31 protein-coding genes and 1 rRNA gene are annotated in these 42,197 nt (G+C 38.3%); 7 read left to right on the forward strand and 25 right to left on the reverse strand.

From position 1 onward, the window contains the following. Window positions 1–64: 64 nt before the first annotated feature. The 20 genes from J5J05_RS10005 to J5J05_RS10100 form a co-directional block, all read right to left on the reverse strand. Window positions 65–1,616, reverse strand: a 16S ribosomal RNA gene (locus J5J05_RS10005). Between the two features lie 471 nt (window positions 1,617–2,087). Continuing rightward, complete coding sequence (locus tag J5J05_RS10010; RefSeq protein WP_244244714.1) at window positions 2,088–3,377, reverse strand: AI-2E family transporter; 1,290 nt, start codon at window positions 3,375–3,377, stop codon at window positions 2,088–2,090. A 143-nt stretch (window positions 3,378–3,520) separates the two neighbouring features. Beyond that, complete coding sequence (gene lysS, locus J5J05_RS10015) at window positions 3,521–5,023, reverse strand: lysine--tRNA ligase (RefSeq protein ID WP_208560547.1); 1,503 nt, start codon at window positions 5,021–5,023, stop codon at window positions 3,521–3,523. 167 nt (window positions 5,024–5,190) lie between these two features. Then, entirely contained in the window at window positions 5,191–6,075 is an 885-nt protein-coding gene (gene hslO, locus J5J05_RS10020) for an Hsp33 family molecular chaperone HslO (protein WP_208560548.1), read from the reverse strand. A gap of 131 nt (window positions 6,076–6,206) precedes the next feature. Then, window positions 6,207–8,285 (reverse strand): ATP-dependent zinc metalloprotease FtsH, encoded by a 2,079-nt coding sequence (gene ftsH / locus J5J05_RS10025; RefSeq protein WP_208560549.1) that lies wholly within the window; start codon window positions 8,283–8,285, stop codon window positions 6,207–6,209. Between the two features lie 182 nt (window positions 8,286–8,467). Beyond that, window positions 8,468–9,004: a hypoxanthine phosphoribosyltransferase gene (gene hpt, locus J5J05_RS10030; RefSeq protein ID WP_208560550.1), complete on the reverse strand. Its 537-nt coding sequence runs from the start codon at window positions 9,002–9,004 to the stop codon at window positions 8,468–8,470. Between the two features lie 33 nt (window positions 9,005–9,037). Beyond that, window positions 9,038–10,426: a tRNA lysidine(34) synthetase TilS gene (gene tilS, locus J5J05_RS10035; RefSeq protein ID WP_208560551.1), complete on the reverse strand. Its 1,389-nt coding sequence runs from the start codon at window positions 10,424–10,426 to the stop codon at window positions 9,038–9,040. Window positions 10,427–10,605: 179 nt separating this feature from the next. Then, complete coding sequence (locus J5J05_RS10040; RefSeq protein WP_208560552.1) at window positions 10,606–11,049, reverse strand: S1 domain-containing RNA-binding protein; 444 nt, start codon at window positions 11,047–11,049, stop codon at window positions 10,606–10,608. Between the two features lie 177 nt (window positions 11,050–11,226). Next, on the reverse strand, window positions 11,227–11,670 hold the full coding sequence (locus tag J5J05_RS10045) for an FtsB family cell division protein (protein WP_208560553.1): 444 nt from the start codon (window positions 11,668–11,670) through the stop codon (window positions 11,227–11,229). A 174-nt stretch (window positions 11,671–11,844) separates the two neighbouring features. Then, window positions 11,845–12,102, reverse strand: coding sequence for an RNA-binding S4 domain-containing protein (locus tag J5J05_RS10050; RefSeq protein WP_208560554.1), 258 nt, complete (start codon window positions 12,100–12,102; stop codon window positions 11,845–11,847). Between the two features lie 2 nt (window positions 12,103–12,104). Next, window positions 12,105–13,157 (reverse strand): MazG nucleotide pyrophosphohydrolase domain-containing protein, encoded by a 1,053-nt coding sequence (locus tag J5J05_RS10055; RefSeq protein WP_208560555.1) that lies wholly within the window; start codon window positions 13,155–13,157, stop codon window positions 12,105–12,107. Between the two features lie 8 nt (window positions 13,158–13,165). Continuing rightward, complete coding sequence (locus tag J5J05_RS10060) at window positions 13,166–14,764, reverse strand: putative polysaccharide biosynthesis protein (RefSeq protein ID WP_208560556.1); 1,599 nt, start codon at window positions 14,762–14,764, stop codon at window positions 13,166–13,168. Next, window positions 14,757–18,275, reverse strand: a complete 3,519-nt coding sequence (gene mfd, locus J5J05_RS10065; protein WP_208560576.1) for a transcription-repair coupling factor — start codon at window positions 18,273–18,275, stop codon at window positions 14,757–14,759. Before mfd ends, J5J05_RS10060 begins: the two co-directional genes overlap by 8 nt. Before the next feature lie 69 nt (window positions 18,276–18,344). After that, window positions 18,345–18,905: an aminoacyl-tRNA hydrolase gene (gene pth / locus J5J05_RS10070; protein ID WP_208560557.1), complete on the reverse strand. Its 561-nt coding sequence runs from the start codon at window positions 18,903–18,905 to the stop codon at window positions 18,345–18,347. A 165-nt stretch (window positions 18,906–19,070) separates the two neighbouring features. Further along, window positions 19,071–19,472 (reverse strand): hypothetical protein, encoded by a 402-nt coding sequence (locus J5J05_RS10075; RefSeq protein ID WP_208560558.1) that lies wholly within the window; start codon window positions 19,470–19,472, stop codon window positions 19,071–19,073. Between the two features lie 145 nt (window positions 19,473–19,617). Continuing rightward, the gene (locus J5J05_RS10080) at window positions 19,618–20,154 is read right to left on the reverse strand and encodes a hypothetical protein (RefSeq protein ID WP_208560559.1); all 537 of its coding nucleotides are present in this window, start codon (window positions 20,152–20,154) and stop codon (window positions 19,618–19,620) included. A 297-nt stretch (window positions 20,155–20,451) separates the two neighbouring features. Beyond that, window positions 20,452–21,606: a mannitol-1-phosphate 5-dehydrogenase gene (locus J5J05_RS10085; RefSeq protein ID WP_208560560.1), complete on the reverse strand. Its 1,155-nt coding sequence runs from the start codon at window positions 21,604–21,606 to the stop codon at window positions 20,452–20,454. Next, window positions 21,606–22,049 carry a PTS mannitol transporter subunit IIA gene (locus tag J5J05_RS10090; RefSeq protein WP_208560561.1) on the reverse strand — a complete coding sequence of 148 codons (444 nt, stop codon included), beginning with the start codon at window positions 22,047–22,049 and terminating at the stop codon, window positions 21,606–21,608. The genes J5J05_RS10085 and J5J05_RS10090 overlap by 1 nt, the downstream gene beginning before the upstream one ends. 14 nt (window positions 22,050–22,063) lie before the next feature. Next, window positions 22,064–24,148 carry a BglG family transcription antiterminator gene (locus J5J05_RS10095; RefSeq protein ID WP_208560562.1) on the reverse strand — a complete coding sequence of 695 codons (2,085 nt, stop codon included), beginning with the start codon at window positions 24,146–24,148 and terminating at the stop codon, window positions 22,064–22,066. Window positions 24,149–24,256: 108 nt separating this feature from the next. After that, window positions 24,257–25,717: a PTS mannitol transporter subunit IIBC gene (locus J5J05_RS10100; RefSeq protein ID WP_208560563.1), complete on the reverse strand. Its 1,461-nt coding sequence runs from the start codon at window positions 25,715–25,717 to the stop codon at window positions 24,257–24,259. A gap of 423 nt (window positions 25,718–26,140) precedes the next feature. Here J5J05_RS10100 and glmS point away from each other — a divergent pair, with 423 nt between their 5' ends. Continuing rightward, complete coding sequence (gene glmS / locus J5J05_RS10105) at window positions 26,141–27,949, forward strand: glutamine--fructose-6-phosphate transaminase (isomerizing) (protein WP_208560564.1); 1,809 nt, start codon at window positions 26,141–26,143, stop codon at window positions 27,947–27,949. Between the two features lie 154 nt (window positions 27,950–28,103). Continuing rightward, entirely contained in the window at window positions 28,104–28,739 is a 636-nt protein-coding gene (locus J5J05_RS10110) for a uridine kinase family protein (protein ID WP_208560565.1), read from the forward strand. Between the two features lie 38 nt (window positions 28,740–28,777). On the opposite strand, the gene J5J05_RS10115 is transcribed toward J5J05_RS10110, so the two are convergent. From J5J05_RS10115 to J5J05_RS10125, 3 genes are all read right to left on the reverse strand, one after another. Then, a complete protein-coding gene (locus tag J5J05_RS10115) occupies window positions 28,778–30,115 on the reverse strand; it encodes a PTS sugar transporter subunit IIC (RefSeq protein ID WP_208560566.1) in 1,338 nt (445 codons plus the stop codon). 371 nt (window positions 30,116–30,486) lie between these two features. Beyond that, complete coding sequence (gene aspD, locus J5J05_RS10120) at window positions 30,487–32,061, reverse strand: aspartate 4-decarboxylase (protein WP_208560567.1); 1,575 nt, start codon at window positions 32,059–32,061, stop codon at window positions 30,487–30,489. A gap of 217 nt (window positions 32,062–32,278) precedes the next feature. Next, a complete protein-coding gene (locus tag J5J05_RS10125; RefSeq protein WP_208560568.1) occupies window positions 32,279–34,243 on the reverse strand; it encodes a S9 family peptidase in 1,965 nt (654 codons plus the stop codon). A 334-nt stretch (window positions 34,244–34,577) separates the two neighbouring features. Here J5J05_RS10125 and J5J05_RS10130 point away from each other — a divergent pair, with 334 nt between their 5' ends. Continuing rightward, entirely contained in the window at window positions 34,578–35,558 is a 981-nt protein-coding gene (locus tag J5J05_RS10130) for an L-lactate dehydrogenase (protein ID WP_208560577.1), read from the forward strand. A 166-nt stretch (window positions 35,559–35,724) separates the two neighbouring features. Here the strand turns inward: J5J05_RS10130 and J5J05_RS10135 are convergent, their stop codons facing one another. Continuing rightward, the gene (locus tag J5J05_RS10135) at window positions 35,725–36,705 is read right to left on the reverse strand and encodes a polyprenyl synthetase family protein (protein WP_208560569.1); all 981 of its coding nucleotides are present in this window, start codon (window positions 36,703–36,705) and stop codon (window positions 35,725–35,727) included. A gap of 96 nt (window positions 36,706–36,801) precedes the next feature. Then, a complete protein-coding gene (locus tag J5J05_RS10140; RefSeq protein ID WP_208560570.1) occupies window positions 36,802–38,640 on the reverse strand; it encodes an FAD-dependent oxidoreductase in 1,839 nt (612 codons plus the stop codon). Between the two features lie 296 nt (window positions 38,641–38,936). On the opposite strand from J5J05_RS10140, the gene J5J05_RS10145 reads away from it, so the two are divergent. The 4 genes from J5J05_RS10145 to J5J05_RS10160 all read left to right on the forward strand — a co-directional run. Continuing rightward, window positions 38,937–39,464, forward strand: a complete 528-nt coding sequence (locus J5J05_RS10145) for an FMN-binding protein (RefSeq protein WP_208560571.1) — start codon at window positions 38,937–38,939, stop codon at window positions 39,462–39,464. Window positions 39,465–39,604: 140 nt separating this feature from the next. Beyond that, window positions 39,605–40,672: an FAD:protein FMN transferase gene (locus tag J5J05_RS10150; RefSeq protein ID WP_425270359.1), complete on the forward strand. Its 1,068-nt coding sequence runs from the start codon at window positions 39,605–39,607 to the stop codon at window positions 40,670–40,672. A gap of 2 nt (window positions 40,673–40,674) precedes the next feature. Then, entirely contained in the window at window positions 40,675–41,616 is a 942-nt protein-coding gene (gene menA, locus J5J05_RS10155; RefSeq protein WP_208560573.1) for a 1,4-dihydroxy-2-naphthoate polyprenyltransferase, read from the forward strand. A gap of 138 nt (window positions 41,617–41,754) precedes the next feature. After that, window positions 41,755–42,197: transposase family protein (locus tag J5J05_RS10160; protein WP_208560574.1), on the forward strand; the 443-nt coding region annotated here is incomplete at its 3' end.

Genomic DNA, 42,197 nt, shown 5'->3' on the forward strand with positions numbered 1-42,197 from the left:
TCAAAACTAAACAAAGTAAAATACCTGTGCAAGGTTCCGTTTGCCCTTAAGGCAATATCCTTAGAAAGGAGGTGATCCAGCCGCACCTTCCGATACGGCTACCTTGTTACGACTTCACCCCAATCATCCATCCCACCTTCGGCGGCTGGCTCCCAAAAGGGTTACCCTACCGACTTCGGGTGTTACAGACTCTCGTGGTGTGACGGGCGGTGTGTACAAGACCCGGGAACGTATTCACCGCGGCGTTCTGATCCGCGATTACTAGCGATTCCAGCTTCATGCAGGCGAGTTGCAGCCTGCAATCCGAACTGAGAATGGCTTTAGGAGATTAGCTAAACCTCGCGGTCTCGCAACTCGTTGTACCATCCATTGTAGCACGTGTGTAGCCCAGGTCATAAGGGGCATGATGATTTGACGTCATCCCCGCCTTCCTCCGGTTTATCACCGGCAGTCTCGCTAGAGTGCCCAACTAAATGCTGGCAACTAACAATAGGGGTTGCGCTCGTTACGGGACTTAACCCAACATCTCACGACACGAGCTGACGACAACCATGCACCACCTGTCACTCTGTCCCCGAAGGGAAAGCTCTATCTCTAGAGTGTTCAGAGGATGTCAAGACCTGGTAAGGTTCTTCGCGTTGCTTCGAATTAAACCACATGCTCCACCGCTTGTGCGGGTCCCCGTCAATTCCTTTGAGTTTCAGCCTTGCGGCCGTACTCCCCAGGCGGAGTGCTTAATGCGTTAGCTCCAGCACTGAAGGGCGGAAACCCTCCAACACTTAGCACTCATCGTTTACGGCGTGGACTACCAGGGTATCTAATCCTGTTCGCTCCCCACGCTTTCGAGCCTCAGCGTCAATTACAGACCAGAAAGTCGCCTTCGCCACTGGTGTTCCTCCATATATCTACGCATTTCACCGCTACACATGGAATTCCACTTTCCTCTTCTGCATTCAAGTCTTCCAGTTTCCAATGACCCTCCACGGTTGAGCCGTGGGCTTTCACATCAGACTTAAAAGACCGCCTGCGCTCGCTTTACGCCCAATAAATCCGGACAACGCTTGTCACCTACGTATTACCGCGGCTGCTGGCACGTAGTTAGCCGTGACTTTCTGGTTAGATACCGTCAAGGTCGGGGCAGTTACTACCCGACTTGTTCTTCTCTAACAACAGAGCTTTACGATCCGAAGACCTTCTTCACTCACGCGGTATTGCTCCATCAGGTTTTCACCCATTGTGGAAGATTCCCTACTGCTGCCTCCCGTAGGAGTCTGGGCCGTGTCTCAGTCCCAGTGTGGCCGATCACCCTCTCAGGTCGGCTACGTATCAATGCCTTGGTGAGCCATTACCTCACCAACTAGCTAATACGCCGCGGGTCCATCCATAAGCGGCAGCCGAAGCCACCTTTCGTCTAAGAGACAGGCGTCTCAAAGACATATGCGGTATTAGCATCCGTTTCCGAATGTTATCCCCCTCTTATGGGCAGGTTACCCACGTGTTACTCACCCGTTCGCCACTAATCCACTCTCTGCAAGCAGAGAGCTTCATCGTTCGACTTGCATGTATTAGGCATACCGCCAGCGTTCGTCCTGAGCCAGGATCAAACTCTCGTTTTAAGTGTTTGACTTGCTCATTGATAAAAATTGTGAATGAACCTTGTTCATTCGTTTAGTTGTCTTGATCCATAAATGAATCGAAGACCCCTGCACATTTGGTTGTTTTTACTTTGTTCAGTTTTCAAAGATCTACTCTTTATAACTTGGTGTTTTGTTTGTTTACTGCTTTAGCAGCAACTAGTACATCATACCATGATGTTAATTTGTTGTCAACACTTTTTTTAAAAGTTTTTTTACAACTCTTTGTTGTAAGCGTTACACCTGTTGGTATGACAACTACTAAAGTATATCTCATAGTTGCAAGATTGTCAATAGTATTTTTTGTTTTTTGTAATATCTTTCTTTGCTACATTTTTAAACCTTTTGCAGCAACGAGATTAATAATACCAAGTTATCACACTTTCGTCAATAGTATTTCAAGAAAAAAATAAGAAAAAAAACGATCTCTACAGTGAGAGATCGTTTTTTTGTCTATTCATCCGTATTTTCGGAGTCTTTATCATCTTGCTCAGCAAGCCGTTCATCTTCTTTTTTCTTATTCTTTCTAGCTTTTTTGATATTTTTAATAAATTGACTGTCTTCATGATCTTGTCCTCTAATAGCATCCTCGATAGATTTGATTTCATATTCTCCGGCAATATCACCGTAGTATCTATTATATCGTTCTTTATATTTTTGGAAGAAGTGTACGACAATTACTTTAACGATTGCATACATTGGTACACCGAAAATCAGACCAAATATACCTAAAAGATCACCCACAACCAATAATACAATAATAATCGTTAAAGGATGTACGTTTAGTTGTTTTCCCATAACATTTGGTTCAACTAAGTTACCATCTACGAACTGTACTACCATCCATACAAGTATCAAAAGGAAAACCATTTGCCATGAATCAATCACCGCAACAATAAACGCAGGTATAAAAGATAGTGTTGGTCCGACATAAGGAATGATGGATAAAAAGCCTGCTGCTAGTGCGAGCACGATTGCATAATCTAGTCCTATAATTGAAAAGCCGATAAACATCATTACGCCAATAGAAGTAGCGATTATCAATTGTCCTTTGATGTACGCGCCTACTTGTGAGTTGATTTCACTTGAAACTCTTAGCAAATCTTCTCTCCACTTTGGTGGTACTGCTGATAAAACAGCTTTTGACATTTTTTTCTCGTCTTTTAATAAGAAAAATAAAATAAGCGGAAAAGTAATCAGCGTAACAACAATATTTGTCAAGCTGGATACGACTGATGATACACCGCTCAGACCATTACTGAAATACTCACTGATGTTATTTGGAATATCTCCGACAAACGTTTCTCCTTGTTCAATGATCGCGTCAAAATCTTGACCGAATGGAAGGTTAGCTGCCCAAGTAGAAATTGTACTTGAAATGGTTTCAACGAAACTAGGGAAATTTTCGACCAAACTTTCAAACTGTCCTTGTAGAATCGGTATTAGCGTCCCGATAATGATACCGATAACTAATAAAATCAGTACATAAAGCAGCGAAACGCCCCATAATCGCTTGATTTTCTTACTTTCCATAAAATCAACGATTGGATTTAATAAATAGTATAGTAGCAGTGCAATGACTGCTGGCATAAGTACACTAGAGAACAAAACAACGATTGGATAAAAGATAAAATCCACTTGCTTGAATAACAAAACGATGATCCCGATCATAATCAAGACACCTAGTGTAAAAACTAAGCTAGATCCTCCTAAGAACTTGATCCATCTTGATGTTTTTTTCATATTCATTCCTACTTTCTGATAATTCTGTATTGTAGATATATCTATTCTATAGTATATAGTGTTTTTTATCGAGTAAAGCGAGAGATAAAAAATGCATGATAACTAACCCACCTAAGACGGTATAGCCATCATGCATTCATTCACTACTCTTGATTTTTCATTGTCGGGAAAAGGAGAACGTCTCGAATTGTATGTGCATCAGTCAATAACATGACTAGACGATCAATACCGATTCCTAGCCCACCCGTAGGCGGCATACCGTACTCTAGAGATTCAATGAAATCTTCATCGATTTCATGTGCTTCATCATTTCCTTGATCTTTTTCTTTCATTTGAGCTTCAAAACGCTCTCTTTGATCAATTGGATCATTTAATTCACTAAATGCATTTGCATATTCATGACGAGCGATAAATAATTCAAAACGATCTGTAAATCTTGCATCTTCGTCATTTTTCTTCGCCAATGGAGATATCTCAAGTGGATGTCCGTAAACAAAAGTAGGTTGAATCAGTGTTTCTTCTACAAAGGCTTCGAAGAATTCATTAACAACGTGACCGAAAGTTGCATAATCATCTACTGCTACATTGTGTTCTTTTGCTAATTGACGGGCTTCGTCATTAGACATTTTTTGCCAGAAATCTATTCCAGTTTGCTCTTTAATCAAATCAACCATGTGTCTACGTGCCCAAGGAGAACCTAAATCAATCGTCTCTTCTCCATAGGATAATTTGTCTTCACCGATTACTTTTTGAGCAACTGTTTTAATCATATCTTCAGTTAGATTCATGACATCTGAAACATCATGATAGGCAGTATATAACTCTAGCATGGTAAATTCTGGGTTATGAGTCGTATCTATTCCTTCATTACGGAAAACTCTTCCGATCTCATAAACTTTTTCCATTCCACCTACGATCAGTCTCTTCAAGTGTAATTCAATCGCAATACGTAAATACAATTCCATGTCGAGCGCATTATGATGAGTAATAAATGGACGTGCTGCAGCACCACCAGCTAAATTATGCAATAATGGTGTTTCTACTTCTAAGTAGTCTTGTCCATTAAGATAATTTCTAATTTCTTGAATAATTTGGCTACGCTTAGTGAAACGGTCAAACGAATGATCATTTGCAATCAAATCAAGGTATCTTTGGCGATATTTTTGTTCAACATTCGTCAATCCATGATATTTATCTGGCAATGGGCGTAATGCTTTAGAAAGATACGTCAGTTTTTGCGCTCTTACAGTCACTTCACCCGTATTTGTTTTCATGATCTTACCTTCGATACCGAGAAAATCTCCTAAATCAGCTGTCGTAAAACTTTCGTATTCTTCGTCTCCTACAGCATCTTTACGTACGTATATTTGAATAGTCCCTTTTTTGTCTTTAAGGTTCGCAAAACCTGCTTTCCCTTTTCCACGTTTTGTCATCATTCTACCTGCGATAACAACCATGTGCTCTTCTTCAGATAATTCTTCTTTGGTTTTATCTTCAAAAGCTTCATGTAGTTCTGAAGAAAAATGTGTTCTTTCAAATCTTCCTCCAAAAGGATCTATTCCGCGTTCACGTAATTCATTCATTTTATCTCTACGTACCATAAGTTGATCATTCAATGTTTCTTGATTAGACGGCTCTTGAGTCATTCGTTTCTTCGCTCCATTTCTACTTTCTCTTTATTCTGTCTATTTGCATCACTGACATTGATTTCCAATGCAGTTCGTTTGCTTCCTTGCATTCTAAATTATAGTAACATACCTTTTAACCTTCTGAAAGGCTCAAAAAGCGACTTTTGCTTATTATTGCTTAACTTCTACTGATTAGCAGCTTCGGTTTTCAATACTTCTAAATCATTTTCACTATATTGGAATTTAGTACGACAGAAATGACATACAGCTTCCGCACCATGATCTTCATCAATCATATTTTCAATTTCATCTACACCTAAAGAGATGATGGCATCTCCAAATCGTTCTTTAGAGCAATCACATTTAAACTCAACCGGTGTGGTTTCCAGTACATTGTAGTCTTTGCTGCCAACTAACCTTTCAAGAATTTCTTCAGGTGTTTCACCATTTTCCATTAATTTGGAAACAAGTGGCAATTCAGCTATAATAGACTCAATTTTGTTGATCGTTTCTTCTTTTGCACCTGGTAAAACTTGAATCATAAATCCACCAGCTGCTTTAACTGTTTCATCAGGGTTTACTAATACAGATACCCCAACAGCCGAAGGTACTTGTTCTGAATTTGCCATATAGTAAGTGAAGTCTTCTCCTAGCTCTCCACTAACTAGCGGCACTTGACCGACAAATGGTTTTTTCATTCCTAAGTCTTTGCTTACTGTCAACATACCTTCTGTTCCGACAGCACCTTTAACGTCTAGTTTCCCATTATCATTCAATGGTAAATTCACTTGAGGATTATGAATATAACCTTTTGTTTCTCCTCTACCATTGCCATCTACTACGATGTAACCAATTGGTCCATCTCCTTCGATTCTGACAGTGATTTTATCGTTACCTTTCAGTGTTGCACCTAAAAGAGTCGTTCCAATCATTGCTCTACCGAGTGCAGCTGTTGCTGTCGCCCATGAGTCATGTCTTCTCTGTGCTTCGGCGACCATTTCAGTAGCATCTACCACATATACTCTAATTTCGTTTTCGTAAGCAAGTGCTTTGATTAATTTATCTTTCAATCTATTCTCTCCTTCAGTTCTTTACTATGATGGTTTACAGCTATTTAATAATACAAGGAAAGAAGAGGAGGGTCTAAGTATCACCTCCTCTTCTTTCCTATTCCGTTGATTTAGTTATCTTTTTCTGAAGATTACTCAGAATCACTATCGTCTGATCTATCTTCAAACTGTTTTTCGCGCTCTTTTTCTTTTTCTTCACGCGCTGCTTTTACTTCTTCAAATGAAGTGCCAATAGGTTCTTCTTCTGGATCTCTATCAGCTTCTTCACTTTCACGTGGAAATTCTACTGGATCATCATTACGTTTGTTTGGCATTTCGCCTTTTTCAAACAAGCTCTTGATTTCTTTTTCATCCAGCGTTTCAACTTCAAGTAATTTTTGAGCAATCAATTCATGCGCATCTTTATGCTCTTCTACGATGCGTCTAGCTTCGTCGTGAGCCTCATTAAGAATTCTCAAGACCTCTTGGTCAATCTGGTAAGCGAATTGTTCAGAATAAGCCTTAGATTGAGAATAATCTCTTCCCAAGAATACTTGACTATTGCCTTCGTATTGAACAGGTCCGAGTAAATCACTCATTCCATATTCTGTAACCATGCTACGCGCTAATTGTGTTGCTTGTTGGAAGTCATTAGAAGCGCCACTTGACTGAGAATCAAAAATCATTTCTTCAGCAACTCGACCACCTAATAATCCAACGATTTGTTCAAACATTTCTTTTTTCGTCATCAAGAAACGGTCTTCTCTTGGAAGCATAATGGCATAACCACCTGCACGTCCACGAGGTACGATCGTTACTTTATGAACGATACGCGCGTCACTCAATACCAATCCAACGATTGTATGTCCAGCCTCATGGTATGCAACCATGCTACGTTCAACTTTAGAAATGACACGGTCTTTCTTAGCAGGACCTGCGATAACACGATCATGTGCTTCATCCACGTCTAATGCTTCAATTTGTTTACTATCACGTCTAGCAGCAATCAGCGCTGCTTCGTTCAAGAGGTTTTCTAAATCAGCACCCGCAAAGCCTGGTGTTTGTTTTGCAATTTGTTTTAAGTCTATATTTGATCCCATTGGCTTGTTCTTAGAGTGAACTTTCAGAATTGCTTCACGTCCTTTAACATCCGGACGTCCAACCAAAATACGTCGGTCAAAACGACCTGGACGTAATAAAGCAGGGTCAAGTACATCTTGGCGGTTAGTAGCCGCTACAACAATGACACCTTCGTTCCCTGTGAAACCATCCATCTCTACAAGCAATTGGTTAAGCGTTTGTTCACGTTCATCATGTCCGCCACCCATACCGGCGCCACGTTGACGTCCAACAGCATCTATCTCATCAATAAAGATGATCGCCGGTGCATTTTTCTTAGCATTCTCGAATAAATCTCTTACTCGACTAGCACCAACACCGACAAACATTTCCACAAACTCAGAACCTGAGATTGAGAAGAATGGTACGCCAGCTTCACCTGCAACAGCTTTTGCAAGTAAGGTTTTACCTGTTCCTGGAGGTCCTTCTAACAGAACACCCGCCGGAATTCTTGCACCAAGATTGGAGAACCTACGTGGATCTTTAAGGAATTCAACGATTTCTACAAGTTCTTCTTTCTCTTCATCTGCACCTGCAACATCAGAGAAACGAACTTTACTGGTTTTCGCATCGTTTTCTTTAGCTTTTGATTTACCGAAGTTCATCACGCCACGACCACCACCGGCGCCACCACCACCTTGGCCTGCTTGATTCATCATAAAGTAAAGGAACCCTACAAGTAACAATAGAGGGAATACTGAAATCAGAAGACTTGCCCAGATGCCTACCGAAGGTTCTTCGATTGGATCGAACTCTACCTTATTCTGATCAGCTAACGCTAGTACTTCTGAAACTGCTGCATCATTTTGCAAGATCGTGGTTGAGAAGTTTTTGGTTGTTTGGTCTACATTACCAAAAATCGAAACCCCTGTATTATTTTCAACTTCAACTTCTTCTCCATCACGGAATGTACCCGTAATTTCGTAGATACCTCCAGTTGGTTGAATCGTGAATTCTTCTACTTTATCGTCTTCAAGAAATTGGACAAATTCATTTGCCTTGAATCCTTGTGAGGTTTCACCTGTGCCGCGTGTTGCCCAGCTAACCACTCCGATGATTCCGATAAACACAATGATGTAGAAGAGACCGCTATTAAAAAATCCTTTCTTCATGTCATCCTCCATCTAACTATAAGTTGTCTTATTTAAATAGTAAGTACTATTTAGTATTGTAATTGTTTTATTCTTAACTATGTTAACACACTTGACCTTTTTTGACTATGAATTTTGTTTGATGTTTAGGTATTTAAAACAATTTTTCATCGTTAAACTGAGGATGTGGTCAACAAGTCGTCTTATTGATAAATTTCTGGTTTCAACACGCCGATGTAAGGCAAGTTACGATAGCGTTCTGCGAAGTCTAATCCATAGCCTACTACGAATTCATGCGGGACTTCAAATCCAATCCAATCGACTGTCATATCTACAGCACGTCCAGATGGTTTGTCTAATAATGTAACGATTTTTACAGAGGCTGCTTTTCTGTATTTGAACATATCTTTAAGGTAAGCTAGTGTGCGGCCTGTATCAATGATATCTTCAACGAACAGTACATGTCTGCCCTCTACATTTGTATCCAGATCTTTTAATATTTTGACTTCTCCAGATGAAGTCGTCTCATTCCCATAACTGGATACATCCATGAAATCAATTTCCAGATAGATTTCCATTGCTTTAATCAAATCAGCCATAAATGGTAGAGCACCTTTAAGTACACCAACCAACAGTGGATCTTTATCGTGATATTCCTTTTCAAGTAGCTCAGCGAGCTCTTTAACTTTAGCTTGGATTTCCTCTTCTGTAATAAGAATTTTCTCCATATCTGATTTCATTGTTTAAACGACTCCTTCTATTTTAATGTTTGTTTAGGTTTCTTCCAGTAACAATACGTATTGCATTTTATCAGGTTTAGCATCAATAGACAATCTCGATTCTTGAATGTCAATGATCCAAATCATGTTACCAACTGCATCCTCTACCATAACGAGGGTATCTCTTTTTTCTTTCGGTATTTTCTTGTCTATCAATAAATCTTTTACTTTTTTCGTTCCCGTCATTCCATAGGGGCTGATTCGATCACCATTCTGTCGATTCCGAACTCTTAGCGGCAAAGTGATAGCATCTGAAGCAATAAAAATCTTACGCTTAAAGGATTGTCCTATTGGCAGTGCATTCGAGTAGCACAAACTGATTTTCCTATCATCAGGTAAAATTAACCACTCACCAAGATTCAAATACATTGGCTGAATAATCCGATTGGCTTTACTGATTTCATTCTTTTGAATCGACACCTTCTGATAACTTTTTACTGCCTGATATTGACCTGGAAGATCTAGACTGCTGTTAGGTCCAGATTGGATTAACCATTCCATGATCAATTCAATATGTTTTTGCTTATAAATCATTGTTGAATGTTTATAAATATGGTTCAACATAAATTTGAGCATTTGTCGCTGCATGCTCGTTGTTTCATTTAAAAACATCTCCCCATCAATTTCGACAGACCCGTGTTTGAAAGTCGCGCACTGCCTTGAACGAGATTCGATCACAGGTTGAGCGATGGACCATACGTCCGTCACGTCTTTTGATAGATCTGCAAGATGTGTTTCCACAGCTTTGTTTTCTTTTTTAAGAAGTGGCAGTATTTTATTCCTATAACGATTCCTGGTATAGTCCAACTGCTGATTTGTTTCATCTTCTACATACGTTAACTTCTGATCTTTTGCATATCGGTATATCGCTGACTTCGGCACATCTAGAAGTGGCCTAATAAGGGTGTTTTCGTTGAATGTTCTTGTACGTTTGATACCCGTTAAGTATTCTAACGCACTCCCTCTGACCATTCTCATTAAAATCGTTTCTGCTTGATCCCCTTTATGATGACCTGTTACTAGCTTATTGAGTCCATTTTCGTTCATAATGGTTGAAAAGAATGCATATCGTTGATCTCTAGCAGCTTTTTCTATCCCCGATTTTGGATGATGCTGTTTTGACCATGTAAAACTATAAAATGGCACTCCTAATGTATGACTCAATCTTTCAACGACTGCTTTATCCTCGCTCGAAGATGGTCGCAGTTGATGATCGACATGCGCTATTGATAATTGCGGTCTATAGACTTTTGGCAACTGTCTTAGTAAGTCTACCAATACAACTGAATCCACACCACCAGAGACAGCAACGAGTACCCGATCATGCTGCGAGAAATCGTTATGTTTTTCAACAGACGCTGTAAAATGTTCTGCTAACTGCATTCGGCCATCCCCTTTTCCTACTTGATTGTTCTGGCTTTGTAGTAGTCGACTGGAAACAAAAAGGGTTTAGGGAATTTCCCTAAACCCTTTTGACATTTAGCATTTTCTTTCTAACAATCAGTCGTTCATTTAGCTGGTTTGAACTATGTGAGGCATACTCTTTTGTTCGTAATATCGAACTAGCCTCTACGTCCACCGCGTCCGCCACGTTTGTTTTCTGTACTACGTTTTAATGTGGTTAGGCGATCTTCGCTATCTTTTAAGAAAGAATTCATTAGTGAATCAAAGTCTTCTTTTTTAGGAGCAGCATTGCTGCTACGCTTATTCGAGTGATTACTTGGTTTTGGTCGTTGAGGCGCTTTTCTTTTGGGAGCTTCTTCGGCAGGTTTTTCCTGAGCTTTACGAATCGATAATCCGATCTTCCCATCATCTGCTATAGACAAAACTTTAACTAGTACAGTTTGTCCTACTTCTAATACTTCGTTGATATTCTCTACATAACTATCAGATACTTCACTAATGTGCACTAATCCTGTTTTCTTTTCTCCAAGATCGATAAATGCTCCAAAATTCGCAATACCCGTAACCTTACCTTCTACTTTGCTTCCCACTTCGATTGACATGTTTTCTTTGTTGCCTCCTAGTTAATTTGTAAGCATTATACCATGCTGATTTTTTAGAATAAAGGCTTTTAGAAAGGTTTTGGATATATTCTTCAAAATCGTTCGCTTTTTTACATCTATTCTTTCCAGCAGATACGTACTCATCATCTATTTGATTGTTTCATTATTCTACATTCGTTATTCGTTTATATCTTCTTCGACATTTTGTTCTGTTTCTTTCTTATCGGTAACGTCGTCGTGGTCTGGTGTCTTATCCTCTGGAAAACTAAACACGATCTCATCATCTTTGGTGAGATAATATTCACTTCTGGCCAGTTTGAGAACGTACTCTTCATTCTCGAGAAGGTTGATATAGTAATTCAATTCCTCCTGGTCCATTTCCTGAGCAGCTAATGTTTCCTTCGCGGCTGCTAAATCGACTTTTGATTCTTGAAGCTGAGAATAGTTTCTGACTAATGGCGCAACCAGTAATGAGACAAAAATCAATCCGACTACTAAAATGAATGTAGTCCGTCTTTTGATCATCTTTTTTCTTTTTTTGTTTCTGATGTTCTCAAGCGTCTTTTCTTCTATGTACTGGTTATCTAGTTTAGTGACGACTGGTCGTTTTTTCTTTTCCATTTTATCCTCTATCCTCTCAAAGAATCCCTTATCCACCCGATATTCATGATTATAGCAATAATCTTTCTTTATTCAAAGGCTTGTCATGTGAATGTAACATAGCATAATGTAAAATGACGTATCTTATAGAAAGATTATTGCTTTTCATCATTATAAAACTCACTTGTTTTTTAGTTAATCACGATATTTTTCTTCAATGATCGTATACAGTTCTTTTGCTTCATCTTTTTTCGTTGTATCTCTTAAGTCTTCAACTTTCGCAATCAAGGTTTTATTCCCGAATTTAATTTCGAGTTCGTCACCTACTTGAACAGTCGTTGAAGATTTAGCCGTTTTTCCATTAATCTGGATGCGGTCTTTATCCGCAATTTCTTTTGCCACTGATCTTCTTTTGATAATTCTAGATACTTTTAGAAATTTATCCAATCTCATTATTAAAACCCTCTCTCTTCTTTTTCTTGCTTCTTGATTTTTTGCCAAAGTATATCGACTTCTTCCGGTGTGTTTGCTTCTACGCCATCAAACACATGCGGATGTCTTCTTCTAAGTTTACGGTTGATGCTTGCAAGCACTTCTTCCAATGTAAATGAACCGTCTCGCTCTGCCAAGTTCGCTTGATACAACACTTGCATCAATACATCACCCAACTCTTCAATGACATTTTCAATATCATCATTTTCAAATGCTTCCATAAGTTCTTGTGTTTCTTCTTTAAGATATGGCAGCAGTGTTTCAGGCGTTTGTTCACGAATCCAAGCATCTCCAGTTTCACTAGTGATCGCATCGGCATAGTACTGAAGTAGTGAAAAAGACGTGGTTTGCTCATCTCTTACTAAAGCAGGAATATAGACTGAACGCAAGTTATACACGCCTTCGAATCGGTCTAATTCAAATAACGGCATCCACTGTTTTTTCTCCATACGACTACCTGCAGCATCGACCACACAGACTAAATGTTCATCTGGATATTTTTCCATGAGGGTTAATTTCACTTCACTTGCCATCAGTTGATTAAACACTTGCATAATGATGACGGACTGACTTGTCTGGATCGTATCCATTGAGAGGTCGAATGCATCCAATAGTTGGAAGCCGTCTACTGGATCTAGTTCCAGAGTTTGGAACATATCATCAATGAAACTCTTGCCACCAATAACCTCAACGGTTCTTTCAGATTCAAGTAGTAACTGAACTGTTCGTTCAGCGACCATTGGATGACCTGGAACAGCGTAGACGATCGTGTCAGTTTCAGAAAGCTGCAATAATTCTTCTACGATAGCTGGATAAACTTGATCGAATGCCTCAAACTTTTCATAGTAGTCGTCAAAAAAAGCCATGTCGATCCCCTCAGCTTGAAGCTCCTTTACAGCTGGATGATCTTCTGTACGAACATATAATTTTGTTGCCTCTTTGATTTTCTTGTATACACCTAAAGGAATCTGATTCAACTCAGATGATCCTAGTCCTACAATTTCAATTTTACCCATAGTCCCTCCTACTCTTGATCATTTTTTCTTAATTTATCCGTTACTTTTTTAAATGGGATATAGCGCCACTCTTGCTCACTCAGTAAGTCAAAACGGATGAGCCCGGCTATAAAAATGATTCCGCCGATGATTGTTCCTACGATTGTTAATAGAAATGAACTCATGCGACTGTCCGTTGGCATTAACCCATCTAATCCTATCATACAGACATAAGTGAAGATGCCCATTATTAGTAACAAAGCGATTATTTTAATGATTCTACCATTCTCTATAAATCGTAACCAAACTGTTTTTGGCATTTGAATATTCATGACTACAAGCACAAGTAGTAAGGCGAGAATGGTCAAGTAGCTAGAACCCATAATGCCTGCATATTCAACCGCTCGCTCATTTACGGTAGCTTTGAAAATTAATCCGACAAACAACGCAATGGCAGGCAACCATTTTTCCGTATCACTTTGCAAAATGGCGTGTGTACTGCTGATTAGAGAAGCAACGAAAATGCTGATAACATACACTTGCAACACAGCCGTTCCTGTACGATCTGAGAAAAGTGCTTGGTTTATCCAAGGCATCACTGCAATTAGACCGATTGAGGCCGCACCAGAAAAAAGGACGGTTAAATTCAAGACAGAAAAAGTCGTATTTTCCCATTCCACACTTTTCTTCTCCTGACGATACTTTCGTAACAACGGCAGTGCGCTTGTTGAGATACCCAAGCCAACGACTAACCCTAGTTGCACAAAAGGCTGACCGCGATCATAAATCCCCTTCAAACTCATTGCCAGTGTATCAGATACGCCAGCAGTCACCAGTCCATTATACACTGTAAAAGAATCCATCAATTGAAAGAGCACCATCATACTACTCATAGCTGTTAGCGGTAAGCCTTCAACCACCAATCGCTTACCAATTTTCCAGAATTGACCTTTTTGGCTCTTGGAAAGCTTACTCGGTTGCCACTTCACTTTTTTGATTGTGTACCAAAGTAAGATCGCGGAACCTACAAACCCAGCGATCCAAGACGACGCAATCGCATAAGTACCCATTTGGTAAACAGTCCAATCTCTCACGGTGAAAAGATACGCGACTGCTAGTAAGATTCCTATACGCGCGACTTGTTCACCGACTTGAGAAATACCAGTAGGTATCATGTCCAAATTCCCTTGAAAATAGCCTCTAATACTTGATAAAAATGGAACAAACAAATAAACATAAGAAACAGAACGGATCACCGGCAATAGTTCTGGATCTCCCATGTGTTCCGCTACCCATGCAGCACCAAAGAAAAAAAGCAGAAATAGACTAATCGACCCAATAGCCAGCCAGATACTCACCAATTTAGTTATAGCTTGCTGCTCTTCTAGCGCTTTTTCTTCCGCAATCAATTTTGAAACAAAGAGCGGAAAGCCGTTTAAGGCGAACGCTACTGCTATCCCATAAAGCGGATAAACTTGTTGATACACATAAAACCCTTCATCACCAGTTAGATTCTGAAAAGGCACCTTGTATACAGCGCTCAAAACTTTCGTTATAAAGGCTGCGACCGACAAAATAATCGCACCTTGCATCATATGATTGTGCTGCTTACCTATTCCCTCACTCATTTTCCTGACCTGCAGTTACTTCAACTCTGCTTGCTCTAAATTCAGCGATTTTTTTAGCGAAAACAACCAGAATATCTAACCATTCATAAGCTTCCAGTTTCAATGGTATCTTGAAGTCAACACTTAGCGCTGCATTCGTGTGCATATCTGTCTTCAATCGAATCGTTTTTAATGCTTTAAACACTTCAGGGAGCGGCAAATCTTGCGTACCTTCCATTGAGAAGGTAACCGTTACTTTCCCTTTTCCACGTTTAACCGTTTCAATCAATGCTAAATCACTATACATTTTCAACTGTCCAATCGTCACCAGATCCGCTACTTCTTGTGGATAGTCCCCAAAGCGGTCAATGAGTTCGTCTTGCAACTCTACAACATCTTCCTCACTTGAAAATTCTCTGATTCGTTTATATAGTTCAATTTTTTGTCTTTCATCTTCAACATAAGTGTTAGGAATGTAGGCGTCCACAGCAAGATCAAGCTCCACATTGGTATGTTGCTGTGATGTATCGCCTCGTTTTCGTGCAACGGCTTCTGAAAGCATTTGAGAATAAAGGTCGAAACCAACAGAATCAATAAATCCATGTTGTTGTTGTCCTAGCAAGTTACCTGCACCACGAATAGACAAATCGCGCATCGCTATCTTGAATCCAGAACCAAGTTCTGTGAAGTCTTTGATCGCTTGGAGTCGTTTCTCACTTACTTCTGTCAATATTTTATTTGGTTGATGCATGAAGTAAGCATAGGCGACACGACTACTTCTTCCTACTCTACCTCTAAGTTGATAAAGTTGGGAAAGCCCCATCCGATCAGCATCTTCCACTAACAGTGTATTGACATTTGGCATATCGATACCTGTTTCGATAATCGTCGTGGTCACAAGCACATCGTACTCACCTTGAATGAACTCAAACAGTACATTTTCTAGCTGACCTTCCGTCATCTGGCCATGTGCAACACCAATCTTGGCATCTGGCACAAGCTGTTGCAATTCTTCTGCTCTCTGGTCGATTGTACTGACTCGATTGTGCAAGTAAAATACTTGTCCGCCACGCGCGATTTCTCGCTTCATCGCTTCTCCAACGACAGCGCCATTCATTTCCATCACGTATGTTTGAACAGGATACCGGTTTGCAGGTGGGGTTTCTATTACAGAAAGGTCTCGCACGCCAAGCATAGACATGTGCAGTGTTCTTGGTATTGGTGTTGCAGTCAAAGTAAGAACATCCACTTCGTTTTTCAACTGTTTTAGTCGCTCTTTATGCTTAACGCCAAAACGTTGTTCCTCATCCACTACAAGCAAGCCTAGATCTTGAAATTCAACATCTTTAGACAACACTCTGTGTGTCCCCACAACAACATCAACCTGACCTTTACGCAGACCTTCTTTAACCTTCTTGATCTGCTGTCCAGTTCTAAAACGACTCATCAAACCGATTTCGACTGGGAAATCACTAAAGCGTTCAATCATTGTTTCATAATGCTGCTGCGCTAGTACAGTCGTTGGAACGAGTATCGCTGCTTGTTTACCTTCTTGTACAGCTTTGAAAATCGCACGCATCGCCACTTCCGTTTTTCCGTAACCAACATCCCCGACTAACAAACGGTCCATTGGCTTGTCTTTTTCCATGTCTCGTTTCACTTCTTTGATTGAACGAATCTGATCATCCGTTTCTGTATAAGGAAAGGCATCGTCAAATTCAAGTTGATAAGCATTATCTTTGGCGAATGGATAACCTGTCTTTCGCTCTCTTTCGGCGTACAGTTCAATCAGATCATCAGCAATATCTTCCACTTGACTGGCAACTTTTCTCTTAGTTTTTGCCCAAGCTGTTCCACCTAATTTATTGATTTTAGGTATTTTACCTTCTGAAGATACATATTTTTGAAGAAGATTCACTTGTGTGACTGGTATGAATAGTTTTGATTCATTATCATAAATAATAGACATATAATCTTGATGTACGCCACCAATTTCCATGGTTTCCATACCGGTATATTTTCCGATACCATGATTAACGTGCACAACAAAATCACCAGGACTCAGTTCTGTATAACTTTTCAGTCTTTCTGCATTTGAAATATTTTGACGACGCGCACGCTTTTTGTTTACACGATTAAATAATTCTTTCTCCGTCAATACAGCTAATTTCTCAGTTGGCAATTCAAATCCATGCTGCAGTGTAGACGGAATCACTTGAATCCTACTTTCGACGATCGTGTGATCATCAGAAAGCACGCTCGGAATCTCAAAATCTAGCAACGTGCGATTCACTTTATCTGCTCGGTCTTCATCTACCGTCATAACAACAACTGTATACCCTTGTTTTTCCCAACGTTCCATTTCTGTTTTCAAAAGATGCATTTGACCGAAAAACTGTTGCATACTGCGATACTGGAAAGGGTGAATCGCATCAAATCGGAGACCGCCCATACCTTTTTGGAATAAGGCGAAGTGAATCGTGTCTTTCGGGTGCTTTTTCACTTCTACTTTAAAATCATTGGAAAAACGCTGATCTGAAAGTATTAGACGTTGCTCAAGTTGTGCGGTCATCCACTCTGCTTCTTCTTCGTTTGAAAAAGCATCTTTTTCTAAGATTCTTGGGTATTCATCCATGATCACAATCGCATCTTCTGCTAGATAATCCATTACTGAAGCTGGCTCTTCATATAAAAAATCTCTGAATTTCACTAATTCGTCTGGCTGTTCGCCTTCTTCTAAAGCAGTAATGATTGCTTGAATATGCTTACTGAGTGCTAGTTTATCTTCATTATTAGTTAATTTTTTTAAATTTTTAGATAATGCTTTTTTTAATTTTTCCGCTGCAGGTGCCATTTGTTTTTTTGTCACAAGGAAGTCTGTAGCCGGTAAAATCGATAGCTTTTCAGCATTACCGATCGATCGTTGCGTATCTGCATTAAAGTATCTCAATGAATCGACTTCAACATCAAAAAATTCTATCCGAATCGGATTTTCTTCCGTTAAAGGATAAATATCTACGATCCCGCCTCGGACACTAAATTCTCCTGGAGCCGCTACCTTTTGTTCCCTTCGGTAACCCATTCTAACCAGTGTATCTGACAATTGGTCGAATTCAATTTCCGTGCCCACTTCAATCGTTATATGGGCTTGCTCAAAAACTTCTCTAGGCGGCAATAATTTTCGCACACCTGCTAATGGAATGATCACGACACCTGGCTTACCAGAAATAAGAAAGTCCAGCGCCTGCACTCTTTCTGCACGGGCTTCTGGAGAGGCAATAGCCATTTCAGCGTGAATCATATCATCTACTGAAAAAACAAATAACTGGTCGTCAGGAACGAGACCAGTGAAATCTGCCATCAATTGATTGGCGTGATATAAATTTTGTGTGACGATTACGATTTGCTTTTGTTTTTCCTTCAGTAAAGAAGAAAGAAAAAGTGCTCTAGCAGATCCCGCAATACCGGTCACTAATTGTGTATGCTGTTTCCCTATATTAGAGAAAACAGTTTGAATGGATGGTTTTTCCATCAAAAATTGTGTAATAGTAGACAATAGCTTCCTTCTCCTTTTCATGGAATGCTTTTATTGATTTGTTATTTAATTAAAATGCGTCATCGTATCTTGGAAAGTTTTACCTTCAACCCAATATTTCACAGCATCTGAAGTTGTTTTAACAGCTTCTAGCATATCTTGATGAACCTCTTTTTCAAAACCACTTAGTACATGAGAGATAACAGACTGACTAGGATAGGGTCTACCTACACCAATTCGTATACGATTAAATTCTTTCGTTCCAACGTGTTGAATCAGACTTTTGATACCATTGTGCCCGCCCGCGCTTCCTTTTGTTCTCAAGCGAATTTTACCAGCTGGCAAATCCATATCATCGTAAATGACCACGATATCTTCTTCTGTTAAATCATAATAGTCCATCCAAGGTCTCACAGATCTTCCAGAATCATTCATAAATGTTTGCGGTTTGATCAGCAATATTTTCTCAGAACCGACTCTTCCTTCCGCATAAACAGATTCAAATTTACTTTTATTGAAAGCTAACCCTAACTGGTATGCGAGTTCATCCAGTGCGATAAAACCGATATTATGTTTCGTATCACGATACTTGGCACCGGGATTTCCTAAACCAATGACTAATTTCATCTTCAAACTCCTTTAATCTTATCTAATTTATACATGCAAAAAAGCTGAACAGGATTAACCGTTCAGACTTTTACTCTTATAGATGATATGCCTACAAAATTATACCATAGTCGATTCCCGAATAACATCTTACGCACTCTTTCGATTTGGTCAAGATTTTTATGACTAGGTTTTCTTCACGAACTGATTTTTACAGTTTGGGCACGTAATTCTGATCTTGCCTTTTCCTTTGGGAACACGGATCGACTGTTTACATTCGGGACAAGCAAGGACTTTATATACTTTTCTCTGTGCCTGTTTGTTTCTTAATTTCTGTACCTTCGTCAGCCATTTTTGCTTGATAGTAATGTAATATCTGTATTCTTTATAGCGATTGGTTTTTTCTTTTGAGAGAACTCTAAGAAGCGCATAAGCAATTAAAGCGATACCGAATACAGAAACGATCATCCCACCCACAAAATTAGACACTATATTCAGTAGAAGTCCAGCTGCCATCAGCACTTTCGACAGTTCATCTAAGCCGTACCGACCGTTCATATAGAAAAGCATTTTTTGTAAAAATTGCATATCGATCATTCCTTTTCTTAACGTAACTTTATTGTAACAAAAAAGTGTTAAGAATTCGTGAATAAATTCGATTTCACAAAACAAATAGACCGAAATGTCTATTAAATAGACATTTCGATCTATAGTCTAACTCGATTTCAAATTTTTATTCTTCAGCAGCTGGTTCAGCTTCAGTTGAAGAAACAATAATCGTTTCGTAACGAACCAATTCGTCTGTATTGGCTTCGTCCCCTACTTGCCAACTATCATCATCAGAGACACCCACTTCAAAGGTCATATCTTCATCCGGCGTTGGAACAGCATAAGTAAACCCGCCTTCTTCAACAGCTGGTTTTTCAATTACTTTTCCGTCTTGAATAACATAAGCGATGATTTCTGTGTCTTCTTCAGAAGCTGAAACTGATCCTGTAATTACAGCTTCGCCACTTACTGGTGCGTATACATATCCATCAGCTGTCCATTGTGCACCGACAATTTCCATTTCAATTGGAGATGTATAATCCAAGCTATCAGAATCGATATCGTCGATGATATCCATCGCGCTATCGCCAGATTCTTCTGTATCTGTTGCCTCTTCGTCTGACATTTCCGTACCAGTATCTGTCGATTCTTCATCATTCCCACACGCAGCTAGCATCAAACCAGATACAGCTAATAACCCAACGATTTTTTTGTAGTCCATTTTTCTTTCTCCCCCTATTTTACGATAGATCACTTTCCTGAACATTTCAGAAAAGTTAAATCTTACTAATCTTTCAACAGTATACTACCATAATAAGAGAATTATAACAATTGATTTTAACCAAAAAAACAGCTACATAATAAGCCAAAGAATGTTTAAATCCTTTATCAAAGGTAATTATCATCAAAATCGAATAAAACTCGCTTTTTTTAAAATGATAATATGATGATTAATAATATAATATAATCAGATAGTTAACCAAACACACATGATTCAAACTTTGATCTTATATCGCTTTCATTTTCTTTCAAGCAGATTATACGTTTCTAGGATTTTATCTAATAATAAATCTGATTGAAGTCCTGTAATTTCGCTAATCACGTTCTTTGTTTCTTCATTTTTCAGGCGTGCTTGAAGTGCTACACTTTCTGTATCAGCAGGGTCATTGTAATAAAGAACCTTACTGACAGTTTTCACTAAGTGATCCACGGAAAGGTCGCGTTCAAAAGCTTCCCTGATTAGTCTAATAAAGCGCTCGTCGTAACCCAATTTACGTATCGGTGTTCTTCCGACCCGCGTTACACCATCCGATAACCTAGGATTTTCAAATCGTGAAATGATTTTTTCGATGTACGCTTCATGTTCTTCAGAATCAAATTGCCACTTATCAACGAGCAAGGCTCCTGTTTCTCTCAGTACATTTTTCACTTCAGCTAATATCTGTTCATCCTTAAGAGACTCATCGATTGTCTCATATCCAGCATATGCGCCATTATAAGCAACGGTTGCGTGACCTGTATTGACAGTGAATAATTTCCTTTCAATATACGGCTCTAAATCAGCAACATATTTGACACTTTCCAGCTTTAATTTGTCATTTTTCGACTGTTCAGCACTAATGACCCATTCTTTGTAGGGTTCTACAGTCACTTTTAGTGGATCTTCATGTGTTTGTTGAGGAACGATTCTATCGACAGCAGCATCAGGAAAGCCAACATACTTTTCAATATAGCTGCGCGTCTCCTCGTTGGAGACATGTTTCAGTACTTCTTCTTTTAAGAATGTACTACCACCAATCATATTTTCACAAGCTACTACATCAATGGGTGTTTTGTTATCATTAACACGTCTTTGTTCTATACCTTCTGCGATCAACGGCGCAATATGTGGTAAAATATTCGGACCAATCGCTGTCGTGATGAGATCTGCCGTTGTTAAAGCTTCCACAACTTCTTCAGGATGCTCAGCATTATTAATACCATAAACATTATTCACTCTAATGATACGATTTTCTTCCGAAGCTTCTTCGATCGTGTATTCTTTCTGTTCATTTAAAGCATCAATAACGACTTTATTCACATCAACAAATGCGATACGAGATTGATTTTGATTTAGAACTTCTCCAATAAAGCCGCGTCCAATATTTCCAGCGCCAAAATGTACTGTCAGCATTATGCTTCGATACCTCCTAGTAATTGAACGATCTCTTCTTTAGATTTTGCATCCGCTAATTTTGTCACGTTTTCTATTTCAGAACAATAAATCGCAATTTGGGAGAGTACTTCCAGATGGTCATCACCCGCTCCAGCAATCCCAATAACGATCATCGCTAGTTTATCTTCTCCCTCTTCTCCAAAATTAACCCCGTTAGGTACCTGAACAACTGAAATCCCCGTTGCATCAATCAAGTCTTTCGCTTCTTCTCTACCGTGAGGAATCGCTATAAAATTACCCATGAACGTTGAAACAGTCTGGTCTCTCTCGATCATTGATTCGATATAATCCGGTTTTACATAACCGCCATCCACTAGTAATTGTCCAGCTTTACGAATGGCCTCCTCCTTATGACTAAATGTCTGATTCAATACGACGTTTTCTTTTCTTAAAATCTCCATATCTTTTATCTCTCCTACTTCATTTTGTCTAAAAATATTTGATTTAAATGTTGTTTTATCTGATCTTCAGAACCTTTATTGAATAAATTCAAACTAGCATCACTTTCTACAATTGAAGCACTGATGGTACCCATCATATCTTGTATTGGTATGTCCATCGGTTCAGGTGCAAGTAACAATAAAATGCGATCTAGCTGCATATTTTTCTTTTCCATATTCATGAGGTCAAAGGATTTCGGAAGATCAACTATACTAAAATACGGTTCTTCAATTGATGGATGAATACAATGAAACAAACCTAGCCCCGTATTCGGAATCCCAATAGGTGCAGAATTCATCCGCTTCTCTAGTTTTTCAGCAACCGCCATCGGCTCATTCGACACTGCTTTTGGTAAATGACTACAAATCTGTTGGAGTGTTTCTTGCAACGTTCCAAATACACCTACTTTTTGAATAGAAAAGGATTCAAGCAATCGATTCACCTTTACCATCTCTTCAAAGAAATCCTTAAATGTCTTTTGTGCTTCAGCTTTTTCTAGTAGCCGATCTTTGTTTCGTATTTTTTTGATTTTTTTGCGTAAGACTTGCTCGATATATTTTCGAATACTTTTCAATTCGTCATCCATCAATAAAGGGGTTACTACTTTGTACTCTTTTTCAAATCCTTGAAGGAAAATGGTTGATAGAATCAAGTCGTACTGGTCGTAGTTCAATTGATGCAACTGAGATATTCTGGAAACATCTACCGTGGTCACTTCGGATATATTTTTACGTAAGCGACTTTCTAGTATTTTTGCAGTCCCCATACCGCTTGAGCAAATAATCAATACATTGAGCAATTGGACACTTGCGTTTCGTTCAAATGCAGAAGCAAAATGTACAACTACGTAGAGTAATTCATTGAATTGAAACGTGAATTCCGGAAAAATTTCTTCCATACGTTTTTGAATCATCTCGCTCAATTCAGTGTACTCATCTTGGATTTTCTCAAGAAGAGGATTGTTCATTTCAGGCATTGGTGCTTTATTTCGTTTTACTGCTGCTGAAATATGGGCAAATAAATCTTTAAACAGTGTCTCATCTTGATAAAACTGCATGGTCATATCTTCTGATACAGCACGAATGAGTTCTCTCACTTTGTAGCTTAACTGCAGATCATAATCTTCAGAAAATTCATCTCTCAAAGGGACATTTAGTCCATCAATCTGTAAGGCTAAAAAGATGATTTCTTCTTGTGGAATATCAGAGCCATCGCTTATATCATCAAGTTTCCTCAAGATATCTTTAGCGATTCCTCTACTACGGTCACGAACTATGTGGTCACTTGTCTTGCTACTCTTCGTTTGATTGATTGTATAGCCTGAATTTATGCGCATTACTGTAAATGTCAGAAATAATATCAGACTCTGAAGTTGCGTATCATTCACTTCTCCAAATTGAAAACCATCGTTCTCTTTAACGACGCTATAAACGGATGCCATGACTTCAGGATCTAATATGTCCAGAAAAGGATTTGAATGTTCATGAAATCTCTGTTTAGAGAGTCTGGATTGATCTTCAAACAATCTAAAAAAATTATATTCATTCAATTCACTGGCAATAAGCCCACTCACGATCAGTCTTAAAGATGTTTCTGAAGCATCGACTTTAATGCCTCTTGCTTTCATTTTTAAAATTTTAATGTCATATTCTTTGAAAATATCTTCGATTGTTTGGAGATCTTGTTGGATCGTTCCTGCACTCACTTTCAATTGATAGGCTAACGATTCTGTCTTTATTTCTTCTTCTTCAAGCAATAGCGTAATCATCAACAAGCTTTGCCTTTTTTTAGACGACAATTCATCAGAAGAAGTGTAGAGCTCGGTCTTGAGTTCTTCTACGGAATCTTTGTTTCCCTCAATAGAATAGCCATCATTTTCTTTTGCTAATTTCAATTGATATTGCGCAATCGTACTCTCAAGACTAGCGATTTCTCTATAGATTGTTCGTGTACTAACCTCTAGTTGATTCGCTAAATAATTGATCGTTACCCCGTTTTTCTGATTCAGTAACAATGCCAATATCATTTTTTCTCTATTTGAGATGTACAGGTCGTTCACCTCTTTTCTTTAAATACCTTCTAATGTTTAAACGAAAACATAGAAAACAGTGAAATTCTGCACTGTCTTCTATGCGTATCCCTTTGAGCCAATAAGCTCACCTGGTGATTAAGATTGATTCCTGATTTTGTTGATGATTTCATCATATTTTGGACTACCTAAGAAGTTATCCACAGAAACATGTACTGCACTAGGTGTACGTTGAGAAGCTCGTTCCGTCAATTCTTCTTGTGTGATGACCAATAAGCCTTCTTCATCTTGTAAATTATTGATGGAAGAATTTGTCACGCTAATATTCAGGTCTGCTTCTTTTACTTTTTTCTTCATAAGAGAAGCACCCATTGCAGAGGACCCCATTCCAGCATCACAAGCAAAGATGATTTTATTCACTAGCTTGTCTTCAACAGCATCTACTCCTGTTGCAACGTCACCAGCACCAACCGCACCTGCGTCGTTTGCTGTGACTTGACCTTTAGCTTGGGCTTTGTTCGCACTTGATTTAGCAATTGCAGCATCTAGTGCTTCTTCACTATCATCAGAACGATCTAATTTCAAGATAAGAGAACCGACTGCAAATGATGCAGCTGCAGCAATAAGCACACTCGAAATAACTGCAACATAAGCGCCACTAGCTGTCGCACCCAATACCGCAATAATTGAACCTGGAGAAGCAGGAGAACGCAATGCTCCACCTAGAATAACGTTTGTGAATGTACCGGCTACACCACCAGCAATCGCAGCTAAGAACATCGCAGGTTTCATTAATACATAAGGGAAATAGATTTCGTGAATCCCACCGATGAAGTGAATAAATACCGCTCCGAATGATGACGATCTTGCTGAACCTTTACCAAAGACCATATAAGAAAGTAAGATACCAAGTCCGGGTCCAGGATTTGCTTCAAGCAAGTATATAATCGATCTACCTGTTTCAGCCGTTTGTTGCGCACCAAGTGGTGTGAAAATACCATGATTGATTGCATTATTTAAGAACAATACTTTAGCTGGTTCAATAAAGACGTTTACTAATGGGAGCAAGTTAGCGTTGATGATCCATTCTACACCCGCAGCCATCGCTTGGTTCAATCCTAAAAATACTGGACCTATTACAACGAAAGCCAATAAAGATAATATGAATCCGATGATACCGCTTGAGAAGTTATTGACGAGCATCTCAAGTCCAGTTGGAATTTTATCCCCGAAAAAATCATCGAATAGTTTGATCATATACCCACCAAACGGACCAACAACCATCGCGCCAAGTAACATCGGTGCCTCAGGCGCTCCTAAGATTACCCCCATCACGGCAATAACCCCAACGACCGCTCCACGTTGACCATGAACCATGCTACCGCCCTGATAGGCAATGAGAATCGGAATCAAATAGTTGATCATAGGACCTACCATTGAAGCAAAATCCTCGTTTGGCAGGAAACCATCTGGAATGAACAAAGCTGTTAATATCCCCCAAGCTATTAACGCTCCGATGTTCGGCATAATCATTCCACTGAGGTATGAACCTAAGCGCTGAACAAAAGATTTGCCACCTCTACTTTGTGTCTGTTGCATTTTGCATTCTCCTTTTATATTAGATTTTTCTAATTGCTAACCCTTACATTTGCATTGTAAGCGCTATTCAAACAAATTACTACTTACACTAGTTAGAGGTTTGTCAATTTGCTTTTGACAAAATTGTGCTTTCATCACCACTTCTTTGCCTCAACATTCCCTCTTTAGAATATTAAGCGCTTCGTGCTTTCTACTTTATATTGTTAAGTAAAACCAGTTTGACTTAAGATTATTAAGTAAAAAGGAGTCAATCCCTTAATACAATTATCAAGTATACCAATTTTATTTATAATTCATTTATTCTGTTTGACAAACCACGTCATTGATTATAGTATTGTGAAGCAACCAAAGATACACACTAAAAAAACAGTATATACCAATATCATTTTGGTCTATACCTTAAAAAAGAAAGAAGGAAAATATATGTGCGGAATCGTAGGATATATTGGTCACAAGGACGTTAAGGAAATTTTACTAAGAGGTTTAGATACATTGGAGTACCGTGGGTATGATTCAGCGGGAATCTACATTACTGATGATGAAGATCAAGGTCATTTATTCAAAGAAAAAGGTCGTATCGCTGCACTTCGCGACAAAGTAGACCAATCTGTTTCAGCTCATTCTGGTATCGGACATACTCGTTGGGCTACTCACGGTGTTCCGAGTGTGGAGAATGCACACCCTCACCAATCAACAAGCGGCCGTTTCACTATTGTACATAATGGTGTAATCGAGAACTTCGAAGAAGTCAAAGACGCTTACCTATCAGATGTACACTTCCACAGCACAACCGATACTGAAGTCATTGTTCAGTTAATTGCTTGGTTCGTCGAATCTGAAAATCTGGATACGATCGACGCTTTCAAAAAAGCAATCGTTACTTTAAAAGGTTCTTACGCACTTGCTTTAGTTGATAGCGAACAACCAGATACTTTATTTGCTGCTAAAAATAAATCGCCATTACTATTAGGTACTGGCGAAGGTTTCAACGTTATTTCGTCTGATGCCATGGCAATGGTACAAGAAACAACTCAATTCATCGAATTAATGGATGGAGAAGTCGCTACTTTAACAAAAGATTCGATTAAAATCGAAGACCTTGCTGGAGAAGTTGTCGAACGTGACACTTACACCGCTCACATTGATGCAAACGATCTTGGTAAAGGTACTTACCCATACTACATGATCAAAGAAATCGATGAGCAACCTGCTGTTATGCGTAAGCTTGTTCAACAATACCAAAACGAAGAAGGTACACTTGAAGTTGACGAAGCTGTACTCACTGAAATCAAAAATAGCGACCGTGTATATATCGTCGCTTGTGGAACAAGTTATAATGCTGGTTGGGTTGGAAAACAGTTACTTGAACGTGTAACGAATACACCGACTGAAGTTCACCTTGCTAGTGAGTTTGCTTACAATACGCCATTATTGACTGAAAAACCATTCTTCATTTTCTTATCTCAGTCAGGCGAAACAGCCGATAGTCGTCAAGTACTTGTACAAGTTAATAAAGCAGGACATCCTTCTTTAACCTTGACAAACGTACCAGGTTCGACTTTATCTCGTGAAGCTAAATATACACTTCTTTTACATGCTGGACCTGAAATCGCAGTTGCTTCAACTAAAGCTTATACTGCTCAAATCGCTGTTTTAGCAATCCTATCTGAATGCGTTGCTCGTTTCAACGGCATGGAAATTTCTATCGACGTTGCCCATGAGCTCGGTATTATCGCTAACGCGATTGAAACAATCATTAGTGATCACGAAATCTTTGAACACTTATCTGTCACACACCTGAGCACAAGTAAAAATGCTTTCTATATCGGTCGCGGTATTGATTACTACGTGGTTATGGAAGCTGCATTAAAACTAAAAGAAGTCTCTTATGTTCAAGCTGAAGGATGGGCTTCTGGGGAATTGAAACACGGTACGATCGCTTTGATCGAAGATAATACACCAGTCGTTTCGATCATTACCGATGCTGTATCTGGTCCACATACACGTGGAAATGCGCACGAAGTTATTTCTCGTGGTGCACATAGTATGATTATTTCTATGGAAGGATTAGATCGTCAAGAAGATGCTTATGTCTTGCCAAAAGTTCACGATCTTCTTACACCGTTAGTCAGTGTTATCCCAACACAGTTAATTGCATACTACACTGCATTACACCGTGGTAACGACGTTGATAAACCTCGTAACCTTGCGAAATCTGTAACTGTAGAATAATAACTGCTCAAAATAAGAACCTCACCTTAGTCATCTAAACAATTTCTGAGGTGGGGTTCTATTTTTTTGTCTTAATCTTTGAAAAATCGTTTCGTCAATTCCTTGATATTAACGTACAATAAGAAATCATATTATTATAGAAAGGAATAGATACTTGGATAAACTAACTCAAATTATCATCAATCAGATCGAACAGTTGTCAAAACCGATTATTATTGGCATATCCGGTCATGGCGCATCAGGTAAAACCACACTTGCTTTATCACTGATCGATAAGCTAGGAAAAGACTTTGTCAATTACCTTAACACTGATCCTTACATCGTTAGTGCAGCTGTAAGAAAGCACACTAAAATCACTTATAACTATTTCGGGAAAGACCATACTTATAAAATGACTGCTTGCCATCCAGCAGCGCATCATACATTAGCACTCGAAAGAGATCTTTTTATGATAAAAGAAGGGTATGCATTAAAAACTATGAATGTTCCTTACCTCAAGCAGACTATTTTGTCTTCCGAAAAACAGATCACATTAGTCGAAGGCATGAGTGTAGCTTTTATTGAACCCGATTTATTGGATTACGCTATCTATTTATACTCAGATGACGAGACCGAATGGCTTCGTAGAAATGAACGAGATTTAAAAGAAAGAGGATCTAGTTTGGCATTTTTAGCGGACTCTCACGCCGAACGACGAATTCAATACCAAACTTTTATGCACCCTTTCAGTCAATTATTCAATCTAGTGGCTGATACCTCGCAAGATCAAATCAAAATCGAGCGAATATAGAAAAAGAGGCTGGGACTTTTCCCAGCCTCTTTTCTATGTTAAGCCTCAGTAGGTTGTGTCGCTTGTACACCGCCTCTTTCAACGCGTTCAATGGCTTCTGTTCCTTCTGTTTCTAATTTATAAGCTTTTTGATCTACGATTCTAAAGAATGGATAATAGATTCCGGCGGATAATACTATTTGAATCATCTGCCACACGCCGCCTCTCCATCCACTGAGTAAGAATCCCGAAATAATCGGTGGTGTAGTCCACGGAATATTAGCACCATTTGCGTATGGCACAAACCCTGCTGACATCACAAAGTAAGTCAGTGCCGACATCACTAAAGGCATCAACAAGAATGGAATCATCATGATTGGGTTCAATACAATTGGTAATCCAAAAATCAGCGGTTCATTGATATTGAATAATCCAGGAACCAATGCTAACTTCCCAAGTGTTTTATATTGTTGAGACTTTGCAAAAAGTACAATACAAAATGCTAAGCCTAACGTTGCGCCCGCACCACCTAACTTAATAAAATTGTTGTAAAATTGCGCGTTAATAATATTAGGTAATTCAGCACCAATCTTAAATGCTGCCAAATTTTCCGCTGTTAAGTTCAACCAAATAGGGTTCATTACTGCTCCAACAATATTAGAACCATGAATCCCAAAAGACCACAATAACCCTTCAAAAATGAAAATAATAAATGTCGTTGGTAATGTTCTCGATAGTGCTAAAAGTGGCATTTGTAAAATTTGAAAAATAAATGCGTGGGCAGTTTCATAAGAAATCAGACTAAAACCTATTCGAATAAAGTTGAATAATACAATCACAAAGAATGCAGGAATCAAGGCTGAAAAAGATCGTGCCACGTTAGATGGAACAGCATCCGGCAGCTTGATCACCCAACCTTTTTGAATAACCATTCTATAAATTTCAGTGGCAATAATTGCAGAAATCATCCCTACGAATAAACCACTTGCACTCAAATTCAGCATTGGAATCCCTCTAACTTCATCAGCACCAGTAATTGTTGGTGTTAAAATGAAGAATGCTACTAAAGATACTAAAATCGCACCTATATCATCCACTTTATAATAATTAGCTAATGACTTAGCCATACCAATCATAACAAAGGGCGTCATGATCTCCATTGTCATATCGTACGGGACTTCAAAGTATGATTTCCATTCTGCACCAAGAATACTGGACATGAATCCGTCGTATCCTTCAATAGGCAGATTGGCAAACAGCAAGAATATAGACCCAATGATCAAAAGAGACATCGCTCCAAAGAATCCTGCTTTAACAGCCGATAAGTAACGGTTAGCATCTAATTTAAAGGCAAGTGGTGAAAGAACATCTGATAATTTATCTAGTGCGTTTTCCATGTAAATACCTTCTCCCTGTTAAAATTATTAAGCGTTTTCATTTTTGATTTTGACACAAGATGTGCGCTCTGAAACTACACTTTTTGATTGTATATTTTCAGCATCTTGAATCAAATTTTTTGTTTCGTAAACGATACTTTTAAGTGACCATGATCATCTAGATAGTTCTATTATATATTCCAAAATAATTTAAACAAGCGTTTTCTTCATTGTTATATCAACGTTTCCAATATGTAATCCATTACATACACAGGGTTAAGCCATTTTAAAATCAATATTCTTTTCGAATATAACTTCTAGTCAAAATTATACATTTCATGATTTTATACAAAAAAAGCGTGCACGCAGCTTTGCGTACACACCTGATAGATTTATTGATAATTTTGGTACAAGCGCTCTACCATACTTGTAATGCGATTTCCAATTTCAGCATATGTTTTCGTTGGTAAATTGGCTAAAGAAACTCTAACCGTCCATTTACTTGAACCGAAAGCTTCTGATTTCAGCAACATCAATTGTTCTTCTTCAGCTAGCTTGGCAACCAGATCGGTCATTGTCCAGTTACTTTGAACATAGTCTACGAAAGGCTGCTCATACTTCTGTTTAAGCCACCATTCAAAGTCGATTTCACAATAATAAGCAGTATTCAGTTCTTTGATTGGCATCAGCATACCAAGCGAATCATAGAGTGCCTTGCCTCGCTTCTGACAGATACTGATAACTTCTTGCTTATAGACATCTTTTGTATCCAATAAAGCATATAAGCTGAATAATGTCATCATAACTTGTTGTGGGGCTGATAAGCCTGCCGCATGATTCAGCGCCACTGATCTACTATCTGCAACCAATCGATCGATAAACGAAATCGATTCAGGATCTGAGGTAAGTGTCTCGTATCGCTGATTCAATATTTCTTTTTTCTCAATCGGCAATTGTGCCAAACGATCATCAAAAATATTTTCTTTTGCTAGTGCAATGGTTCCAATTCTCCAACCTGTTGCACCAAAATATTTTGAATACGAGTAAATGCATGCTGTATTATATGGTAAGACTGTAAATAAAGAAGTAAACTGATTCAAAAAGGTTCCATAAACATCATCTGAAAGAATCATCAGATTCGGATTATCTTTTTCTACGATATCGATTAGTTGATCAATAGAATCACCATAAATTGCGTTAGCTGTAGGATTACTTGGATTAACGACAAATACTGCTTTGATAGACTCATCTCTTAAGCGGTCAAGTTCCTTTGTAGGAAACTGATAACTGGTTTCCCCGTTGATGGTCACTAATTCTGAACGAATGTACTGAACGTCAAATCCATATTCCGGCAATTCAGGAATTTCCATATAAGGTGCAAATGTTGGGATGAGTAAGGCAATCGTATCCCCTTGCTCCAACAACGCATTATTTACTAAAGAATTAAAGGTATAGACAATACCAGCCGTTCCACCTTCTACAGCAAACACATCAAAAGGTACACTTTTTGAATCAAATAATTCATGATGAAGATATTGTTTGATTGGTTCTTCGCTAGCTTCTAAGATTCTCTCTGGATGGGGGTAATTATCTCCAATGACATCATCCAACATATGTTTCAGCCAGCTTTCTTTAGGCATCCCCATCAAATGACCTGCCTGTTGCCAAATCTCGTTCAGTAATTCAGCACCTTGGCTATCTTTCGAATCAAGAAACGCTTCAAATCGTTCCGACCGACTACTGTCTTCTTTTATCATGCCAGCGATTTGTCGATTCTCACCTAGCATTGTTTCTTTTACTGCAAATTCCCCTAATAGGAAAAAAGCTTCTCTCGGGATTGGGGCTGTCCAATTAGGATTCCCTCTACCTGCGTTTAAAAATTCTTTCGTATTAGGGGTTTTCTGCATGGTGCTTTCTAAATATAAATTCAGTTCAAATGGGCTAAGACTTTCAAGATCCTGTTTCAAAATTCCACTCCTAGTTATTTTCGGATTATTTTCTCCGTATTCGTTACTGAGTATAACAAACACACTTCTATTAACCAAATGCAAATGCTGTTATTACGGGATTTTATATAAATTCTCATATAACACCTCGATTATGAGTGTTTTTTAATTCGCTGAATCATTATTTTTTGTATAAAAAAACGACTCCATTAGCTTGAAGTCGTTTTTCTTTCTCATTTTAATGTTTTTCAAACCATTCAACAATTGCTTCCATTCTTGCAAGTCTTAAGTTTGGTAGACCCATTCTTGAAAGTCCATGACTCGATTGAGGGAAGGTAATCAATTTAGTATCTACGCCTTGCTTTTTCATCGCAATATACATTTGTTCTGCCTGTTCCTGAGGACATCTTAAATCTTCTTCTCCGTGAATAACCAATAGGGGTGTTTTGACATTTCCTGCATAAGCAAGGGGAGACATTTTCCATAATTCTTGCATGTCACTTAAATCATGCTGTAATTGAAATTCTACAAAGTGCGGACCAACGTCACTCGTACCATAAAAACTGATCCAGTTCGAGATACATCGTTGTGTAACGGCTGCTTTAAAACGGTCAGTGTGTCCTACGATCCAGTTTGTCATAAACCCACCATAACTACCACCGGCAACATATACATTTTCAGTGTCGATCTCTGGATGCTGATCGAGAACATAGTCTGTTCCAATCATCAGATCTTCATAATCTTTGTTACCGTAATCTCCTAAAATAGATGCAACAAACGCTTGACCGTACCCATTACCGCCTCGAGGATTTAGCATGATTACACCATATCCCTGAGCAGCTAATTTCTGCATCTCATGGAAGAAGGTCTCACCATAACAAACATGCGGACCGCCATGAATATACAAAATCACTGAATGTTTCTCTTTCTTGTCGACCGGATCCATATACCATCCTTGAATGTCCCAATCATCCGCACCTTTATACCAGAACATTTCCGGCTCAACGAGTTTGTGTGTTTGTAAAAAGGTTTCATTTGGATTATATAGTTTTTCGATTTCACCTGTTTCTAGATTCAATATGCCCACTTCACTCGGTTTGGTTGCTGTTGAATAGGTTACTGCAACGCGGTGTTGCTCGCTTATTAAATCACCACCAGTATAATGCACTTTCTCATCAACTAGCTTTTCAAGCTGCCTTTTTCTATTTCCTTGATAAACTTGTAATTTTCCATGCTCTGTCACTGGGAAAAGAAACTCTTCATTATTCATCCACTGTACTGGAAAATCTGTTACATTCTGGTGGAAGTCACTAATGATCGTATCCCCAACTTCTGCATCCAACGTCTCTGTCAGACACGTTAGTTTTTGATTAGAAACATCATAACCATATAGTTTTGCTTGAGATACAAACGCGAATTCAAAGTCATTTCCAACCAACAGATAGTAATCTTCTTTTTCATTGGCTGCTGCAAAGCGGAAACTTCCTTTAGGGATCGCTTTAGTAATAGCTGCCATCTTCTTTGATTTCAAATCATATTTATAGACGCTACCACCATAGACCCATTCATCTTCCGGATCCAGTTTATCAGCTAATAGAAGATAACTTTCATCTTTAGAGACATAACTCAATCCTATAGGACGATCATTCTCCAGAATCACTTGAGTTTGTTTAGTCGCAACTTCAATTTTTTTGATTTGATAGGTAAGATCACTTGGGTTGATACCTCTCCCATCCATTTTATATTGTAGGGTCGTGATGACTTTCGGTTCTGGTCTTTTTTTACTGCTGGTTTCTTCATCACTCGCTACTTCATTTGTTTTTCTCGATGTTTGATAATATAGCCCTGCACTATTACTGGACCATTGATAAGTCGAAACGCCCTCTTTTTCTTCTGTCAGCTGAAAAGCAGAGCCCCCAGTCAAGGGAATCAAAAATATCTGTGGTTTCTTGTCTTTTGTATTATTAGACAGATAAGATAGCCATTTACCACTTGGTGATAAGTCAATCTCTACATTAGCCGAGCCACTATCCCCCCAATGTACTTTTTCTTGCGTGTTTTTATGTACACTATAAATAGAAGTTTGGTATTCATTTTCTTCTTCTTTTAATACCGTTTCAACGAAGAAAACGAAGTCCTTCCACACCTTCGGTTGTGAAACAGTTTTTAATTCAAACAAACTTTCTGCTTTTAATGTTTTCAAATGACTAGCTCCTTCTGGTTAAAATAATTCATCAGAATATTACTATTAGTTATATCAAAGAGAATATATTAAATAAAGTAAAGACTCATTTATTAAACCTACCCTTTATAGATAATTTCTTTATTATAATTCATAACTTATTACAATTCTGCCATTCATTGTTAGGTTAGTCAATACTATTTAATGATAAAATTCTAATTATATTCATTTTATTATCACCCAGAAAAGGATGCCTAAATTCTTTAGTTAAAATTGTTATTTTTCACGCATATATTATTCATTTGTGATATAATGAGCTTATAGAAAATGATATAAAAATTCTAAGGAGCGTGTTATTGTGAGTTCACTAAAAGACCAACAAAAAATCATCTTAATCGGAGATGGCGCAGTAGGATCTAGCTATGCTTATTCTCTTATCAATCAAAATATCGGGCAAGAGTTAGGAATCATTGATGTCAATCGAGATAAAGCCGAAGGCGATGTAATGGATTTAAGTAGTGCACTAGCATTCACAGCACCCATGAAATTATACGTTGCAGACTACGAAGATTGCGCCAACGCTGATTTGATTGTTTATACAGCCGGTGCAAATCAGAAACCAGGCGAAACTAGACTTGACTTAATTGAAAAAAATCTCCGCATTACTAAAAGCGTTGTAGATAGTGTAATGGCCAGTGGTTTTGATGGCATTTTCCTTGTAGCAACAAACCCTGTTGATATTCTTTCTTACGCTGTCTATAAATGGTCAGGATTGCCTGCGAAACAAGTTATCGGTTCAGGAACTTCTCTAGATAGCGCTCGTTTCCGTCAAGCTATTGCTAATTTACTTGATGTAGATGTTCGTAACGTGCACGGCTACATCGTGGGTGAACACGGAGATACTGAGTTCCCAGTATGGTCTCATGCAAATGTTGCTGGTCTACAAATCAATGAATGGATCGAAAATAATCCTGACACTGATGAAAAAGCATTAGTAGATATTTTCTTTTCAGTACGTGATGCCGCTTATAATATTATCGAGAAAAAAGGCGCTACTTTCTATGGTATCGGTGTTTCACTTGCTAGAATAACAAAAGCCATTCTTAATAATGAACATGCCGTATTACCCTTATCTGTTCTTTTAGAAGGAGAATACGGTGAAGAAGATATTTACATTGGTACACCCGCTATCATTAACCAAGGCGGAATTAAAAAAATCATTGAAATTCCTTTGAACGATTCTGAAAAAGAAAAAATGAAACATTCTGCTCAAACAATTCGTGAACATCTTAACGAAGCATTGAAAAACAGTCCAGATCTAGCTTTCAAAGACTAGTCTTCCCTAGTACGAACCTAACCGTTCGTACTAGTTATTAGGTATTTAAGTAAGCGTTATCATTTTGTATGGTTATTTTATTAAGTGACTCATTGTTTAGCTGAGAAAGCTTCTAAAATGAAAAAAAATAAAACAACTGGAAAAACAGCTACCAGTTGTCCTATTTTTATTGTCTTCTTTCTAATAATTGCGTTGTTATTTCCGAAAGAATCATCTTCTCATTCGTTTCAGGTAAAGCCTTTATTCTTTTCATTGCCTTATCTGTGTATTTTTGGGCTAGTAGCTGCGCTTCTTCTACACCACCGAATTCAATAACCAATCGCTGCACTTTCCGCATATCTTGATCTGTCATCTGCTTTTGCTTTTCTAGTAGTGGTAAAAACAGCGAACGATTCTTTTGCATTGCAAAAATGAGCGGTGCTGTATAAATCCCTTGTCTGACATCTTCTAAAACAGGTTTGCCGAATGTTTCGCTAGTCTGTGTATAATCCAGAATATCATCTAATAGTTGAAAAGCCATACCTATATCACTTCCTATATAATACCCTTTTCTTGATTCCTTCTCTGATAGACCACCTTCGATTGAACCAGCATAGCAAGAAAGTGCAAATAGTTGTGCTGTTTTTCCAGATATTTGTGTCAAGTATTGTCGCATCGTCATTCGTAGATTGTAATACAGATGCATCTGGTCCAGCTCACCCATCAATATTCTTTCCATTCCCTTTGTATTGATCTCAAGCTGGCGATTACTTTGCGCATATTGCGCCAGTAACCGAAACGATACGGTGAATAAATAGTCTCCAGCATAAACTGCCGCATCTTTTCCATAACGAGACTGGATCGTCTCTTGTCCTCTACGCAAGGGGGAATCATCAATAATATCATCATGTATAAGTGTAGCCGTATGAAGCAATTCAACAGAAGCTGCTATTGCTCTGGCCCTCTTTATATCATGGTCTGGACCGAACGTTGAAAATAATAGTGTATAGGCTGGCCGCAACATCTTACCTCCACGATTGAAAACGTCCTTCAATACCGCTTCTACTTCTTTGTTTCGCATCTGAATCGATTGGTCAATAAGTTTTTTGACACTATTCAGTTCATTTGCCAACTCAGGATACGGTTTCCACATCGAATGTACTGCCATGTGTATCTCCTTTTTAATATGATAATTGGAACATGAAAAAAGTAGAGACGCGTCTGTCTCACGCCTCCACTCATCATTTTAATGATAATCTACTTCTTAGTAAAGAGATCTTTCTTTTCCGTACCACCATAAGCCTGCTTTTTCCTGAATCCAGGGAATAACATAATAATCTAAACCAAACGCTCTTCCTGATCCGTTCATTAAAGCTATCGCAACAAAAATGAACCAGATATTTACCCAGTAGAACATTCCTGAAAGTGCAAACGAAACAACTAATCCAATCGTTGCTGCACTGGTTAACCAAGTAAATAACCCAAAGATCAATGCAAGAGCAATTGCAATTTCAACACATGTCATGAATTTTTGGAAAAACAAAGCCATTTCAGTATTTGGAATCATCAATTCCATAATGCTTTCAAACCACCCTGGTGCGTGATCAAATACTCTCATTGGTTCTTCACCATAAACATAGCTTAGTCCAAAAATTGGTTTTGCTACTTCTTCAACTGCTTCTGAAGCACCCGAGGTTGGATCTTGTAACCATGAGAAAGGTAGTAAAACTTCATCACCAAACCAGCTCTCAGATCCTAATATACCAAACGCTTTTTTCAATCCCTCAATTAACCACATGCTCCCATAGAAAACCCTCAAAGGTACGCTCCATAATACATTACCATATCTAGATAAATGCCCACGGAATATATTACGTTTATTCTTGATGTGGAAAAATTCGTGGAAAATATATTGTGTCATATAATAGCCAGAACGAATATCAAAGAAATATTTCAAATTAACGATATGCTTCATAAGAATAGCTAAAAATCCACTTAGATGAATTTTATCGAACAAATAAGCAACACCGTAAGTAGAACCGACAGATACTAATGTACCTTGATAGTTAGATTCATGAGGATGTTTTTCGCCACCTTCTATTGCAGCAGTAATATTTTTAGCAGCAGTATGTCCTGTTTGTTCTGCCGCTTGAACAATCTGAGGCGTTGGTTTACCATTTTCCTCGTAGTATACGAGGTCTCCTATTACATATACATTATCCAAATCTTTTGCTTCCATAAATTCATTTGCAACTAGCCTACCCGCACGTGCTGTCTCTGTCCCAAAATTTTCTGCATCTGAATTAGCTTTAACGCCTGCTGCCCAAATTAGTGTATGCGTTGGCAGTGTTTCCCCTGTTTTTAGTGCTACTTCATTATTGGTTACATTTACTACAGGTGCTTCTGTTAAGATTCGGACTTTCTTTTTAGTTAAGTATTTTTCTACTTTATTTGAATCGACTCGAGGAATCGTTGATAAAATCTCTGGCAGCGCCTCAACGACGACTAATTCGATTTCATTTGCATCAATGTGATACTTATCAGCAAGAACAGGTTTCCAGTCAACGAGTTCGCCAATCATTTCGATTCCTGTCAAACCAGAGCCACATACAACAAATCTGAGCATTGCAGCTCTCTTCTCTGGGTTTCTCTCTCTAGCAGCTAAGGCAACCATATCTTCGATATGACGACGGATACGGACCGCATCTTCCCAAGACCATAGTGTAAATCCATTCTCTTTAACTCCAGGTGTACCGAAATCATTAGCTTCTCCACCCATACCTAGCACAAGGTAATCGTAGTTATATTGACCATTTTCCGTGATAACTATTTTATCTTCATGATTTAACTCAGTAACATTGTCCGTAATCAGTTCAACATTTTTTCTTCTTGCGAATAATCGCTGAAGATCGTATTGAATGGCACTCGGTTCTACTCTACCCCCGGCTACTTCGTGTAATTCCGTCATATAAGTGTGATACGGATGACGATCAATCAACGTGATCTTCACCTGTTCATTTTTCTTCAATTTCTTTGAGAGCGATTTAGCAGCGGATACGCCTGCAAATCCTCCTCCGACAACAACAATATTAATCTGTGGCATGATGGTATCTCCTTTTATGAATGTATCATTGTGAAAAACAGTGCATTTGCAATTGATAATCTTTTCACAATTGTCTCGATGGATTTATTATAACGAAAACGAGATAACTTGTCTATACTTTTTGAAATACAGTTTGATAAAAGGAATTAAATAACTAATCATCTAATTTTTTATATTAGATTTATTATTTTTTGTGAAAGTATAGACAAACTAATTCTGACGTTGTATACTGTGTTTGTTCAACAGTTATCAATATAAAATTGTTTAGCACTTATATCTATTATGGAGGGAATACCATGGAAATTAGAAAAAGCATCAAATTCGCTACAACTTTATTTACATCTACACTTATATTAGCAGCTTGTGGAAACTCAGATGATGCAGCTTCTGAGAAGGAAGACAGCAATACTGAGGATGCAACAACTGAGGAAGCAGCAACAGATTCTACTGCTTCTGGCGAGCTACAAGATGGTTCATATTCCTTAAGAGAAGAAAATTTTGACGAGAACGGTTGGCGTGTATTATTCGATATCACTGTCGAAGATGGCGCAATTACTGAATCAGACTATAACTATGAAGATGAAGACGGTAACTTAAAATCTGAAGATGAAGCTTATCAAGAAAACATGTCTGAAAAAGTAGGTGTAGGCCCTGCTGACTATATTCCAACTTTAAATGGTGAACTTGAAGAGAAACAAGATCCTTCTGAAGTAGACGCTGTATCAGGCGCAACACACTCATCTGAAAGCTTCATCAAATACGCACAACAATTAGTTGACGCAGCTAAAGAAGGAAATACAGAAACAATTGAGGTCAGCAACTAATTTTATCTTTCGTCCACTATTATTTTGAATTATAATAGTTAAAAGTACTTTGATATAAGCAGACCTTAGGTAATCATCTAAGGTCTGCTTTTGTCTTTACTTGTTCTGCCACAATGATTGAAGGAGCTAGTTAAATGAATATTAAAAAGGGATACTTTCAGTTGCTTTCATTACTTTTCGCTTTAAGCTTAATAGCAGGTTGCGGACGTAATCCATCCACTGATGATCGTAAACTTTCTTCTACTCCCTATGAAGAGACTGAATTTTTAATGGGAACCGTTGTTAAGCTATCTATTTATAATGACGATAAAGAAGATGTACTCACGACTGCGTTCGATCGGATTGAAGCATTAGCTAAATTTATTACCACAGAAGAATCCGGTGAATACTCAATGATTTCAGCAATTAATGAAGCTGCTGGTAAGCAACCAGTGGCAGTATCTGATGATTTATACAAATTGATTCGCACTTCTGTAGAATACAGTGAAAAAACAGACGGAAGCTTTGATTTAACGATTGGTCCTCTGACTAATCTTTGGAGAATTGGTTACCCCGAAGCGCGTTTGCCTGAGCAAAGTGAAATTGACCAAGCACTTGCTTTAGTTGATTACACAAAAGTAGAATTAAACGATCAGGAAAAATCTGTCTTCTTGAAAGAACCAGGAATGCGTTTAGATCTTGGTGCAATCGCAAAAGGATTTATCACAGATGAAGTCGTCCATGTTCTTAAAGAAAACGGCGTGGATACGGCTATTATTGATTTAGGTGGTAATCTATACGTTTTAGGGAATAGTCCTCGAAATATTGAAGAAGAATGGAATGTTGGTATTCAAGATCCCTTTGAAGATCGCGGTAAGATTTTGGGATCACTTCCTGCAAGTAACCAGTCGATCGTTACTTCAGGTATTTATGAACGATTTCTTGAAGTCGATGGCAAGCAGTATCCTCACTTGATGAACCCCGAAACCGGCTATCCTTTCGACAATGACTTAGCTGGTGTGAGTGTTGTGACAGAACAGTCGATTGACGGTGATGCATTATCTACCTCTTTATTTTCTAAAGGTTTAGATGATGGTTTGGCGTTTGTAAATCAACTCGATGGTGTAGATGCTATTTTTGTAACAAAAAATAAAGATGTCTATTTGTCGGAAGGTCTGAAAGACTTTGAACTGACAAACACAGACTTCAATCTAAAGAATGGAGAATAGCGATGACAACTAAAGTTTTTCTAGATTTAGTAGAGATCAAGACTAAACTAGCTAGTTTATTTCCTTTTTTGATTGGGACTTTATTCACACTTTATTATTTTCAAACCTTCGACTTTCTGAATACTTTGATTTTCTTTGTTTCTATGTTGATTTTCGATATGACCACAACAGCTATTAATAATTTAATGGACTATCAAAAGGCTAAAGCCGATGATTACAAAAAAAATGTTAATATTATTGGCCAATCTGGTATTTCTGAGCGATTTGTCACTTCTTTGATCATCACCATGCTTACTGTAGCTTCCTTACTCGGTATCTTATTGGTCTATAGGACAAGTCTATTGTTATTATTTATGGGTGGATTATGCTTTCTAATTGGCATTTTTTATACATTTGGACCTGTTCCAATTTCGAGAATGCCTTTAGGAGAAGCCGTTTCAGGTCTAACTATGGGGTTTGGTATATTTTTTATTTCTGTGTTCGTGAATACAGAAGAAGGATTGCTTATAGACTTGATTTATCAGTTTCCTACATTTATGATTACTGGCGATAGTGTCTTGCTTGCGGTTATTTTGTTCGTTTCCTTACCAATCGTTTTTATGATTGCAAATATCATGCTTGCGAATAATTTATGTGATTTATCTGTAGACATCTTAAATCATCGTTATACGCTTCCCTACTACATCGGTAAAGAAAGAGGTATCCAGCTATTCAATTTGCTCGTATACGCGAGTTACCTCGTTATTATCATCGCAGTGGCCTTACAATTGCTCCACCCTATTCTGCTGTTGATTTTATTTACACTTATACCGATTACAAGAAATTTAAAACAGTTTAATCACGCACAAATCAAAGAGAAAACGTTTATCATCTCTATAAAAAATCTTGTATTATTTTGTGGAACAGAAGTCCTTCTAATTGCAATTAGTTTATGGATTTCTTGAGAACAAAAAAGGTTCTATAATATATGACGTTGGTGAGAAATCACTAGCGTCTTTTTTCTATGATTAAATTAGAAAACAAGTGAGTTCTCCTGTAGAATGATAGTCGCCTAAAACCAAACATTCATAGGGGGAACTCACTTGCTTACATCAAATGATATGCAAAAAGTACTCGATATTCAAGACAAAAATCTCTTATTTGAGGAAGATTGCGTTTCTTATGCACTCTTTAAAAATCATTACTGTAAATTTATCTACTGTACGCTCTCTTACATGCCTACGGCATGTAAACATTGTGGAGAACCCAATCAGAACTATTCTATTTATAAAAACGGATCTCAGACTTCCAGCGTTACTTTCCCAACAACAGGTGTCACTCCAACTTACCTTAATGTGAAGAAACAGCGGTTCAAATGTAAGAACTGTCAGAGAACGTTTACTGCTTCAACACCCATCGTACAGGAGAACTGCTTCATTTCAAACTTTATCAAAGCGGCTGTTCTCGTAAACGCTTCTGAAGCTCGATCTGTCAAAAACATCGCTTTAGAGACCCATGTTTCTGCTACAACGGTTCAAAGACTGAT

Origin of the sequence: Marinilactibacillus kalidii, assembly GCF_017599325.1 — a bacterium.
Classification (GTDB): domain Bacteria; phylum Bacillota; class Bacilli; order Lactobacillales; family Carnobacteriaceae_A; genus Marinilactibacillus; species Marinilactibacillus kalidii.

What these genes read in the sequence shown, in the direction of transcription:
- J5J05_RS10100 (WP_208560563.1), bottom strand. Translation starts at nt 25,717, where the DNA reads ATGCAACAGACACAAAGTAGAGGTGGCAAATCTTTTGTTCAGCGCTTA.
- J5J05_RS10040 (WP_208560552.1), bottom strand. Translation starts at nt 11,049, where the DNA reads ATGTCAATCGAAGTGGGAAGCAAAGTAGAAGGTAAGGTTACGGGTATT.
- J5J05_RS10060 (WP_208560556.1), bottom strand. Translation starts at nt 14,764, where the DNA reads ATGAGTGAGGGAATAGGTAAGCAGCACAATCATATGATGCAAGGTGCG.
- tilS (WP_208560551.1), bottom strand. Translation starts at nt 10,426, where the DNA reads ATGCAGTTAGCAGAACATTTTACAGCGTCTGTTGAAAAACATAACGAT.
- J5J05_RS10045 (WP_208560553.1), bottom strand. Translation starts at nt 11,670, where the DNA reads ATGGAAAAGAAAAAACGACCAGTCGTCACTAAACTAGATAACCAGTAC.
- J5J05_RS10090 (WP_208560561.1), bottom strand. Translation starts at nt 22,049, where the DNA reads ATGGAGATTTTAAGAAAAGAAAACGTCGTATTGAATCAGACATTTAGT.
- J5J05_RS10075 (WP_208560558.1), bottom strand. Translation starts at nt 19,472, where the DNA reads ATGCAATTTTTACAAAAAATGCTTTTCTATATGAACGGTCGGTACGGC.
- J5J05_RS10080 (WP_208560559.1), bottom strand. Translation starts at nt 20,154, where the DNA reads ATGGACTACAAAAAAATCGTTGGGTTATTAGCTGTATCTGGTTTGATG.
- ftsH (WP_208560549.1), bottom strand. Translation starts at nt 8,285, where the DNA reads ATGAAGAAAGGATTTTTTAATAGCGGTCTCTTCTACATCATTGTGTTT.
- J5J05_RS10085 (WP_208560560.1), bottom strand. Translation starts at nt 21,606, where the DNA reads ATGCTGACAGTACATTTTGGCGCTGGAAATATTGGACGCGGCTTTATT.
- J5J05_RS10140 (WP_208560570.1), bottom strand. Translation starts at nt 38,640, where the DNA reads ATGCCACAGATTAATATTGTTGTTGTCGGAGGAGGATTTGCAGGCGTA.
- J5J05_RS10145 (WP_208560571.1), top strand. Translation starts at nt 38,937, where the DNA reads ATGGAAATTAGAAAAAGCATCAAATTCGCTACAACTTTATTTACATCT.
- J5J05_RS10115 (WP_208560566.1), bottom strand. Translation starts at nt 30,115, where the DNA reads ATGGAAAACGCACTAGATAAATTATCAGATGTTCTTTCACCACTTGCC.
- lysS (WP_208560547.1), bottom strand. Translation starts at nt 5,023, where the DNA reads ATGACTCAAGAGCCGTCTAATCAAGAAACATTGAATGATCAACTTATG.
- J5J05_RS10135 (WP_208560569.1), bottom strand. Translation starts at nt 36,705, where the DNA reads ATGGCAGTACATTCGATGTGGAAACCGTATCCTGAGTTGGCAAATGAA.
- mfd (WP_208560576.1), bottom strand. Translation starts at nt 18,275, where the DNA reads ATGGAAAAACCATCCATTCAAACTGTTTTCTCTAATATAGGGAAACAG.
- J5J05_RS10010 (WP_244244714.1), bottom strand. Translation starts at nt 3,377, where the DNA reads ATGAAAAAAACATCAAGATGGATCAAGTTCTTAGGAGGATCTAGCTTA.
- hpt (WP_208560550.1), bottom strand. Translation starts at nt 9,004, where the DNA reads ATGAAATCAGATATGGAGAAAATTCTTATTACAGAAGAGGAAATCCAA.
- J5J05_RS10050 (WP_208560554.1), bottom strand. Translation starts at nt 12,102, where the DNA reads ATGAGATTGGATAAATTTCTAAAAGTATCTAGAATTATCAAAAGAAGA.
- pth (WP_208560557.1), bottom strand. Translation starts at nt 18,905, where the DNA reads ATGAAATTAGTCATTGGTTTAGGAAATCCCGGTGCCAAGTATCGTGAT.
- J5J05_RS10055 (WP_208560555.1), bottom strand. Translation starts at nt 13,157, where the DNA reads ATGGGTAAAATTGAAATTGTAGGACTAGGATCATCTGAGTTGAATCAG.
- menA (WP_208560573.1), top strand. Translation starts at nt 40,675, where the DNA reads ATGACAACTAAAGTTTTTCTAGATTTAGTAGAGATCAAGACTAAACTA.
- glmS (WP_208560564.1), top strand. Translation starts at nt 26,141, where the DNA reads ATGTGCGGAATCGTAGGATATATTGGTCACAAGGACGTTAAGGAAATT.